Origin of the sequence: Streptomyces sp. Rer75, assembly GCF_013414305.1 — a bacterium.
Classification (GTDB): Bacteria; Actinomycetota; Actinomycetes; order Streptomycetales; family Streptomycetaceae; genus Streptomyces; species Streptomyces himastatinicus.
Map to the genome: position 1 here is coordinate 3,246,288 of NZ_CP058693.1, position 55,518 is coordinate 3,301,805.

Annotated in this window: 52 protein-coding genes, 3 tRNA genes and 5 pseudogenes (2 of these 60 running past the window's edge); 20 read left to right on the top strand and 40 right to left on the bottom strand. The window is 69.4% G+C overall.

Annotation, left to right across the window (positions count from 1 at the left end; all coding sequences use genetic code 11):
* On the top strand, nt 1-156 hold the 3' portion of the coding sequence (locus HYQ63_RS13760; protein WP_179934091.1) for an SDR family oxidoreductase. Its footprint begins 615 nt before the window's first position; only the last 156 of its 771 coding nucleotides appear in the window; its start codon lies beyond the left edge, outside the window; the stop codon is at nt 154-156.
* A 55-nt stretch (nt 157-211) separates the two neighbouring features.
* Here HYQ63_RS13760 and HYQ63_RS13765 read toward each other — a convergent pair whose 3' ends face one another.
* On the bottom strand, nt 212-358 hold the full coding sequence (locus HYQ63_RS13765) for a hypothetical protein (protein ID WP_179934092.1): 147 nt from the start codon (nt 356-358) through the stop codon (nt 212-214).
* Between HYQ63_RS13765 and HYQ63_RS13770 the strand changes: the two genes are divergently transcribed.
* Entirely contained in the window at nt 357-710 is a 354-nt protein-coding gene (locus HYQ63_RS13770; RefSeq protein ID WP_179934093.1) for a hypothetical protein, read from the top strand. The two genes, HYQ63_RS13765 and HYQ63_RS13770, sit on opposite strands and share 2 nt — an antisense overlap.
* A 10-nt stretch (nt 711-720) precedes the next feature.
* Here the strand turns inward: HYQ63_RS13770 and thrS are convergent, their stop codons facing one another.
* Nucleotides 721-1,932, bottom strand: coding sequence for a threonine--tRNA ligase (gene thrS / locus HYQ63_RS13775; protein ID WP_179934094.1), 1,212 nt, complete (start codon nt 1,930-1,932; stop codon nt 721-723).
* A gap of 289 nt (nt 1,933-2,221) precedes the next feature.
* Entirely contained in the window at nt 2,222-2,887 is a 666-nt protein-coding gene (locus HYQ63_RS13780) for a hypothetical protein (RefSeq protein ID WP_179934095.1), read from the bottom strand.
* A gap of 142 nt (nt 2,888-3,029) precedes the next feature.
* On the opposite strand from HYQ63_RS13780, the gene HYQ63_RS44625 reads away from it, so the two are divergent.
* On the top strand, nt 3,030-3,206 hold the full coding sequence (locus tag HYQ63_RS44625) for a hypothetical protein (RefSeq protein ID WP_257231829.1): 177 nt from the start codon (nt 3,030-3,032) through the stop codon (nt 3,204-3,206).
* Here the strand turns inward: HYQ63_RS44625 and HYQ63_RS13790 are convergent.
* Nucleotides 3,193-3,828, bottom strand: coding sequence for a TetR/AcrR family transcriptional regulator (locus HYQ63_RS13790; RefSeq protein WP_179934096.1), 636 nt, complete (start codon nt 3,826-3,828; stop codon nt 3,193-3,195). The genes HYQ63_RS44625 and HYQ63_RS13790 overlap by 14 nt on opposite strands.
* A gap of 71 nt (nt 3,829-3,899) precedes the next feature.
* Here HYQ63_RS13790 and HYQ63_RS13795 point away from each other — a divergent pair, with 71 nt between their 5' ends.
* The 3 genes from HYQ63_RS13795 to HYQ63_RS13805 all read left to right on the top strand — a co-directional run bounded on the left by HYQ63_RS13795 (nt 3,900) and on the right by HYQ63_RS13805 (nt 6,566).
* Nucleotides 3,900-4,496 carry a peroxiredoxin-like family protein gene (locus HYQ63_RS13795; RefSeq protein WP_257231830.1) on the top strand — a complete coding sequence of 199 codons (597 nt, stop codon included), beginning with the start codon at nt 3,900-3,902 and terminating at the stop codon, nt 4,494-4,496.
* 110 nt (nt 4,497-4,606) lie between these two features.
* On the top strand, nt 4,607-5,431 hold the full coding sequence (locus HYQ63_RS13800) for a bifunctional 2-polyprenyl-6-hydroxyphenol methylase/3-demethylubiquinol 3-O-methyltransferase UbiG (RefSeq protein WP_179934097.1): 825 nt from the start codon (nt 4,607-4,609) through the stop codon (nt 5,429-5,431).
* A 166-nt stretch (nt 5,432-5,597) separates the two neighbouring features.
* Nucleotides 5,598-6,566, top strand: coding sequence for a nucleoside hydrolase (locus HYQ63_RS13805; RefSeq protein WP_179934098.1), 969 nt, complete (start codon nt 5,598-5,600; stop codon nt 6,564-6,566).
* A gap of 87 nt (nt 6,567-6,653) precedes the next feature.
* On the opposite strand, the gene HYQ63_RS13810 is transcribed toward HYQ63_RS13805, so the two are convergent.
* On the bottom strand, nt 6,654-7,580 hold the full coding sequence (locus HYQ63_RS13810) for a virginiamycin B lyase (protein WP_179934099.1): 927 nt from the start codon (nt 7,578-7,580) through the stop codon (nt 6,654-6,656).
* Nucleotides 7,581-7,762: 182 nt separating this feature from the next.
* Between HYQ63_RS13810 and HYQ63_RS45605 the strand changes: the two are divergent.
* Nucleotides 7,763-8,237, top strand: a pseudogene (locus HYQ63_RS45605) (DUF664 domain-containing protein).
* Between the two features lie 34 nt (nt 8,238-8,271).
* Here HYQ63_RS45605 and HYQ63_RS13820 read toward each other — a convergent pair.
* A complete protein-coding gene (locus HYQ63_RS13820) occupies nt 8,272-8,991 on the bottom strand; it encodes an SDR family NAD(P)-dependent oxidoreductase (protein ID WP_179934100.1) in 720 nt (239 codons plus the stop codon).
* Between the two features lie 65 nt (nt 8,992-9,056).
* Between HYQ63_RS13820 and HYQ63_RS13825 the strand changes: the two genes are divergently transcribed.
* Nucleotides 9,057-9,638, top strand: a complete 582-nt coding sequence (locus HYQ63_RS13825; RefSeq protein WP_257231831.1) for a MarR family winged helix-turn-helix transcriptional regulator — start codon at nt 9,057-9,059, stop codon at nt 9,636-9,638.
* A gap of 34 nt (nt 9,639-9,672) precedes the next feature.
* Here HYQ63_RS13825 and HYQ63_RS13830 read toward each other — a convergent pair whose 3' ends face one another.
* Together HYQ63_RS13830 and HYQ63_RS13835 are read right to left on the bottom strand one after the other, a co-directional pair.
* The gene (locus HYQ63_RS13830; protein ID WP_179934101.1) at nt 9,673-10,080 is read right to left on the bottom strand and encodes a multidrug efflux SMR transporter; all 408 of its coding nucleotides are present in this window, start codon (nt 10,078-10,080) and stop codon (nt 9,673-9,675) included.
* Between the two features lie 45 nt (nt 10,081-10,125).
* The gene (locus HYQ63_RS13835) at nt 10,126-10,446 is read right to left on the bottom strand and encodes a multidrug efflux SMR transporter (protein ID WP_179934102.1); all 321 of its coding nucleotides are present in this window, start codon (nt 10,444-10,446) and stop codon (nt 10,126-10,128) included.
* Nucleotides 10,447-10,621: 175 nt separating this feature from the next.
* Here HYQ63_RS13835 and HYQ63_RS13840 point away from each other — a divergent pair, with 175 nt between their 5' ends.
* A complete protein-coding gene (locus tag HYQ63_RS13840; RefSeq protein ID WP_179934103.1) occupies nt 10,622-11,068 on the top strand; it encodes a MarR family winged helix-turn-helix transcriptional regulator in 447 nt (148 codons plus the stop codon).
* 23 nt (nt 11,069-11,091) lie between these two features.
* Here the strand turns inward: HYQ63_RS13840 and HYQ63_RS13845 are convergent.
* Nucleotides 11,092-11,289: pseudogene (locus HYQ63_RS13845) on the bottom strand (response regulator transcription factor); the annotation flags it as partial.
* A 118-nt stretch (nt 11,290-11,407) separates the two neighbouring features.
* On the opposite strand from HYQ63_RS13845, the gene HYQ63_RS44635 reads away from it, so the two are divergent.
* The 3 genes and pseudogenes from HYQ63_RS44635 to HYQ63_RS46005 all read left to right on the top strand — a co-directional run.
* Nucleotides 11,408-11,692 (top strand): hypothetical protein, encoded by a 285-nt coding sequence (locus HYQ63_RS44635; protein ID WP_257231832.1) that lies wholly within the window; start codon nt 11,408-11,410, stop codon nt 11,690-11,692.
* 156 nt (nt 11,693-11,848) lie between these two features.
* Nucleotides 11,849-11,926, top strand: a pseudogene (locus tag HYQ63_RS13855) (IS5/IS1182 family transposase); the annotation flags it as partial.
* Nucleotides 11,927-12,181: 255 nt separating this feature from the next.
* Nucleotides 12,182-12,634, top strand: a pseudogene (locus tag HYQ63_RS46005) (Tn3 family transposase); the annotation flags it as partial.
* Nucleotides 12,635-13,010: 376 nt separating this feature from the next.
* Here HYQ63_RS46005 and HYQ63_RS13865 read toward each other — a convergent pair.
* From HYQ63_RS13865 to HYQ63_RS13885, 5 genes and pseudogenes are all read right to left on the bottom strand, one after another.
* Nucleotides 13,011-15,038 (bottom strand): AAA family ATPase, encoded by a 2,028-nt coding sequence (locus tag HYQ63_RS13865; protein ID WP_179940069.1) that lies wholly within the window; start codon nt 15,036-15,038, stop codon nt 13,011-13,013.
* 243 nt (nt 15,039-15,281) lie between these two features.
* Nucleotides 15,282-16,859 (bottom strand): MFS transporter, encoded by a 1,578-nt coding sequence (locus HYQ63_RS13870; RefSeq protein ID WP_179934105.1) that lies wholly within the window; start codon nt 16,857-16,859, stop codon nt 15,282-15,284.
* Nucleotides 16,860-17,266: 407 nt separating this feature from the next.
* Nucleotides 17,267-17,533: pseudogene (locus tag HYQ63_RS44640) on the bottom strand (hypothetical protein); the annotation flags it as partial.
* 275 nt (nt 17,534-17,808) lie between these two features.
* Nucleotides 17,809-18,372, bottom strand: a complete 564-nt coding sequence (locus tag HYQ63_RS13880) for a thioesterase domain-containing protein (RefSeq protein ID WP_179934106.1) — start codon at nt 18,370-18,372, stop codon at nt 17,809-17,811.
* 328 nt (nt 18,373-18,700) lie between these two features.
* Nucleotides 18,701-20,281 (bottom strand): glycoside hydrolase family 32 protein, encoded by a 1,581-nt coding sequence (locus HYQ63_RS13885; protein WP_179934107.1) that lies wholly within the window; start codon nt 20,279-20,281, stop codon nt 18,701-18,703.
* 209 nt (nt 20,282-20,490) lie between these two features.
* Here HYQ63_RS13885 and HYQ63_RS13890 point away from each other — a divergent pair, with 209 nt between their 5' ends.
* The 4 genes from HYQ63_RS13890 to HYQ63_RS13905 are packed head-to-tail and all read left to right on the top strand — an operon-like array spanning nt 20,491 to nt 25,188.
* On the top strand, nt 20,491-21,900 hold the full coding sequence (locus HYQ63_RS13890; RefSeq protein ID WP_179934108.1) for an extracellular solute-binding protein: 1,410 nt from the start codon (nt 20,491-20,493) through the stop codon (nt 21,898-21,900).
* Nucleotides 21,897-22,871 carry a carbohydrate ABC transporter permease gene (locus HYQ63_RS13895; RefSeq protein WP_179934109.1) on the top strand — a complete coding sequence of 325 codons (975 nt, stop codon included), beginning with the start codon at nt 21,897-21,899 and terminating at the stop codon, nt 22,869-22,871. The genes HYQ63_RS13890 and HYQ63_RS13895 overlap by 4 nt, the downstream gene beginning before the upstream one ends.
* Before the next feature lie 14 nt (nt 22,872-22,885).
* Nucleotides 22,886-23,785, top strand: a complete 900-nt coding sequence (locus tag HYQ63_RS13900; protein ID WP_179934110.1) for a carbohydrate ABC transporter permease — start codon at nt 22,886-22,888, stop codon at nt 23,783-23,785.
* Nucleotides 23,786-23,790: 5 nt separating this feature from the next.
* Nucleotides 23,791-25,188 (top strand): glycoside hydrolase family 32 protein, encoded by a 1,398-nt coding sequence (locus HYQ63_RS13905; RefSeq protein ID WP_179934111.1) that lies wholly within the window; start codon nt 23,791-23,793, stop codon nt 25,186-25,188.
* On the opposite strand, the gene HYQ63_RS13910 is transcribed toward HYQ63_RS13905, so the two are convergent.
* From HYQ63_RS13910 to HYQ63_RS13975, 14 genes are all read right to left on the bottom strand, one after another.
* Nucleotides 25,151-26,215: a LacI family DNA-binding transcriptional regulator gene (locus HYQ63_RS13910; protein ID WP_179934112.1), complete on the bottom strand. Its 1,065-nt coding sequence runs from the start codon at nt 26,213-26,215 to the stop codon at nt 25,151-25,153. The two genes, HYQ63_RS13905 and HYQ63_RS13910, sit on opposite strands and share 38 nt — an antisense overlap.
* Nucleotides 26,216-26,620: 405 nt before the next feature.
* A complete protein-coding gene (locus HYQ63_RS13915) occupies nt 26,621-27,793 on the bottom strand; it encodes a transposase (protein ID WP_179934113.1) in 1,173 nt (390 codons plus the stop codon).
* 153 nt (nt 27,794-27,946) lie between these two features.
* Nucleotides 27,947-29,200, bottom strand: a complete 1,254-nt coding sequence (locus HYQ63_RS13920) for an MFS transporter (RefSeq protein WP_179934114.1) — start codon at nt 29,198-29,200, stop codon at nt 27,947-27,949.
* Between the two features lie 15 nt (nt 29,201-29,215).
* Nucleotides 29,216-30,055, bottom strand: coding sequence for a trans-aconitate 2-methyltransferase (locus HYQ63_RS13925; RefSeq protein WP_179934115.1), 840 nt, complete (start codon nt 30,053-30,055; stop codon nt 29,216-29,218).
* On the bottom strand, nt 30,052-30,435 hold the full coding sequence (locus HYQ63_RS13930; protein ID WP_179934116.1) for a nuclear transport factor 2 family protein: 384 nt from the start codon (nt 30,433-30,435) through the stop codon (nt 30,052-30,054). The genes HYQ63_RS13925 and HYQ63_RS13930 overlap by 4 nt, the downstream gene beginning before the upstream one ends.
* Nucleotides 30,432-30,794 (bottom strand): nuclear transport factor 2 family protein, encoded by a 363-nt coding sequence (locus tag HYQ63_RS13935; RefSeq protein ID WP_179934117.1) that lies wholly within the window; start codon nt 30,792-30,794, stop codon nt 30,432-30,434. Before HYQ63_RS13935 ends, HYQ63_RS13930 begins: the two co-directional genes overlap by 4 nt.
* A 174-nt stretch (nt 30,795-30,968) precedes the next feature.
* Nucleotides 30,969-31,607 (bottom strand): phenazine biosynthesis FMN-dependent oxidase PhzG, encoded by a 639-nt coding sequence (gene phzG, locus HYQ63_RS13940; RefSeq protein WP_179934118.1) that lies wholly within the window; start codon nt 31,605-31,607, stop codon nt 30,969-30,971.
* 72 nt (nt 31,608-31,679) lie between these two features.
* Nucleotides 31,680-32,552, bottom strand: coding sequence for a PhzF family phenazine biosynthesis protein (locus HYQ63_RS13945; protein WP_306664823.1), 873 nt, complete (start codon nt 32,550-32,552; stop codon nt 31,680-31,682).
* Nucleotides 32,549-34,438, bottom strand: a complete 1,890-nt coding sequence (locus tag HYQ63_RS13950; RefSeq protein ID WP_179934119.1) for an anthranilate synthase family protein — start codon at nt 34,436-34,438, stop codon at nt 32,549-32,551. Before HYQ63_RS13950 ends, HYQ63_RS13945 begins: the two co-directional genes overlap by 4 nt.
* Complete coding sequence (locus tag HYQ63_RS13955) at nt 34,435-35,058, bottom strand: isochorismatase family protein (protein WP_179934120.1); 624 nt, start codon at nt 35,056-35,058, stop codon at nt 34,435-34,437. Before HYQ63_RS13955 ends, HYQ63_RS13950 begins: the two co-directional genes overlap by 4 nt.
* A 62-nt stretch (nt 35,059-35,120) precedes the next feature.
* Nucleotides 35,121-36,293 carry a 3-deoxy-7-phosphoheptulonate synthase gene (locus HYQ63_RS13960; protein ID WP_179940072.1) on the bottom strand — a complete coding sequence of 391 codons (1,173 nt, stop codon included), beginning with the start codon at nt 36,291-36,293 and terminating at the stop codon, nt 35,121-35,123.
* 29 nt (nt 36,294-36,322) lie between these two features.
* Nucleotides 36,323-36,811, bottom strand: coding sequence for a PhzA/PhzB family protein (locus HYQ63_RS13965; protein WP_179934121.1), 489 nt, complete (start codon nt 36,809-36,811; stop codon nt 36,323-36,325).
* A 180-nt stretch (nt 36,812-36,991) separates the two neighbouring features.
* Entirely contained in the window at nt 36,992-37,897 is a 906-nt protein-coding gene (locus tag HYQ63_RS13970) for a ParB N-terminal domain-containing protein (RefSeq protein ID WP_179934122.1), read from the bottom strand.
* Nucleotides 37,898-38,381: 484 nt separating this feature from the next.
* On the bottom strand, nt 38,382-39,014 hold the full coding sequence (locus HYQ63_RS13975) for a 50S ribosomal protein L11 methyltransferase (protein ID WP_257231833.1): 633 nt from the start codon (nt 39,012-39,014) through the stop codon (nt 38,382-38,384).
* Nucleotides 39,015-39,335: 321 nt separating this feature from the next.
* On the opposite strand from HYQ63_RS13975, the gene HYQ63_RS13980 reads away from it, so the two are divergent.
* Nucleotides 39,336-41,276: a helix-turn-helix domain-containing protein gene (locus HYQ63_RS13980; RefSeq protein WP_257231834.1), complete on the top strand. Its 1,941-nt coding sequence runs from the start codon at nt 39,336-39,338 to the stop codon at nt 41,274-41,276.
* 4 nt (nt 41,277-41,280) lie between these two features.
* Here the strand turns inward: HYQ63_RS13980 and HYQ63_RS13985 are convergent, their stop codons facing one another.
* Complete coding sequence (locus HYQ63_RS13985) at nt 41,281-42,516, bottom strand: transposase (protein WP_179934124.1); 1,236 nt, start codon at nt 42,514-42,516, stop codon at nt 41,281-41,283.
* Between the two features lie 667 nt (nt 42,517-43,183).
* Between HYQ63_RS13985 and HYQ63_RS46010 the strand changes: the two genes are divergently transcribed.
* Nucleotides 43,184-43,369, top strand: a complete 186-nt coding sequence (locus HYQ63_RS46010; RefSeq protein WP_373689080.1) for a transposase — start codon at nt 43,184-43,186, stop codon at nt 43,367-43,369.
* A 493-nt stretch (nt 43,370-43,862) separates the two neighbouring features.
* Here HYQ63_RS46010 and HYQ63_RS13995 read toward each other — a convergent pair whose 3' ends face one another.
* From HYQ63_RS13995 to HYQ63_RS14030, 8 genes are all read right to left on the bottom strand, one after another.
* Nucleotides 43,863-44,696 (bottom strand): PIG-L family deacetylase, encoded by an 834-nt coding sequence (locus tag HYQ63_RS13995; RefSeq protein ID WP_179934126.1) that lies wholly within the window; start codon nt 44,694-44,696, stop codon nt 43,863-43,865.
* A 645-nt stretch (nt 44,697-45,341) separates the two neighbouring features.
* Nucleotides 45,342-45,812 (bottom strand): DIP1984 family protein, encoded by a 471-nt coding sequence (locus tag HYQ63_RS14000; RefSeq protein ID WP_179940075.1) that lies wholly within the window; start codon nt 45,810-45,812, stop codon nt 45,342-45,344.
* 1,077 nt (nt 45,813-46,889) lie between these two features.
* Nucleotides 46,890-47,177, bottom strand: a complete 288-nt coding sequence (locus HYQ63_RS14005; protein ID WP_179934127.1) for a hypothetical protein — start codon at nt 47,175-47,177, stop codon at nt 46,890-46,892.
* Nucleotides 47,178-47,299: 122 nt separating this feature from the next.
* Nucleotides 47,300-47,446, bottom strand: coding sequence for a hypothetical protein (locus HYQ63_RS14010; RefSeq protein WP_179934128.1), 147 nt, complete (start codon nt 47,444-47,446; stop codon nt 47,300-47,302).
* Nucleotides 47,447-47,457: 11 nt separating this feature from the next.
* On the bottom strand, nt 47,458-47,757 hold the full coding sequence (locus HYQ63_RS14015) for a hypothetical protein (protein ID WP_179934129.1): 300 nt from the start codon (nt 47,755-47,757) through the stop codon (nt 47,458-47,460).
* Between the two features lie 643 nt (nt 47,758-48,400).
* Nucleotides 48,401-48,477 (bottom strand) — tRNA-Ile (locus HYQ63_RS14020).
* A gap of 180 nt (nt 48,478-48,657) precedes the next feature.
* Nucleotides 48,658-48,730 (bottom strand) — tRNA-Asn (locus tag HYQ63_RS14025).
* 5 nt (nt 48,731-48,735) lie between these two features.
* Nucleotides 48,736-48,808 (bottom strand) — tRNA-Asn (locus HYQ63_RS14030).
* Between the two features lie 204 nt (nt 48,809-49,012).
* On the opposite strand from HYQ63_RS14030, the gene HYQ63_RS14035 reads away from it, so the two are divergent.
* Both HYQ63_RS14035 and HYQ63_RS14040 read left to right on the top strand, forming a co-directional pair.
* Entirely contained in the window at nt 49,013-49,285 is a 273-nt protein-coding gene (locus tag HYQ63_RS14035) for a hypothetical protein (protein WP_009718110.1), read from the top strand.
* A gap of 25 nt (nt 49,286-49,310) precedes the next feature.
* Entirely contained in the window at nt 49,311-50,762 is a 1,452-nt protein-coding gene (locus tag HYQ63_RS14040) for an FGGY family carbohydrate kinase (protein WP_179934130.1), read from the top strand.
* A 54-nt stretch (nt 50,763-50,816) separates the two neighbouring features.
* On the opposite strand, the gene HYQ63_RS14045 is transcribed toward HYQ63_RS14040, so the two are convergent.
* From HYQ63_RS14045 to HYQ63_RS14055, 3 genes are all read right to left on the bottom strand, one after another.
* Nucleotides 50,817-52,124, bottom strand: coding sequence for an RNA polymerase sigma factor (locus HYQ63_RS14045; RefSeq protein ID WP_179934131.1), 1,308 nt, complete (start codon nt 52,122-52,124; stop codon nt 50,817-50,819).
* 213 nt (nt 52,125-52,337) lie between these two features.
* The gene (gene dnaG, locus HYQ63_RS14050; RefSeq protein WP_179934132.1) at nt 52,338-54,269 is read right to left on the bottom strand and encodes a DNA primase; all 1,932 of its coding nucleotides are present in this window, start codon (nt 54,267-54,269) and stop codon (nt 52,338-52,340) included.
* 71 nt (nt 54,270-54,340) lie between these two features.
* A protein-coding gene (locus tag HYQ63_RS14055; protein ID WP_179934133.1) for an NAD(P)/FAD-dependent oxidoreductase crosses the window boundary here: on the bottom strand, nt 54,341-55,518 show its 3' portion. Its footprint extends 118 nt past the window's final position; only the last 1,178 of its 1,296 coding nucleotides appear in the window; its start codon lies off the right edge, out of view; it ends in the stop codon at nt 54,341-54,343.

The window sequence follows — 55,518 nt, forward strand, 5'->3', positions numbered from 1 at the left end:
CACGACAGGGACATGCGCCAAACCCTCACCCGCATGCGCACCACCCTCCACCCCCTCACCCCCGAGGACGTAGCGGAAGCGATCGCCTTCGCGGTGGCGGCCCCGCCGCACGTGAACATCGCCGAACTGGTAGTCGTCCCGGTCCAACAGGGCTGACGGCCAGGCGGCTGCCTGCTCCGGACGTCCCGGAGCAGGCAGCCGCCCCTCGGGATCACACAGTGGCGACGTACCCCACCGCGATCGCGCCCCCGAGCGGCACGACGGCGTCGATGAGCCGCGCCCACCCCAGCACGTGCCGCTGCCCCGCCCGGCTACCATCACTCCCCGACACCACCCGCCCACCGGAAGCGACCCGCATGACCAGCCGCCCCGCGACCACAACCCTCTGGCGCCCCACCGGCCCCAAGGAGCTGGACCTGGTCCGCGAACTGAACTGGCGCGCCTGGCCACCCCGCCTCCCCGAGCAGCCGATCTTCTACCCGGTGCTCAACGAGGACTACGCGATCAAGATCGCGAGGGACTGGAACGTCAAGCACGACGGCGCGGGCTACGTCACCCGCTTCGAGGTCGAGTCCGACTTCCTGGCCCGCTACCCCGTTCAGCAGGCGGGCGGGAAGACCATCCTCGAGCTCTGGGTCCCGGCCGAAGACCTCGACGAGTTCAACGCCCACATCGTCGGCGAAATCCACGTGGTCCACGAGTTCCGCTAAGGGGTAGCCGCTACCACAGCTCAACCCGACGAGCCCCCACAACCCCACTGATACGCCTCACCACCTCCTCGGCAGCCATAACCCCCACCTGCCGCCCACCCCGCAGCCGCAGCGCCACGTGCCCCTCGGCGGCTTCCTTCGCGCCGATCACCACCTGATACGGCACGAGCCGGGCGCCCCGGACCCGAGCCCCCAGCGACCCGCGCTCCGGCCCGTCGACCCGCGCCCGCAGCCCCTGCTCCACACACCGCTCCACAAACACCTCGGCATGTCCCGCCTCCCCCTCGGACACCGGCAGAACCACCACCTGCACGGGCGCGAGCCACCCCGGAAACGCACCCCCATACACCTCCACGAGCTGGGCGACAGCCCGCTCGACACTGCCGATGATGCTGCGATGAACCATCACCGGCCGGTGCTTCGCACCATCAGCCCCGACGTACTGCAAACCGAACCGCTCCGGCTGGTGGAAATCCACCTGGACAGTCGACAAAGTCGACTCCCGCCCGGCCCCATCGGCAACCTGCACATCGATCTTGGGCCCATAAAACGCGGCCTCTCCCTCCCCCACCTCGTACGGCACCCCGACCCGCCGAAGAACCTCCCCCAACACCCCAACCGACCGCTCCCACACCTCAGAACCCGCCACGAACTTCCCACCGTCCCCCGGCAACGAAAGCCGATACCGCACCGCCCGGATCCCCATCGCCTCATACGCCCGCCGAATCATGCCCAGCGCGCCCTCCACCTCCCCCGCGACCTGCTCGAGAGCACAGAAGATGTGCGCGTCGTTGAGCTGCATCGCCCGCACCCGAGTCAACCCACCGAGCACCCCCGACAGCTCGCCCCGGTACATCCCACCCAACTCCGCCATCCTCAGCGGCAGCTCGCGATAGCTATGCGAACGCGACCGGAAGATCACCGCATGGTGCGGACACAGACTCGGCCGCAGCACGACCTCCTCACCGCCCACGTCCATCGGCGGAAACATGTCGTCGCGGTAGTGCGCCCAGTGCCCCGACACCTCGTACAGCTCCCGCTTACCGAGCACCGGCGAATACACATGCCGATACCCCGCCCGCCGCTCCTCCCCCCGGATGTACTCCTCCAACGCCTCCCGAACAGCCGCCCCATCAGGCAACCAGTACGGCAGCCCCGCCCCAATCAGCGGATCGGTGTCGAACAACCCCAACTCGCGGCCCAGCTTGCGGTGGTCATGCATGGCGTTCCCCTCTCGTCTGCCGAGACGAGCGCCACCACAAGCAGAAGCCCCGGGGCACTCGCCCCGGGGCTTCGGATCAAGACATCGATCAGCGCGCCGGGACTCTCTCCGGCGTCGTCGTCATACCAGCGCGCTTCATGCCGAGACCGTACCAAGCCCCGGTCTTCCCCGCCCGCCCTTTTTCACCCCGAACACCGCCCCACCCTCCCCAGGCCCGTCCAGCGAGACACTCTGACCACGCTGCCTGCCGCCGAAGAGGCGGGACACCGCAGCCGCCTTCCGCGTGGTGTCAGTTCTCCAAGGCCGGAGAGCCGGTCGGGGTGGGGCGCGTGGCGCTGCGGTAGGTGGAGATTCCCACGGCCAGCAGCCAGTAGCTGAAGATCGCGCCCATCAAGGCGGTGGTGCCCCAGCCGTTCGCCGCGTAGAAGTTGGCGGGGGTGTTGCCGAAGAACAGAGACGGCACGAAAGCCAGATTGACCCCGGCCAGGACGTATGCCGACCGGCTGGTCCACCTCGGGAGAAGGTTCGTGCGGGAGATGACGTAGCCCACCGAGGCCAGGAAGAAGGCCAGCATGAGGCGGGAGATCGACCCGTAGAGGATGTATGTGCCGCTGACCGTGATGGTCGGATCGATCGCGTGGTCGACGGCGATGACCGCGCCGGCCTCCAAGCCGCTGGAGACCAGGGTGACCGTCACGTAGACCATTCCCGTGGCAAAGGCCATCGAGCCCACCCACTCATACGCGGGGCTCACGCGTTTGACCAGTTCACGAAAGGCCGTCACGAACACGATCAGGAACGCGAGCGCGACAATCCCGATCAGCAGCCTGGCCAGGACGTTCGAGTCCGGCGGCGGACCCGAGTAGATGAAGTACAGGGGCACTTCGACAATGATGGCGGCAGCTGTGGAGATGCCTGCTATGCCGGTGATGCGTCTGGCAAAGGTCTCGTTCATGAGCTGCCCCCGGGTTCTCTATGTGGCGGATTCCTCGTCGGTTCATCTGCTGACGAGATAAATCCTGCCGATCGAGACGCTCGTCGTCGGTGGGCCTGAACACCGGATATGGGGTGGCCCTACCGACACCCTCCTCGGCGGGATGGTCTCCGCGCATGCGGTGCTGGCGCCCGTTCGTCACCATGGTGGTCGCCGCAGAGGGTCCGGCATCAGCCGGGGCTGGAGCGGCCGTGGCATCGCCGAGCCCGACCCCATCGACGCCACCCGGCTCGAGAACGAACTCGTCGCGATGCTCACCCGCTACCTCACCCTCGGGTAGGTCCGGGCGCCGGACGCAGACCGCGCAGCAGCACGGTGAGTCCGCCGATGAACTCCTGCTCTGCGCTGACGTTCCGCGCGTGCCGAGCGGTTTCGCTCATGTGCGGGAACTCGTCCGGCGGGAGGGCGGAGACGGCGACCGTGCCCTCGCCGGACAGGGGCCCGAGGTGTTCCAGCTGGATCGCCCCGATGACGTAGGCGAGCAGACTGCGCAGCGCGATGACCCGTTGCTCGCCCGCGAAGCCCGCCTCGGTGAGGATGGCGAGCACCGTCTCCGACCAGCGCAGCACGCCGGGAGAGTGGTGCCGGTGGGTGAGCGTCAGCGGGACGACCGACGGATGGGCGCCCACGGTGTCGCGCAGGCGCCGCACCATGACCTCGACGCGCGCACGCCATGACGCGTCCGGGGGCGGCGGCTCGGTGTCGACGGCGCCGAGTACGAGCTCCACGACGAGCCGCTCCAGTTCCTCGCGGTCGCGCACGTACCGGTAGAGAGCCATCGCGCTCAGGCCGAGTTCCTTGGCGACCGTACGCATCGACAACGCGGCGAGTCCGTCGCGGTCGATGACGGTCAGCGCGGCGGCGGAGATCTGCCCGGGGGTGAGGGAGCGGGGTCGTGGCATGAGGGTTGACAGCGTACGGCATACGCTTACGCTCGTAGGTGTACGGCATACGCCTACGAAGGGGGAACCACATGTCCCAGCCCCGCACGGCCCTGAAACGCAGAATCCTGCGCCCCGGCGATCAGGTCGCCACCCGCGCGCTGAGCCCCGTCACCGGACCCGCGCTCACCGTCCCCGCGCCCGACGGGCGCCTCACCCACCTTCAGTTCCGCCGCTTCGCGGGCTGCCCCGTCTGCAATCTGCACCTGCGTTCGGTGACCGTCCGGCATCCGGAGATCGAGGCGGCGGGCATGCGCGAGGTCGCGGTCTTCCACTCCCCCGCCGGGGAACTGCGGCCGTACGCGGACGCGCTCCCGTTCGCTCTGATCGCCGACCCCGACAAGCGCCTGTACGCGGAGTTCGGCGTCGAGTCGGCGCCCCGCGCGCTGCTGGACCCCCGGGCGTGGCTCCACGTACTGCGCGCGATCCTGCGCAGTACGGCGATGCTGGTGCGCGGACGCGAAGGTCTCCCGTCCCGGCGTCAGCCGCACGGCCGCCTCGGCCTCCCCGCGGACTTCCTCATCGCCCCCGACGGGACCGTCCTGGCCGCGAAGTACGGCGAGCACGCATACGACCAGTGGACGGTGGACGAGCTGCTGGACCTCGCCTCCCGCGCGCCCCGGTCGTAGGCGCAGTCGCGGCCGCACCGGGTATCGCGGCCGCACCGGGTAAGGCGCTGAGGGCCGGGAAGGAGCGGCTTTCGGCTTTCCTCACCATTGGTGCCTGCCATAGTGAGCCCATGACCGACGCGTACGAGCGGATGATGCAGGCCAACCAGGCGAACTGGGACGCCCGGACCCCCGTCCACCTCGCCAGCCGGTTCTACGGGGTCGACGAAGATCCCGACCCGTCCCGCTGGTTCGCCCCGTGGGAGTGGGACGACCTCGGCGAGCTGGCCGGGCGCGACGTACTGCACCTCCAGTGCCACCTCGGCACGGAGACGATCGCCTTCGCGCAGCGCGGGGCGCGGACCGTCGGGCTCGACTTCTCCGCGGCGTCCGTGGCGGCGGCGACCGGCATCGCGGCGCGGGCGGGCGTCGATGTGACGTACGTACGGGCCAATGTGTACGACGCCGTGGAGGCCCTCGACGGGCGGCGGTTCGACGTCGTCTACACCGGCAAGGGCTCCTTGTGCTACCTCCCCGACCTGGACCGCTGGGCGGGCACCGTCGCCGAGCTGCTGCGTCCCGGCGGCCACGTGTACATCGCGGAGTTCCACCCGCTGCTCAACGCACTCGGCCCGAAGCCCGCCCCCGGAGAGGGACCCGAACTCCTGCTCCGGCACGACTACTTGGGCGGCAGCGGCCCGGTGCACCGCGACGCGACGCACACCTACACGGACGGCCCGGCCGTCGAGGGCGCCACCGACAGCTACGAGTGGATGCACGGGCTGGACGAGGTGATCAACGCCCTGGTCGGAGCGGGTCTGAGCATCCGGCGGCTGCGCGAGTCGACTGAACTGCCCTGGCCCCGCTGGCCCCACATGACGCGCACCGCATCGGGCTGGTGGCAGCTGCCGGAGCCGCGGATCCCGCTGCTGTACGGGCTTCTGGCGTGCCGTTGAGCGAGGGGCCCGGAGTGGGGCGGAGTGGGGCGGCCGCTGACCCGCGGTGGCGAGCGCTGACCGGGGAAAGTGTTCCAATGTTGTACGAATGACGAAACAGTGGCGGGAGCGAAGAGTCCAGTCATCGGCTGGTCCACAAAAACATAGGGCCTCAAGAGGAGACCGCATGCCACCCGCCGCTTCCCCGCGTCTGTCCGTTGTCCTCGATACGGATCCCGGGGTGGATGACGCCTGGGCGATCTTGTATCTGGCTGCCCAGCCGGACGTCGAGATCGTCGCCATCGGGGCCGCGCACGGCAACGTGCCCACTGCCACCGCGGCGGCCAACGCGTTACGCGTGCTCGACGTCGTCGGCCTGGACCACATACCGGTTGCCGTCGGGCATCCGACGCCTCTTCAACAGCCCTTGGAGACATCCGAGTTCGTTCATGGCAAGGATGGTCTCGGCGGCGGCGCCGGTCCTACGTCACCGCGCCGGACCAGCCCGGAGTCGGCGGCGGAACAGCTCGTGCGCCTGGCCAGACAACGCCCGGGCGAACTGACGTTGCTCGCGCTGGCCCCGCTGACCAACATCGCCCTCGCCCTCCGAACGGAGCCGAACCTCCCTCGCCTCCTGCGCCGCGTGGTGCTCATGGGCGGCGCCTTCCATGTCCCGGGGAACGTCACCGCCTGGGCCGAGGCGAACTCCGCTCATGATCCGGAGGCAGCGGAAGAGGTGCTGCGCGCGGGGTTCGACCTGACCATGGTGCCGCTGGACATGACCGAACACGCATGGGCTGACGACCTCTGGCTGAAGCGGATCGCGGATGCGGACACCCCGGCGGCTCGCTTCGCAACCTCCGTACTCGACGCCTACGTTGCCCTCTACAGCAGCGCCCGCGGCACCGTCGGCTGTGTCCTGCACGATCCGCTCGCCGCCGCCATCATGGTCGACGAGTCCTTGGCCACCTACGAGGAGCGCCAGGTCATGGTCGAGCTCGCGGGGCACACGCGTGGCGCCACGCTGCTCGACGAACGGAAGTTCACCATCAGCCACGGCGGCATCCCCGACCAACGGCCTCCGGTCCGGATAGCCGCCACCGTGGATGCCGCCACCGCCATGGGCCGTATCCACCGCGCTTTGGCCACCCCCTGAGGCCGTCTTCTGAGCCCACGGGCCCATGGCCGCCGGTCACCGGTCGCCGGTCGCCGGTCGCCGGTCGCCGGTCGCCGGTCGCCGGGGCTACGGTGCCACCCGCGCCACGCCTCCCGTCTCGAGGGCCGTCCAGAGGGCGCCGTCGGGGCCCAGGGTGATGCCGTGCGGTTCGGAAGACGGTGACGGCAGGTCGTACGCGGCGATCTGGGCGATCTCAGCTGTCTCGCCGCTCGCGGTGATGTGACCCACGCGGTTGGCTCCCCACTCGGTGAACCAGCACTCCCCGGTGGACACCGCGACGATGGCGTGGGGCTTGGCGGCGCGATCGGGGAGCGGAAACTCCTCGATGCGGCCGTCCATCGTGATCCTGCCGATCTGGCCCGCCGCGATCTCGACGAACCACACGGCGGTGCCGTCGCTGGTGATGCCCACGGGTGCGGCGCCCGGCGTGGGCAGTGGGTGTACGGCGGTGTCGCCGTCGGTGGTGATGCGGCCGATGGCGTTCGCCTGGTTGAGGGTGAACCACAGGGCGCCATCGGGGCCTGCGGTGATCGCCGAGGGAAAGCCGCCCTCGACGGGCAGGGTGAACTCGGTGATCTCGCCGTTGTCGGTGATACGGCCGATCCGGTCGGTGTTCATTTCCGTGAACCACACCGCACCGTCCGGACCGGCGGTGATGCCGTAGGGGCCGCTGTCAGGCGTCGGCACGCGAAAGGATTCCGCTTCGCCGTTGACGGTGATGCGGCCGATCCGGTGGTCCTCGTACCGGGTGAACCACAGGTCGCCATCGGGCCCGGGGGCGATGACCGTAGGACGGCACGTCGGCGAGTCCAGGGGGTACTCGCGGAGTTGGCCGTCGAGGGTGAGCCGCGCGATGCGACCACGGTGCACGAGGGTGAGCCACAGGGCACGGTCGGGACCGGCCGCGATGCCGTAGGGCCCGGCGTCCTGGTCCGCCACCGGGATCTCCGTGATGGCTGGGGCGGGGCGTTCGCTCTCTGTTCCGGTCACCACCGCACCCTGCCGAGGAGAGGGCGGCGCGTGCAACTGCTTTTCCCGGCGTCACCGGGCCCCTTTGGGGCCAGCACTCGCCCATCCCGACCCCCAGCCGGGGCCGACAACGCACAGGGGTCGGGCCCGATGTCAGTGGTGCCTGTCAGGCTCGATCCGTCCGTCCCCGGCCAGGAAGGCAGACGATGACCGACACACCCGCCCCCGAGCACTACGCACCGCGGTGGGACAACGACGCCCGCCCGACCCCGCCCAGCGTCGGTGGCGAAAGGGAGACCCTGAGCGCCGTCCTGGACTGGCACCGGGCAACCTTCGAGCTCACGGGCGGTGCTGGGACGGCTGTCCGAACGGGCGGTCGACGATCGCCTCTCGCGAGCGTTCCGCTGGCGAGGACGGACTACTGACGACGACCCCGACCAGGACTTCGACACCCTGGACGGTGACGTCGACGAAGCCTTCGCCGTCTGGCGGGCGGAATGCGAGCACTCCCGACACATCACGGCTGCTGCCGCCTCGCTGGATGAAACGGGGATCCGCAAGAGCACCGGCGAGCCGATCTCCCTGCGCAGGATCATGGTGGACATGATCGCCGAGTACGCACGGCACAACGGCCACGCCGATCTCCTGCGCGAGCGCATCGACGGCTCCACCGGGATGTGAGCCGCCGATTGAACACGCCACGGCCAGGGTCTGGTCAACGCGTCTTGTAGGCGCCTCCGTTCACGTTCAGCACCTGGCCCGTGATGTGGCGGGCCGCCGGGGAGGCGAGGAAGGCCACCGCTTCCGCGATGTCCGCGGGCGAGCCCGGGCGGCCCGTGGCGGTGGAGGCGATCAGCCACTCGCGGCGTTCGTCCGTGAGCTGGTCGCGGAAGAACTCGGTGTCGGCGATGTAGCCGGGCGAGACCACGTTGGCGGTGATTCCGCGCGGGCCGAGCTGACCGGCCAAGTCGACGTTCCATGCCGCGAGTCCGGCCTTGGAGGCGCCGTAGGCACCGGCTCCCTGGTCGGCAGCGATCGACCCGATGTGCACGACCGCGCCGCCGGAGGCGAGCCGTTCGTCCACGCACCTTGTCGTCAGCGCGGCGCTGACGAGGTTCGCGTCGAGGTTGGCGCGGAAATCGCGGGCATAGGAGGCGAGGTCCGACTTTCCGTCGGCGTCGAAGTCGGTGTTGCCGCCCGCGTTGTTGACCAGCACGTCGAGCCGGTCGGGCAGCTCGGCCAGCAGCTCGATGAGGGCTCCGGGCTCCGTGTGATCGCAGACCACGGCGCGGACGCCCGTCTCGTCCGCCAACTCCTTGAGCGGGCCGGGGCGGCGACCGGTGACGATCACGTGGTCCCCGCGCTCGGCGAAGTGCCGGGCGACCGCGCGGCCGATACCCGTACCGCCGCCGGTGATCAGAATGTTGCGTGACATAAACTGGCCTCCGATCGCGTGTTCAGATCTAAATTTAGACCTAAACGTATCTGAGGAGAGGTGCCATGCCAAACGAACCCAGGGCGGGAGGCAACGACGAGCAGCCGGTGGACGACACCGAGCACGACCACGCACGGGACATCGCCGCCGCCTGGGAGCGGGAGCGCCCCGGGACCCCGGTCTCCTCGATCCGGATCGTCACGCCGATCTGGCAACTGGCCAAGCTCTTCGGCGACGACCGGCGCCGGGTCCTCACCCAGGCCGGGGTGGACGCCGCCACCCTCGACCTGCTGAGCGTCCTGCGCCGCAGCGGCCCCCCGTACACGCTCAGCACCCGCGAGCTCAGCCGCCGCTCCCTGGTCACGGCGGGCGCCATCTCGCAACGCACCGCCCGCGCCGAACGCGAGGGGCTGGTCACCCGCCAACCCGTCCCAGGCCGCCTCCGTACGGTCGAGGTCACCCTGACCCCGGCGGGCCACGAGCTGGTCGAGGCGACCGTCGACCAGGTGCTCGGCCGCGAGTCCGAGTTGATCGACGGCCTGACCCCCGACGAGCAGGCCCACCTCACATCGCTCCTGCACCGCCTCCTCCAGGACGTGCAGCACCGCCTCGGCGACAGCCAGATCACCCACGTCGGCCAGGAGTAGCGTCAGGCCCTGCTGTCATGCACGGCGGGTTTTCCTACGACCCGGCAGCGACCCCCTGGACGCCCTGCGGGCCGTCCACGGGCTCCTGGGGGTTCTGCGGCCTGTCGGCGAGCTTGAGCCAGACCACTCCGGCGATGATGACGCCCAACCACAAGGCCCGGGCCGGGGTGAGCGTCTCGTCGAAGAAGACGGGCCCGAGGAGCGCCGCGCCGACCGCGCCGATTCCCGCCCAGACGGCGTAGCCGATTCCGACGTCGATGGTGCGCAGTGCGACGCTCAGCGCGTAGAGCGTCAGAAGGAAGAACACGACAGCGACCAGCGACCACGTCAGACGGGTGAAGCCGTGGCTGCCGCCGACGGAGAGCGCGTAGCCGACCTCGAACCCTCCGGCGAGGAGGAGCATGAGCCAGGATTGCGCCGAGTTGCGATGGGTGTGGGACATGTCCGTGAGTCCTTTCGCTGGATGAATCAGGTGGTGGCGGAGCCCTCAGGCGACACCGCTGAGCTGGAGGCCGACGACCCCAGCGATGACGACGGCGACGCCGATCGCCTTGCGCCAGTTCAGGCGCTGACCGAAGAGCAGCGCCCCGAGAACGGTGATGCCGATACCGGCAACGGACGTCCACAGGGCGTAGCCGACGCCGACGTCGAAGGTGAGCAGCGCCTTGCTGAGGAAGTAGGTCGCGATGGCACCGCTGAGCAGGGTTGCGACAGTCCACCGGCGGTTGGCGAAGCCCTCGGCCTTGCCTGCTGCGATGGCGACGGTGATTTCGAAGATGACGGCGATGGCGAGGTAGAGCCAGTGCATGGGTAGTCCTTGTCTCAGGCCGCAGTCAGGCGGAGCAGGATGACACCGCCTATGTATTTGCTTGTACGTGCATGTTCTTGGAGGGCAGGCGAGCCCATTGAGCGGGCTGAAGCGGAGTAAGCTTGCATGCACATGTATCTTGTTGTCAACGCACCGCCTGAGAGGGAGCCGCCCCATGACCACGACTTCCCATGCGTCGGCCGCCTCGTCCGACCAGGCCATGTGGGGCAGGATCCTCACCTTGCACGCGCAGGTGGAGCACCAGCTCACCCAGGCCCTACAGCGCAAGCACGGAATGGGGCTCTCCGAGTTCCGCGCCCTGGAATGCCTCGTCCAGGCCAAGGACGGCGAGCTGCGCATGCAGGAACTCGCCGACAAGATCGGCCTCGGGCAGAGCTCGGTGACCCGGCTGGTCGGTCGGCTCTTCTCGGCCGGCTTCGCCTTCCGGGACCTGTGCCCCGACGACAAGCGCGGTGTCTACGCCGTCATCACCGACGACGGCAGGCAGCGCTACGCCGACGCGCGCGGCACCTACTCCGAGGTCCTCAGCGCGGCGCTGAACACCGCGGGCGCCACCCCGGAGTTGGCCGGTACGGTCCAGGCGCTGCGCAGCGCCCGCTGACTCGGAGGTCACGGCGGCCGGGATCAGCCCGTGCCGGGACCGGCCCGCCCCAGGACTCCCCGCTCGTACGCCTTCGCCACCGCCGCCGCGCGGTCGTTCGCGCCCAATTTGGCGTACAGGTGGGTGAGGCGGGCCTTCACGGTGGCCTCGCCGATGAAGAGCTCGCGGGCGATCTCGCGGTTGGAGGTGCCCCTGGCGACCAGGGCAACTCGCCTTGGTCGGCGGTCCACCGCACCTCTTCGCAATCGGACTGCTGGTTCTTCTTCGGCGGAATCTCCAGTACGGGGCCGCGCCAGCTTCCGAGCAGCCTCCCGCCCCGGCAGGACGCGCCGGGGCACGGTGCCCGGCCACCTCTACGGCTACCAGCTCGCGCACGGCGTGATCCCTCGTCTGGGCTGGGACAACGACAGCCCCACCGCCTGCCACACCTGTGACAACCACTCGTGCCAGCAGCCAAGGCACCTCCGGCTGGGCACACCAGCAGAGAACCGCGCCGAATGGCTCGCCCGCGGCCCGCCGGACGTTCCCGCGCGATCGGTGCAGCCATTCGTGCCGGTCCGGGCCAACCATGAGTCCGACCAGGAAGTCGGTAAAGGCGACGCGAACGCGCACAGTTCGAGTTGACCTCCCAGGCCGAAAGAAAAGCACCGGGCGACGCAGCTCGAAAGAGCCGCCCGGAGAATACGACCTCGAACAGAAGCGGAAAGTATGGTTCGAGGCATTCGCCGCAATCCAGGTGCGGCCGGGACAGAAGGGCAACAAGACGCCCGACCCCAAGAGATCGCCGACGGGGGCTACCCGGGCACCGGACTCGTCATCCCGCACCGCCGCGAGCGCGGCCAGGCCGAACTCCCGGACTGAACACGGCAACTTCTGGGAGGTACTGCTGTACGGGCAGCTCGGCCGGCACCGGTCGGTGATGTTCGACCTCGCGGAGAAGCTGAAGTTCACCGCGACATGCGAGGACGGACGGGTGCTGTCCGCGGCGAGTACATCAGCACGCTCGGCGAGGACGGCAAGACCGTCGGCATCTCCTTCGCCACGCAGAACTGGCGCAAGGCCGTGCTCGACAAGACACGGCCGGGACGGTTCGTCCGCAAGCACTTCGTGGCGATGGTCTTCACCCACCTCGCCGAGGAGCTGCGCACCGGAGACGTCGCGGTGGTCGGCTCGGAGGAGTACGCGGACTGGTCCGAGCAGCTGCTCGCGTGGGAGAACGTGCAGGACAAGCTCGCCGACTACCTGGTGGAAATCGGACCGTGCGAGGAGGGCGAAACCAGCGGCTTCGATGCCGCGTCCTTCCGCCGGCAGCTGGAGGACACACTGCGGTCCGCCGCCGCGGCGGCAAACCCGGATGCCGGAGCGCACCCTGATGGGGATCGTGGCCCGCACCGCGTGCTGGGTGGATTGGTGCGACGCTTCGGCCCGCCCTCGGGCAACGACCCGAAACGTGATGATCCGTTCGTCCGCTACGTGCTCACCACCTTCGTCAAGGGCACCAACATGGGCCCGTACGAGGCGGCCAAGCACATCCCCGGGGTGTCTGGGCATGAGCTGTCGTACGTGGCGAACCGGCACCCTGGTCAACGCGCACGCCCGTCTCGGCATCTCCCAGGCATGGGGGCGACGGCACCGCCGTGGCGGCGGACGGCACCCCCATGGACACCTACATCGCGCCGTACACACACTTCATCCCGTGCGGGGTATGGGAGGCCGTCTACATCATCGAGGGCCTGCTCAAGAACTGCCTGCCTTCCCCCTGGCACACCTGCTGGGTTCGGCGACTACAGCACGCACGAACTCGGCATCGAACCCGACGCGTACGACCCGAAGCTCGACGTCGACTTCACCCTGCTGCGCGAAGGGGATCTGAACGTCGGCGGCTTGGACCAGGCCGCGTGATGCCGGGTGCGCCCGCGGCGACGACGCGGGCGCCGAGCCGTCAGGCGGGCTGGACGGTGATGGTGCAGAGGCGCTTGGTGGCCCGGGTCAGGGCTACGTACAAGTCCCTTTCCCCACCGGGGCGGGTCGTGATGATTTCCTCGGGGTTCACGACGACGACCCCGTCGAATTCCAGGCCGCGTGCTTCGGACGCCGGCACGATGCGTGCGTGGTGAGCGATGCCCTGGGCCGTCAGCTCGCTCACCCTGGTGTCCGCGCAGATCACTCCCAGAAGCTCGCCCGGGTGCGCGGTGCTCTGGGCGCGGAGTTCCTGAACGACGGCGGTGACCAGCCCGTCCGGAGGTGTGGTCACGGTGCGAGGGCTCTCACCGCTGCGCAGTGACCGCGTGGGCTGCTGGTCCGGAGCGATCCGCGTGAGCAGGTCCCGGACGCTCTCCAGAATCTCCTGCGTTGTGCGGTAGCTGACGGTCAGGTTGTGCAGTTTGAACCGCGGTCCGACGTGGGGGCTCAGTGCTCCCTTCCAGTCGCGCGCTGTCGCGACCGGGCCTGCCTGGGCGAAGTCACCCACCAGCGTCATCGCCCTTGCCGGGCAGCGGCGGACGATCATCCGCCACTGCATGGCGGTCAGTTCCTGCGCCTCGTCGACGACGACGTGCCCGTACGTCCGCTCGGGGGGGCCGTCGACCAGGCTCGCCGCCTCGTCCAGCAACGGCACATCGGCATCGGTCCACGGGTCGTCCGGACCGCGCAGCAGAAGGGACCGCTCCTGCGCGGTCAGGCGGGGCAGGCGCTCGGCGAGAGCGTCGGCGTTCGTCAGGAGCGCCTTCACGAGGTCACCGGGTACCAGCCGCGGCCACAACACCTCGACCGCTCGGTCGACGTCGGCGTCGTCGAGGAGATCGGCTCGGATGGCGTCCAGGTCCAGCTCGTGGACCGGACCTGAGTCGGGCGCACCTTCGGCACGGCGCTGGGCGGCTCCCGTGAACCGGTCGAGGTTGATGCCCGTCATCCTTTCGGCATCGGCGTCGATCTGCTCCAGGATGTCGCCCATGTCTCGTTGCATCGCGTCGGTGACGGCGTCGACCAAGAGCTCTTTGAACACCTGGCGCGCGGGGTTGTGCCCCAGTACGGCTGACACGGCGGTGTCGCGTGCCGTGGCTACTTCCTCGCCGGAGAGGTGAACCAGTTCCTGTCCGACCCGCACGGTGAAGTCACCGGCGGGGGCTTGGTGGACGCGCAGCAGGCCGGCCAAGGCGTCGGCGAGGTCGGAGCTGCCCTTGACACGCGCCGTATCGAACGGGCCCACCGTGTCCGTGGACACTCCGGCCAGTTCCCGGCAGGTCGCCAGAACGACGTCGTTCTCTCCGAGCGAGGGAAGGACCTGGGAGATGTAGTCGAGGAACCGGGCGTTCGGGCCCACCACCAGGACGCCCTCCTCCGCGGCGCGCGGGAACGCGTACAGCACATAGGCCGCCCGGTGCAGGGCGACCACCGTCTTGCCGGTGCCGGGCCCGCCCTGCACCACGGTCACCCCGCGGTGGGCGGAGCGGACGATCTCGTCCTGCTCGGCCTGAAGCGTCGCGACGGCCGCGTGCATCCTGCCCGTACGCCGTGCCGACAGAGCCTCGGTCAACGGGCCGTCCCCCACGACGTCCTCGTCGGTCGGGGCGGTCCCGTCCAGCAGTTCGTCGCTCACCGAGATGACCGTGCGCTCCTCGAGGCGCAGGTGCCGGCGCCGCCGCAGGTCCATCGGGTGGACCGGTGTCGCCTCGTAGAAGGGCCGCGCCGCGTTCGCGCGCCAGTCCACGAGCAGAGGCAGGTCATCCTCTTCCGTGTGCAGTCCGATCCGCCCGATGCGCAGGGCCGTGCCATCCGTCCAGTCGATGCGCCCGAAGACCAGCCCCTTTTCGGCACCCTCCAGCCGGCCGATTTCCTTGGCCAGACGCTCGGCGGCGATTTCTCTCTCGTATGCCTCACCGGCGCTGTCCGCCGGGGCCTTCAGCACACTCGCTCGTTCTACTCGCGCCTCGGAAAGCCGCTCGGTGAGCAACCCATACAAGGAGGACACATAATCCTGCTCCGATTCGACCGCACGCACAGCGGGATCATTGATTTTCGACAACAGGGGTCTCCTTCAATTCGAGCCACACCATAAGCCAAAGCTCCATAAAAGATAAACCTTGACCTACTTGGTGAAGTTTGCCGCTGCTGCCAAGCGCACCGTCCGGCCCACGGCAGGCAGCTGGAGATCATGCCGGCGATGTTTTGCCGCGCTCAGGAAAAGGGGGAAGATCCGGCCACGAACAGCCCGTCACGCGATGGAGCGAGACTCGGAGCTGCGGGCCTCTTCGTAGTCCGGCTCCGGTGTCGGCCCCTTCTTCTTTCCGGCAGCAGGCAAGGTCATCAGCAGCACGGCTGCTGCGAAGAGTGCGATGACCATGATCCAGACCGCGCCTACGTGCATAGCGTGGATGAACGCATGATCGGCAGCCTGCGCAAGAGTGGGCCGGTCGAGAGTGGCGGCAACATGCCGAGCCTGTTCTGCGGAAACCCGGGCGCTATCCTGTAGCGCCTCCGGGACATCGCTCAGCGAGGGTTCGATCGCACCTCGATATGCGATCGACATGATCGTGCCGCCCACCGCAATCCCGATCACACTGCCGACCTGCCGCGACGTGTTGGTGACGGCCGACCCGGCACCGGACCGTTCCAGCGGCAGGCTGCTGATCAGTGCTCCGGTCACCGGGGCCATCACTATGCCGACGGAAAAGCCCTGCACCAACAACAGGATCTCGATCCAGACGAGTGGGGTGTGCAGATCGAGAAATCCGACCGCGCCAAAGCTGAACGCCGCCACAGTGAGCGCTGGCACGGCGACAGGGCGCAGCGACCATCGGCTCACCAGACGTGCGCCCAGGGGCGCCCCTACGACAGCGCCGACCGCGGTCGGAACGTTGGCCAAGCCGGCCTTCATCGGCGAGTAGCCCAATGCACCCTGCATGTAGAACGCGTTGTAGAAAGTGACGGCAGCCACAGAAAAGAGCAGCAACGCCATGGACGCGTTGCCACCACCGAACACCCGCTGCGCAAGCATCCGGGGATCGAAACTTGGTTCCTTGACCCTCAATTCGACGAGCACGAAAGCGGCCAGCAGGACAAGCCCGACCGCGATCGGCGCCCAGACGTCCGAACGACTCCAGGCGTCCACCTGCCCCGCGCGAATCAGGCCGTAGGTCAACGCCGCGAGTCCGCTGATCGACAGCAATATCCCAGCCGGGTCCAGCGGCCGCACGGTAGGGCTGCGAAAATTGGGGACCAACAGGACGATCCCAGCCAATGCCAGCACGACTATTGGGACGTTGACGAGAAAGACCGACCCCCACCAGAAATGGCTGAGCAGGAGTCCCGCCAACACCGGGCCCGCTGCCATTCCGACACCGGTGGATGTCGAAGAAATGGCGATTGCGGTTGCCCGCTCCGGGCCGGTGAAGGTCCACAACAGGATGGCGAAGTTGGCAGGCATGATCAGTGCGGCGCCGACTCCCATCGCGGCCCGGGCGGCAATCAGCTGGCCTGCATCGCCTGCGTACGCAGCCCAGAACGAGGCCGCGGCAAAGATCACCAAGCCAACTGCGAGCACATTCCGGTGGCCGAAGCTATCGCCCAGTGCGCCAGCGGTGAACATCAAGGTTGCGAAGACCAGGGTGTATGTGCCTGTGGCCCATTGCAGCTCGGCCGGGCTGGCGCCCAGTCCACGGACCGGGTCGGCAAGGGTCTCCAGGAGAATACTGAGGACGGTGTTGTCCAGCCAAATCAGCAGCGAACACACCATAAGAACGGCAAGAATCAACCGCTGCCTGGACTTCGGCAACGCTGGAGGCGTAGTCATGAACACCTTTGGATATCGATCGGCGGGAGCTTGAACGACGGGACTATAAGCAAACTCCACAACGCTGTCAATCTTAGGGTTCCTCGTCAAAACTGTTGCGGCCGAGCGAACTATATGCCTCTGCTGGATTTGCGGACTGAATAGTTTTGTGCCTCTGGCGGATTTCCGAGTTGAAGGATTTCACCTCCGAGGGGATTGCGACTGAGCGGATTTTCTGCCTTCAGTGAGCTGTCGCACCGCGTCCTGCGACCCATATAGCTACACGCCTGGTCATCGAGCACCGCCTGCTTCGACTCGGGGTCGCCCGTGGGTGCCTCGGGCAGGGATGCCGCGTTCACGGAGTTTGTTCAGCACGGTTGTGTGGTTGACGCCCGAGGTGATCGCCGACGTCGACCCCCAGGAAACGACTGCGGGTCGTAGAGGTCCGGCTTGTCCACCCCTGTCTTCAGGTTGTCCGGCACCAGACGCCGCGGGACACCGCCGAAGAAGCGGAACGCATCCGCGTGCACTGCGGTCCAGACGTGCTGGTCCATGTGTGCCACCGGGCGGACAAACATGTGCCGCGAGGCGGGCAGCACCATCATGGCGTAGTCCCGGTGCGGCTTGATCTCTGCCCACCGCACCTGGTTCAGCCTTCGGCTGGCCAACTCCGGGAACCAGCTCTTGGACCGGCCCGCCTACCCATGAACGTAGATCTCGACGACGTCGACCACGGCGAATGTTCTTCTCGCCATCCGGTGTGTCCGTCGACCTCTCGGAGCCGTCGAGGGACCTCGACGGCTCCGAGAGGCCAGGACCCTCAAGCCGGGCACCGGCATGCTAGCGGTGGACCGCGTGAACGTCGTCGAATGCTCGGCGCAGGCGGACAAGCCCGAGCACGCCGCGCGGGCGACCGGGCTTGTCCAGGGCTGTCTTGTGTCCTCGTACCTCGAATCTGACGGTTCGGATATCAATGGCCGCCGAGCGAATCGAGCCAGCGCCGGAGGTGCGCGGCGGTCTCTGCCACCTGTTCCTCGATGATCGAGAAGTGATCTGCCTCGATGTACTCGGCCGGTCCACCGTGTTGCCAGTCGGGGACGGGGTCGACGTCCCCGAAGCTGCTCAGCGTCACGGTGGCCCGCAGATTCAGCGTCGGCGCGGCGATCGACTTGGCCTCGCGCTCGGGATATATCCGCACGTAGCCGCCCATGGAGACCAGGCCGTGGTCGTCGACGGGGGTCAGTGCGTTGTCCCGGGACAGGATCTGCCCCAGCGCGTCGGTGAGCACGAGGCGGTTGAGTTCGTGCTCTTCCGGGGAGTAGGTGTCGATCATCGCGACGCCCGCGAGCTCGCCGCCGTCGTCTTCGAGCCGCCGGGCGACCGCATGGGTGAGCGCACCACCGGCCGAATAGCCGATGAGCGCCACCGGGCCTCGCTCGAGTTCCGATGCGACGGCCGCGGCGAGGCTCTCGAGCCCAGCCCGCACGCGGACAACCAAGGGAGCCCCCACCGTCACCGCGCCGAACGCTGCCATTCACGTACCCGCGCCTGTCCTGCGTCCGGGGACCGGGCCCGCGGCCGGGCCCCTGCACCACCGGCGAGCCGCGAGCAGTGGACACCCACAGAACTCGACACCCCCCGCCGCCGACTGGCCGATCACCACCGGCGCCGCAGGAGAAGCTGCCGCCACCTGATCGCCGACCGCCTCGACATCACCGGCGATCGCTGGGGCCTTACCAGTGCCGAAGCCGTCTTCCAACTCCGCGCCGTCATCTCTGACGCCAGGTCATAAGGGGGCCGGAGGCTCGGCCGGGCAGGCGCGCGTTTGCCTCACCGATCTGAGGCAAACGCCTCACGCCGCATCAGACCGTGAACTCCCGGATCACCGTGTTCCGGAACACCGCCTGTCCGTCGATCGTGAACAGCGCCAGTGCTGTGTCGGATGGGTCGGGGAAGGCCTCGGTCGAGTGCACATACCGGCCGTCGCCGACGAACATCTCGACGGACGTGCGGTCGACGAGGATACGCAGGCGGACCATGCGGGCAGACGGGTCGAAGGGCGTCCGGCTCTCCTGCCAGCGGCCGGAGGTGTCGGGGCTGACGGTGTAACCGCGGTTGACGAAGGCGTAGTCGCCGTAGATCCCCGCGTCGATGTGCCGCCCACCGTCCGACGACCGCCGCAACTGGAGTCCGGCGCCGACCAGTTGGTCCCAGGTGATCTCACAGGTCAGCTCGTACGCGGTGCCCGTGTAGTCGAGCAGTCGCGTGCCGTCGACCGTGATGTCGCCGAGGTTCACCGTGCGCGCCACATGGTCGTCCAGGGCCGCCACCGGCTGGGACGCCAGGTAGTAGGTACCCGACGACGCGTGCTTCAGCCGCACCTCGCGGACGATCGAATCGGTGCCGTTGAAGCCGTCGCACTCGATCGTGGGCGTGGTGTTCGCGTAGTCCCAGTGGTTCATCCATCCGATCGCGTACCGTGCGGCCGGGTCCAGGACCCCGTTTGCGTCCCGTTTATCGAAGGTGACGGCCGCGTACCAGTCCCAGCCGTGGTCCAGCCACTGGGGATCTGACGCGTCGGCGGTGAAGGTCGTGCCGTCGAAGGAACCCGTCCAGTACGCGAACGTACTCGGCAGCCCGGAGCCCTTGCCATTGGCGCTGACGCCCAGTACCCACTTCCAGGTCCCGTCCTCCGCCCTGATGCGGAACAGGTCGGGGCACTCCAGGACGCCGATGCCGCCCTTGATGAAGCCGCCGACGTACGTCCACGCCTTGAGGTCGGCGGAGTGGTAGAAGCCCACTTTGTCGTTCTCGGCAAGCGCCATCACCCACCGGCCCCGCTCCTCGTCGCGGATCACCTTGGGATCGCGGAAATCCCGTACGCCGGGGTTGGGGAGGACCGGGGCGGTGCCGTGATTCGTGAAGGTGCGGCCGCCGTCCGTCGAGTAGTACAGGTACTGCGCCTGGGTGATGTCGTCGGGCGCCATGGTGGCGATGACGATCACCGCGCCCGCGCCGAAGCCCGCCGTGTCGTCCGTGTCGACCACCGCCGAGCCGGACCAGACATCGCCATTGGGGGTCGTGTCCTTCGGCACGGCGACGCCTCGGTCGGTGAAGGAGACGAGGTCGGTGCTGGTGGCCAGGCGCCAGGCGGTGCCGGCCGTCGTGCCGCCCGTCGAGTAGTCGGGGTTGTAGAGGTAGTAGTAGTGGTACTCGCCGTTGATCCAGATCGGGCGCTGCGGGTCGTTCATCCACTGGTCGGGGACCGTGAAGTGGTACTCGGCGCGGTAGCTGCCCGCGCACGCGTCCGTCGCCTCGCGGGGCGCCGCCACCGCCGGTCCCGCGAGGTCCGGCAGCAGAGCACCGGCGGCGCCGACGGCCGAGGCCGTCAGCAGCGACCGCCTGGACGGAGTCCCTCCCGGGCCCAGCGAACTCCTCTTCATGCCACGCATCGTGCGGCTCCCTTCCCCGACGCCGTCGTCGGGACGCGGCTCTCGTGGACCGGAACCGTATACCTAACTCGTTAAAGGTCAACCCTTCACGCACGGTCCGTTCACGTGACTTCCCATCCGCACACATCCCTTGACAGAGCCGTAACGGGGTTCTCATCATCGTGGAACAAAACTTCGGCTAACTCGAGTTAGGCTCGCCGATGACCGACTCGTTCCTCTCCCGACGGGCCCTGATGCGCTACGGCGCATACGGCGCCGGAGCCGCCGCTCTCGCCGGTGTCGCGGCCGGCTGGGACCGCCTCACCGCCGCCGACATCCCCGGCCGAGACGACGGCTCGCTCGTCATCGCCACCCTGGGCTCCGCCTTCAACCCCGAGGCACAACGCGCCCTGCGCGACGGATTCCGCGAGGCCCACCCCGACATAAAGATCCGCATCAACCCCGTACAGGCCTACGACTGGTCGGACTTCTTCTCCAAGATCCTCACCCAGATCGCCGCGGGCACGGCACCCGACCTCGTGTACGTCGCCACCGAGGGCGTGCAGCTCTTCGCCCGGCGGCTCGGCGTACCGCTGGACGAGTGGGCGAAGCGGGACGCGGCCGAGCTGCGCACCTACTTCGCCGACGTCCATCCCTCGCTGGTCGAGTCAATGATGTACGAGGGGAGCCTCTACCAGCTGCCGGTCGAGTTCAACGCGGCCGACATGTACGTCAACAACCGGGTCCTCGAACGCGCGGGCGCCGACCTCCCTGACGACGACTGGACCCGCGACGACTTCACGGCGCTGCTGCGGGCGATGAAACGCAGCAACGGCGCCCGGTTCACCCCGTACTTCTGGACCAACCGTCTGTGGGGCGGAGTGGTCCCCTGGCTCTTCGCCAATGGCACCAACCTCCTCGCCGAGTCCAAGGCCCCCGGGGGCGACTGGCTCTGGAACTCCTTCTATCCCGAGGCGGCGCGGCGCGGCCGGGGCGGCGGCTACCGGTGGACGACACCCCAAGCCGACTCCGACCGCGTCGCGGAGGTCTACGACTACCTCGCCTCCCTCATCCAGGAGGACCTGTGCACCCGGCCGGAGGGTGGCGACGGCCGGAACCTCGTCGGCGTGTTCTCCACCGGCCGCGTCGGTGTCACGCCCGCGGGCGGCTTCTGGGCGGGCGGCTTGCACCAGGCGGGCATGAAGCCGACCGACTACGACGTCCGGTACTTCCCGCGCCGGCGCACGCGACGTCACCAGTTCGGCGCCGCCGGGTACGCGCTGCTGCGCACGTCGAAGATGCGGGACGAGGCCTGGGAGTTCATCAAGTACACCGTCCGCAAGGACGTGATGACCCAGCTCTTCGCAGCCAACCAGACCACTCCGGCCCGCCGCTCCATGGTCGACGAGGCCCGCTACCAGGAGACCGGCCCGGCCCACTGGCAGGTCTTCTACGACACCCTCGACAAGATCCCCACCACCGGCCCGATCCCGGCCCCGCCGCAGGTCAATGAAGTCGAGCAGCTGCTGATCAAGCACACCGGAACCGCCCTTGCGAGCCCCGGCGCGGTGCGCCCCGCGCTGCGCCGGTTGCAGGGGGACCTGGAGAAGGCCATGGAGCGTGAAGTGTGACGAACACCGAGATCAGGCCCGTACGACCGGAGCCCACCCGTACCCGCAGGACCCGTCAGGCCCGTAAGGCGTCCGAGTCCACGACCACCACCGCCCGCACCCGGGGCGCCCGCCTGCTCGCCGCACTGTTCCTCGCGCCCACTGTCGTCGGCATCGTCGTCTTCACGGTCGTACCGATCGTCGGCTCGGTCGTCCTCAGCCTCTTCCAATGGGACGTGATCGAGGACCCGCGGTGGGCCGGAGTGGCCAACTACCGTGGGATCCTGACCGATTCGACGGTCCTCGTCTCCTTCCGTAACACGCTCGTCTTCATGGTGCTCGCGGTCGCGCTTCAGTTGCTGATCGCGCTCGTGCTGGCGATCGCGGTGAACGGCCGGATGCCCACATGGCTGCGATCCGTGTTCCGTTCGGCGTTCTTCTTCCCGCTGGTGCTGTCCGCCGCGTCCATCTCGGTGGTGATGAAGTACCTGTTCAACCAGGACTTCGGCCCTGTGAACTGGCTGCTGGGCACGGTCGGTATCCCCTCGGTCCCCTGGCTGACCTCGGAGAACGGGGCGATGTCGGCCGTAATCCTGGCGTACGTCTGGCAGCAGTTCGGCTTCTCGTTCCTGCTGTTCGTCGGCGGCCTGAACAACATCCCGAAAGAGGTGCACGAGGCGGCTTCGCTGGACGGCGCGAGCGGGGTGCGCAAGCACCTCGCCATCACCCTGCCGCTGCTGTCGCCCACTCTGCTGGTGGCGTCCGTGGTCGGCATCATCAACGCCCTCCAGGTCTTCGAGCAGCCGTACGTTCTCACGGCCGGTGGTCCCGGCGACTCCACCCGCACGGTCGTGATGGTCATCTACGAGACGGCCTTCGAGCAGCTCCGCTTCGGCGAGGCGTCCGCCGTGGGCGTCCTGCTCTTCGCCCTGATCATGGCGGTTACCGCACTCCAGTTCCGGCTCAGCCGGCGTTACGTCCACTACCAGTGAGCCGGGTGAGTCAGATGAGTACGAGTTCCCTCTCGGGTTCTGTGTCGGGTCCTGTGTCGGGTTCCCACCCGAGCCCCGCCGTGTCGCGCGTACGGCACGGTCTGGCGCCCTGGGCCCGGATCGCCGGGCTGGCGCTGTGCTCCCTGTTGACGCTCGGCCCGGTCATCTGGACGGTCTCGACGTCACTGCGCGCGCCGGCGGAGTCGTTCGACCTGCCGCCGAAGATCTTCCCCGCGGACCCCACCGTCGACGCCTACCGCGGGGTCTTCGACCAGATCGACGTCTGGCTGTACGCGCTGAACTCCACCTTGGTGACCGCGCTGATCGCGGTCGGTCAGATGATCACCGCGGGCCTGGCGGGTTATGCCTTCGCCCGCCTCGAATTCCGCTTCAAGAAACCGCTGTTCGCGCTGGTCCTGGCCACGATGATGGTGCCCTTGCAGGTCACGATCGTCCCGGTTTTCCTGGAACTGCGGGCGATGGGTCTGACCGACACCCTGCTCGGCCTCATCGTCCCGGCCTTCCCGACGGCCTTCGGCACCTTCCTGATGCGCCAGTACTTCCTGGGCATGCCGAAGGACCTGGGCGAGGCAGCGATGATCGACGGCGCGGGCCCGTGGCGCGTCTTCCGGTCCGTGTACGCCCCCTTGGCGGCCCCCGGTCTCGCCATCGTCGGCGTACTGGCCTTCAACTACCACTGGAACGAGTTCTTCCGGCCGCTGATCCTCGAAACCTCCACCGAGAACCTCACGCTGCCACTGGGCCTGGTCTCCCTCCAGGGCAACCTCGGCACCGGCTCGATCTCCGTCGTCCTCGCCGGAGTCGTCCTCTCCATGATTCCCGCCGTCGTCGTGTTCGTCGTCGGCCAGCGCCCTCTGCGCGAGGGCATCACCTCCGCAGGAGTCAATCGTTGAGTTCCGTGAGCCGATCGGCCGACGCCCACAGCCCGCGCTTCCGGGTCCGTCCGCCGGCCAACTGGATGAACGACCCGAACGGGCCGTTCCGCTGGGGCGGTCGACACCACCTCTTCTATCAGCACAACCCCGACGCCCCCGTCCATGCGAACGTCCACTGGGGCCACGCCTCCAGCGCCGACCTCGCCCACTGGGACGACCACGGGATCGCCCTGCGGCCGACGCCCGGCGGCCCGGACGAGGCGGGCTGCTGGTCCGGCTGCGTGGTGGACGACGGTGGTGTGCCGACAGCGGTGTACTCCGGGATCGACCACCACCATCAGGGCCTGAGCGCGATCTGTCTCGCCGTGGCCGAGGACGACGGCCTTCAGGAGTGGAAGCAACTGCCGGTGCCGGTGGTCCTCGGCCCACCACCCGGCCTGGACGTGACGATGTTCCGGGACCCGTTCGTCTTCCGCTTCGCCGGACGCCGCTGGGCGCTGGTGGGTGCCGGCCACGCCGACGGCACACCGTCCGTCCTGGTGTACGACTGTGAGGACCTGTACGCGTGGCGCTTCGCCGGGGTCCTGCTGGACGGTCGAGACGCGGCGGCGGCCCGCGCCTTCGGTACGCGGGCGATCGGCTGGGAGTGCCCGCAGATGTGGGAGACCACCGGGGGTGACTGGGTGCTGGCGGTGGCGCTGTGGGACGGCGACCCGCTGAGCACCGCGTACCTTACGGGGCATCTGGTGGAGGAAGGGGACGGTGGGGTGAGGTTCGTGGCCGGTACGGGCGGGCTCCTGGACCTCGGTCGTGACTTCTACGCCCCCGCCGTCCTCCAGGACACGGAGTCCGGCCGCGCTCTGCTCTGGGGCTGGTCCTGGGAGTCACGCCCGCGCGAGGAGGTGGACCACGTGGGCTGGTCCGGAGTTCTCACGGCACCACGCGTGGTGGACACCCATGAGGACGGCACGCTGCGGGTCGTACCGGCCGCGGAGCTCGAACTGCTTCGAGCGGCCCTCCCGTTCACGGCCGCACCTGGACCGCACCGGCCGCTCCCCCTCTCTTACGACCTGCTGGTGACCGCCCGGTCGGCGGCGACCGTGAGTCTGCTGCGAGCCGCGTCCGGAGCCGAACTGACCGTGCGGCTCGACCCGGCGTCCGGCGCGGTGACCCTGGACCGCACGGCCTGGCCGCGCTCCCGCCCGGACGGCACGGCCCCCCTGGTGCTGCCGACCCCGCCGGGCGAGACCCTCACCGTACGGATCCTCGTGGACGGCTCCCTTCTGGAACTGTTCGCGGGCGACCGGGCGATGGCCACGGAACGGGTGTACCAACGGGACGACGACATCGCGGAGCTGACCGTGTCGGGGACGGACGTCGAGGTCACGGGCTGGGCGCTGGTCCCACCGATCCCCGCATGACGACGGGGCACTCCAGCCGCCGGGTGGTGACCGGCGGCGCGGTCCCGCTGTCGATGGCGTCCAGGAGCAGGCGGCCGGCCATCTCTCCCATCGCGCGATGGGGCAGGGCGACCGTGGTGAGGGGCGGGCTGAGGAAGGCAGCCATGTGCTCCTGGTCGTCGTAGCCGACGACGGACAGATCGGCGGGCACGTCGAGGCCCAGGCGCGCGGCGGCATGGAGGACGCCCGCGGCGACCCGGTCGTTGTAACAGACGATCCCCGTGGGCCGCCGGTCGGCGGGAACACGGTCCAGCAACCGCAACGCTCCCTCGTACCCGGCGGAGATCTCCCCTCCCGTCCGCAGGAGCCAGTCCTTCTCGGCGGTCAGCCCCACCGCCCGCAGCGCGTCCCGGAAGCCGCGCAGCCGCTCCGCGGTCGCGATGTCGTCCAGACCACCCACCAGGGCGACCCGGCGGTGGCCCGCGTCGAGGAGGACGCGCGCGGCGCTGCGGCCACCGGCCCGCTCGGCGGGGATGACGGCCGGGAGGGAGCCGTCCTCGGGGAGACAGTTGGCGAGCACGGCGAACGTGCGGTGCAGCCCTTCCGGGACTCGGGCGCGGCGCAGCGACAGCGCGGCGTAGATGATCCCGTCGACCCTCCGGTCGAGCAGTTCGGCGACGGCCGCGTCCTCGGTGACCGGGTCCTGCCCGGAGTCGACGGTGAGCACCAGATGCTCACTGTTCCACGCCATGTCCATGGCCCCGCGCAGCAGCCGCCCGGCGAACGGCGATGTGGCGATCTCGTCCGTGACCAGACCGATCACGGCGGTACGACGTCGGCGCAGGCCACGGGCGACCGCGTTCGGCCGGTAGCCGAGCTGTGCGGCTGCCTTGCGGATCTTCTCCTGCGTCTCGGCGGAGAGGTTGCCCTGGGCACGCCCGTTGAAGACGAAGGACACGGCCGTGTGCGACACCCCGGCGAGTCGGGCGACATCCCGCGAGGTCGCCCGCTCAGCCCCGCCGCCCCGCGTCTTCTCGACCCCGCTCATGCCTCGTCCCCGCCGCTTTGCCTGATCAGGCAAGCCTACCTGCGGGAGATGTTGCGGAGCCCGCATCGCGGAGGTTGGCGGTTCTCCGCCGACCAGCAGGCGGGGAACGCGTGAGCAGGAGCGTCACGATGGCGTCGGCCTGGTCGCGATGATCCTATCTGCGGGCTGACCGACGACCGCCGTTGCACAGCGTGGCCGGCCGTCACACACCGACGCGACCCCGCCGCCCGCAGCCAGAGCAGCGTCGGCGCAGGTCCCCAGGTCAGGCGCGCCGCTGCGAGCGACTGGATCGACGGGCACTCCCTGTGGTCCACGCAGCGCGCGGACGGCGAGGACATTCCCAAGATCTGAGATTCGCTCCCCCTGTGGTCACGGAACATTCGCCCAGGATTCGCCCCGGACAGATCATGGTCCGGGGCGTTTGCCATCCACTTCCGACATCAACAGCGCGATCGCGTGCGCCACCGACGTGAGCGTGGCATGGCGATTCCAGCCGCCGTAGGAACGACCGGTGAAGTCGCGGATGCCGAGGGGGGCGGTGATGTACTCGATGGCGTCGTCGACGCGGTGTGGGAGGGCTGTCAAGGACAACAGGGCGGTGGCATCGGTGTCGAGCATATTGGTCAGCCACACCTCGTCGGGGCGTTGCCCGTCCTCCCAGCAGGTGCGCAACAGCAACAGGTCGTACGGGTCGCCGTGGCCGTCGGAACCGCTCGCTCCGTCCCGATGGAACGGCAAGCGCACTCGGACGGCCGCGACCAGGCCGCGTGCCGCGTCCTGGTTCCCCGGGCCCCACACCGGTCCGCCCGTCGGCACCGCCTTCCCCGCCGCCTCCTCCGCCGCCGCCATGATCTGGTACGTCCACTGCGGTCCGGCGACATGGGGCAGTGCCGGATCGACGACCGTCATAGGCAGCCCCCGGTATGCCTTGACCAGGAACGGCACCCGGACCGCGCGCAGTTGGTGGACCGCCGCGGGGATGTCCACACCGCGCATGTCCATCACGATCGGCAGCCGCCCGCGCAGAGCGTCCGGCAGGTCGAGATAGGCACTCAGGCCGCATACCACAGGTGTTTCGGGCGTGCAGTTCCCCGGGATCGACGCACGGGCTCGGCGCGCCTCGTCCCGGAACCATTCGGGCGGCAGCAGCAGCCGCCAGGCGAGCGGATAGCACATGGTTGTGGAGGCGGCCCACAGGCCCACGGCGTACTGGGCGTTGAGCACCTGGCCGTAACCCGGGCAGAAGCGCTTGTGGACGCCGACCGTGCTCTCCCCCGTCCGTGGGGTGACCAGTGTGCGCAGCACCCATCCTTCGGGCGGCGCCATCGGCATGACCGTGCCGGCCGCCGCGCGAGCCAGGGGCGCCCAGTCCCAGGTGGAGCAACTGATGAAGTGGTGCAGGCGCTGCTCCAGCCGGGGCACTCCCAGTGAGGCCGCCATGTTGCGGAAGGACTTGCGCCCCCGGGTGGTGAGCAGACCCCGGACGTAGGTCAGGGCCATTCCGCGCTGGTCGCTGCGCGGCAGTGATGCGAAGAGTGTGCTGCCCAGGTCGGCGAGCAGCTCATCGTGGCCGGCCATGGCCTCCCCCTTGGTCGTGCCGAGACGGATATGGGTACGGCAAACGGGATTCGCAACGCGATACGGACGAGCAATGGTGCCGTGCCACCGGGCGGGTCCACATCCTGGACCCGCCCGGTGGCACGGCACCCACCCCTTCGTACGGTGGTCAGGTCACGCCGCCGTGGGCTCGGCCTCGGTCGGCGCACCCTCCGTGGCCCCGGCCGGCTTCGGCGCTCGGAAGGCACCTGCCGCCCCGAAGATCACCGCTGAGACGGCCAGCGCCAGCACGGTGAACCCGGCAACGCCCCTGAAGCCGTCGAACTCGGTGAGCAGCACACCACCGACCAGGCCGCCGATCGTCGTACCCGCGTACAGCGCGGTCGTCGACAGCGACGACACCGTGCCGCGGGCGGCCGTCGTCTGCGCCAGCAGCATCGCCATGAAGATCGGGTAGCCGAGGCCGAGGACGGCAGACCCGGCCGCGAGACCGGCGATCGCCAGACCCAGGTTGGGGGCGAACGGCACCGCGCTGTAGATGACGATCAGCCCCGTGAACACCACGGCGAGCGTGCGGTGTTCGCCGATCTTCCGGATGAGGCGGTTACCGAAGATGGACGTGATGGCCATGCCGACGCCCAGCGCCATCATCGCGGCGCCGACGGCGCTGACGCCCAGGTCGAAGTCCTTGTGCAGCCAGGAGCCGATGAACGAGATGGTCTCGAACACACCGGTCTGGTAGACGAGGTAGGCCAGCAGGTACCACGTGAAGGTCTTCGACCTGAACAGCTCGGTGTACGTCCCGACGATGCCGGTGGCCGCGCCCTGTGCCCGGGTCGATGGGACGGATGGGAAAACCTTCCACAGCAGCAGCCAGGCGACACCCGACAGGGCGGCGACCACGAAGAACGGCACGTGCCAGGAGGAGGCCGCCAGCCAGCCGCCGACCGGGACACCGACGACCTGCGAGATGGACATGCCTGCCCCGGCGATGCCCATCGTTTTCATGATCGCCTCGGGAGCCACCAGGACCGGGATGGAGGCCCAGATCTGCGGGGTGCACAGCGCCGCGAACATGCCGGCCAGGAAGCGGAAGAGAATCATCGTCCACAGGCCCTGCGCCACGCCGCACAGCGCGGTGGCCACCGCGAACCCGGCGAAGCCGAGCAGGAGCACGCCCCGCCGGTCGCGTCCGTCCGACAACGGGCCGGCCACCAGGGCGAACAGCGCGAACCCGAGGGCGTAGGCGCTGACCATCCATCCGGAGGTACTGGTGGAGACGTCGAACTCGTCGGCCAGCGTGGGCAGCATCGGGGCGACCAGGAACGTGTCGGTTCCGATGACGAACATGGTTGCGAACGCCAACCACGCGATGACGGTGCTGGACGCGGGGGCACGACCGTGTGTCGTGTTCTGTGCCTGTGTCACGGTTTTCCTTTCACATCATGCGATGTCTCGAGGGCCCGGCCCCACGGCTCGGTCGGCCGTAGGGCGGCGGCCCCAACTGGAGTAGAGGAAGGTCGATACGTCGGGGGCCGGGACGTGGGCCACCAGGGTCCTGGCCCGGTCGATCTGCGCCTCGGTGAGCAGACCGGCGTCGACGAGACTGTGGCCGCTCTGGAGCAGCCGGATACGCAGCAACTCGTCCTGCACGGCGTCGATTCCGAGCCCCCCGGGCGTCACCGCCACCCCGACGGATTCGAGACCGGCCGCCGCGAACCGTGAGGGGGTACGACGGGCCCACGCCAGGTCGATGCCCTGTGCGGCGAGAGCGGTCAGCCAGGCCCGCTGCGCCTGCCGCCACTCCGGATACGGGGAGTCCTCGGCCGGCAGGAAGTAGACATCCTCCAGAACGAGCCGACCGCCGGGCCTGAGCCAGGACACGGCGCGCTGGAGGACTTCCTCACGCCGCGGCAGGTGCATGAACACCGCACGGGCATGCACCAGGTCGAACGAACCGGGTGCGAAGTCCTCCTCATTGAGGTCCATACGCCGCACGGACAGTTGCGGCGAGTGGTCGGCGTCAATGAACCGGGGGTCGAGGTCGGCGGCGACCACACCGCCGTACGGCACCCGGTCGGCGAGCCAGTACGCGACGGAACCGGCGCCGGCTCCCAGCTCCAGGCATTGCCAGCTCGGGTCGATGTCCAGCTTCTCCAGGAGGGCGAAGGTGCCGGGGTCGTAGGTCTGCTCCAGCAGCCGCAGCCGGCTCACCTCGGTGGGCAGGTCCTTGTTGAGCAGACCGGTGGCGTATGCCTCGGCGGTCAGGGTGGTCTCGCTCATGCGGCGGTGGGCCCTTCCGGTCGGGCGAAGTAGCCGGAGGAGTGGAGGATGCGCAGCCAGGTGCCGTCGGGCTGGCGTCGCGCCACCTGGTAGCGGCCGGCGCTGTGGTCGGCGGGGATCGTCGACGTGAGGGCGAGGTCGCCGTGGTGCAAGGTCGGCAGCGACTCCTCCAACTCGTAGTGCGACTGCATCGCCAGCATCTGCTCGAATGCCTCGCGTATCGCTTTTCGGCCCACGATGGTGTTGCCGATCGGAAAAGCCATGACGGCGTCGGGCTCATACAATTCTGCGAGCCCTTCGGCATCCCCGGAATTCGCCAGTTCGACCCAGATCCGGGCCAGGTCCTCAGGGGTCTTGGCGCGTTCACGCGCGGCAGTCATGAAAAGTTTCCTTTCTCCAGCAGCGCCCGGGGGTCGTAGACCGCTCGTATGTCCTTGATCCGGCCGTTCTCGACGTGCATCCAGCTGGCCACCGGGGTGGGCGCGGCGAGCGTGGTGTGCAGGTCGAACCAGGTCGTCACGTCGGCACCGGCGACGAAGGTCCGGCGGATCACGACGTCGGTGGTAACGGGGGCCATGCGGGCCAGGGAATCCCGGCAGGCATCGGCGTCATCGAGGCGGGCCAGCGGACCGGTGTACATGAAGTCCTTGTCGGCCAGCAGAAAACGGAGGGTGGTGAAGTCTTTCGAACGCCACGCCTTGAAATAGGCGGCCGCCACCTTTTCGGGGTCGTCAGCCACTGCATCTCCTTGGTCTTCGGCGATATTCCCCGGCCCACCTGGACAGCCACACGGACCCGAACGCGGAGGCTTCTCCATTTCCGCGAGGATTCGGTTTTCCGGAAGTCGCACGGGTGAGTCTGCGCGCCCCGCACGGGGGCCGCCACAAGCGACGGGGAACTATGTCAGGTCGGCTCACGGCTGGAGCCGACGGGCGCGCCAGCCGGCGCCGGAGCGCTCGTAGACCAGGCGTTCGTGCAGCCGGTCCGCGCCGTTGGCCCAGAACTCCAGGGAGTCGAAGCGCAGCAGAAAGCCCACGTAGCCCTCGGGCCGGGGCAGCGGGTCTCCGTGCTGGGCGAGCCGTGCGACCTCGGCGCGCAGCGCGTCGAGGTCGTGAAGTTCCTCGCTCTGCCGGGCCGCCACCGACATCGGGTGGGTGAACGGTGGGCGGGAGAACCAGAGTTCGTCGGCGACGGCGGCGGAGAGACGCTCCACCGCGCCGGTGACGACGAGCTGCTGACTGGTCTCGCGCCAGTACAGCACCCCGGATGCCCAGGGGTTGGCGGTCATCTCGCGGCCTTTGCGGCTGCCGATGTGGGTGGCGAAAACGAACCCGTCGTCCTCGATCCGGTTCAGCGCGACCATGCGGGTCGAGGGGCGGCCGTCGGCGCCGGCGGTGGCGAGCGCCAGCGCCCGCGGCTCACGCACGCCGAGGCGCACGGCCTCATCGAACCAGGCGCGTACCAGCGGTACTGGGTCGGCAGGCGGCGCGTGGAACTCGGGGAAGGGGAGGTCGACGGTGCCGGTGAGGGTCTCCGACCTGGTCGTGGTCATGGGTGGGTTGCCTCCGTGTGTGGGTAAGGATGCGAGTGAGGGAGGGTGCAGGATGGAACGGGCTTGGGCTCGTCACACCTGCGAGGTGCCGTGGGCGAACACGGCACCGTTGCCGCCGACCTCGACCTCGGCGACCTGCTCGCCGGTGCCCTTGGCGCGGGCGAGCATCAGGGAGGGGCGGCCGATGTCCACACCCTGGAGGATCTCGATGCGCCGCCCGTATTCCACGAGGCCGTGGCGGGCCAGATGGACGGCGAGGGGGCCGGCGGCGGATCCGGTCGCCGCGTCCTCGACGACGCCGTACGCGGGCGAGAACATGCGGCTGCGCCACTGGGTTCCGGAGCCGGCGAAGCAGTTGGTGGCCATGTCGGGGAACCGGGCGAGGGCGCGGTGGTCCGGGTCGAGCGCGGACAACTCCTCCACGCTCTCCAGACCGACGAAGACGTGCCGGGGGCCATTGCGGTAGATCTCCACGGGCAGAGTGGACGTCTTCAGGCCGAGCGCGTCGAGGAGTTCATCGGCGTACTCGAAGGGCTCCCAGGTGGGCACGGGCTGACGCATCCGGGTGGCGACCGCGCGACCGTCGGCGTGGTCGACCTCGAAGGGGATGGTGCCCATCCAGGTCTCCAGCCGCAGGGTGGACTTCCCGCTCTCGGTGCCCAGGGCGATGGCGGTGCCGAGCAGCGGGTGCCCGGCGAAGGGGAGTTCGTTGACCGGGGTGAAGATGCGGATACGGGCGTCGCCGCCGTCCTGCGGGGTGAGGACGAAGGTAGTCTCCGACAGGTTCGTCTCACGGGCGATCGCCTGCATGCGCTCGGCGGGCAGGTCATCCGCCTCGAAGAAGACGGCCACGGGGTTGCCCCGGAGGGGTTCGGTCGCGAAGGCGTCCACGACGACGTACCGGTGCATGGCGCGCTCCTTGTACTGGTGGGTGGGCACGGTCACGGGCACAGGACGTCCCGGATCGCGGTGGCGACGATGCGGGGGCCGTCCTGGGTGAGCACCGACTCGGCGTGGAACTGCATCGACGCGAAGTGCGGGCCGCGCAGCGCGTGCACCTCGCCGGTGTCCGTGTCCCGGCTGACCTCGACAGCTCCGACACCGTCGACCTCGGCCTTGTCGTCGTGGGCGACGGCCGCGAAGGTGTTGTAGAAGCCGACCCGTTCACGGGCGCCGAAGAGATCGATCTCCTTCTGTGTGCCCTGATTGGGCACGTCCCGGCGGCGCAGCGGGAAGCCGAGCCTGTGGCTGAGCACCTGATGGCTGAGGCACACGGCGAGGAAGGGCCGCCGCTCGGCGAGGAGGGTGTCCACCGCGCCGCGCAGGTGGGCGATCTTGGGGTGATCCGTCTCGGCCGGGTCGCCCGGGCCGGGTCCCATGACGATGAGATCGTGCCCGTCGAAGGAGTACTCCTCGTCGAAGCGGCGCACGCTCACCTCGAGCCCGGTGGAGCGGAGTTGATGGGCGATCATCGAGGTGAAGGTGTCCTCGGCGTCGACCACCAGGACCTGGCGTCCGGCCAGGCCGGGCAGGGGCCGGGCACGGTCGCCACTCGCACGCAGCCAGAAGTCGGCGATGCCGTCGTTGCGGCCGGCCAGCGCGGCCCGGACGCTCGGGTGGGAGGCCAGGCGGGTGTCGGAGGTGGGCTCCAATGCCGCGATGAGCCCGGCGGCCTTGGCCCGGGTCTCGGCCGCCTCGGCATCCGGGTCCGAGTGGCGTACGAGCGTGGCGCCGACGCCGATCCGAACCCGACCGGTGGCATCGATGTCGGCGGTGCGGATGAGGATGGCCGAGTCGAGGGTACGTCCGCCGCGGGCGTCGCGGCCGATGAGGGCGGCCACGCCACTGTAGTAGCCACGGCCGGCGGGCTCGTGACGGGCGATGACCCTACAGGCGCTCTCAAGGGGGCTGCCGGTGACGGTCGGCGCGAACAGCGTCTCGCGCAGAACGTCGCGCACGTCGCGGTCGGTTCGCCCCTCGATGAGGTACTCGGTGTGCGCCAGACGCGCCATCTCCTTGAGGTACGGGCCGGTGACGTGGCCGCCCTCGGGGCAGATGCGGGCCATCATCTTCAGTTCCTCGTCGACGACCATGTACAGCTCGTCGGTCTCCTTGCGGTCGGCGAGAAACTCCATGACCTCGGGCAGGCGGGGGCCGGTGGGCGGGTAGCGGTAGGTACCGCTCACGGGGTTCATCACGGCGACGCCGTCATGCACGCTGATGTGCCGCTCGGGCGAGGCCCCGACGAACGTACGGCCACCGGTGTGTACGAGGAACGTCCAGTACGCCCCGCTCTCCCGCTCCAGCAGCCGTCGGAAGAAGGCGAGCGCGCTGTGCGGGCCGTACTGGCCGATGTCCGCGACGAAGGAACGCTTGATGACGAAGTTGGCGCCCTCGCCCTCGCCGATGGACTCCTTGACTATGCGGCGCACGGTATCGGCGTAGGCCTCGTCGTCCACGTCGAAGTGCCCCCCGGCCAGCGGAGTCGGTAGGTCGGGGATGCGGGTCAGGGCATCGGCGAGGCGCACGGTCTGCTGGCCGGTGACGGTGAGCGCGATCAGCGGGGAACCGTCGTCCGGGGCGGCGAAGCCGCGTTCGGCGACTTGGCGGTAGGGCACCATCGCCAGCACGTCGTGCCGCGCTCCGGTGCCGTCGGTCGCGTCGGGCAGCGCGAGGGCGGCGAGCGAGTCGGCCTCGGACACCTCGCCGACCAGCACCTCCAGCAGGCCGGGGCCGGCGGTCTCGGGGCGGTGGAGAAGGGCGTACGGTCCCCGGTCATCGCCCTGGACGATCCGGGAGAGCAGGTCGTCCGCGGCGGAGGCGAGGGTCATCCGACGACCTCCTTGGCGGTGACGACCATGGCACAGCGTTCGGCCGCGTACCTCAGGGCCAGCCGGTGGTACTCGGCGGAGAAGTCGGCGACGGCGTCGGCGACGAGGAAGGTCTGGATGTCGTTCGTGTACGCGTCGACGGCGGACATCAGGACACCCACGTGCGCGTACACCCCGCAAAGGATCAGCTGGTCGCGGCCCGCGGCCTGCATACGCTCGAGCAGGTCGGAGCGGAAGAAGGCGCTGTAGCGCCACTTGATGAGCTGCCAGTCCCCGGCGGCGGGCGCGAGCTCCTCGACGACTTCGCGGTCGTCCGGGTGGGGGCGCATGCCCGGGCCCCAGAAGTCCCTGAGCAGGCCGCGGTCCTTCTCGTTCATGCCGCCGGGTTGCGCGGTGTAGGCAACCGGCACGCGGTGCGCGGCAGCCCAGCGGCGCACCGCGGCGGCGTTGCGGACGAGTTCTCCTCGTACGGCGTCCGGGAAGGGCTTGAGGAAGTAGCGCTGCATGTCGTGGACGAGCAGGACCGCCCGGTCGGGGCTGAGGGTCCACTGCGCGGTGTTGCGGGGCAGGTCGTCCGCGGTCGGAAACGGATAGGAGTCGATGGACGGAATGCCGGTCATGGCCCTGGTCTCCAGTTCGTGGGGGTCGCTGGATCTGTCATGGGGCGTTCGATGGGAGGTGGTCAGCCGGTCCAGGCCGAGACGACGCGTAGTGCCTGCGCCGGGTTGAGGCGCGGGTCGCAGCGGCTGGTGTATTTGTCGCCGACATGCGCCAGGCCCGCCTCGTCCCAGGCGCACTCGGTGACGTCGTCGGGGGTGGTCTCCAGGTGAACGCCCGCGGCCGTACCCCCTGCCGAGGTGACGGCCAGTTGGAATGCGCGCACCTCGCGCACCACGGTGTCGACCATGCGGGTCTTGGTGCCGCACGGAGCTTTGACGGTGTTGCCGTGCATCGGGTCGGTGAGCCAGCCGACGACGTGGCCGGCGGCGCGTACGGCCTCGACGAGCGGCGGCAGCCGGTGGGCGACGGCGTCGGCGCCCATCCGGGCGACGAGTGTGAGGCGCCCCGGTTCGCGGGCGGGGTCGAGGCGTTCGCACAGGGCGAGCAGTTCGTCGGAGGTCACGGTGGGGCCGACCTTGCAGGCCACCGGGTTGACCACCTGGGACAGCAGGGCTACGTGGGCGCCCTCGATCTGCCGGGTGCGCTCGCCGATCCAGGGCAGGTGGGTGGAGCTCAGGAAGAGCCGGCCGGCCTCGTCGCGGCGCAGCAGGGGCACTTCGTAGTCGAGGAGCAGCGCCTCATGGCTGGTCCACACCGGGGCCTCGATGCCGGTGCCCTCAGCGGGTCCCTTCCAGCCGAGGTGCTCGATGATGTCGCGGGCGGCCATGAAGCCGGCCAGGATACGCAGGGGGTCGGGTCGGCGGCTCTCCGGGTCGGGCTCCGGTCCGTTGACCATGTCCCCTCGATAGGAGGGCATTTCGACCCCACCGCACACCTCGGTCGGCTCGGAGCGCGGTTTGGCGAACTGTCCCGCGATGCGCCCGATGCGGACGACCGGCTTGTGGGTGGCCAGGCGCAGGGCCCCGGCCAGCAGGTCGAGGACGGCCGTCTTGCGGGCCACGTAACCGGGGGTGTGTTCGTTCACGTCCTCCGCGCAGTCACCGGCCTGGACGACCAGGGCGTTGCCCGTGGCGACCCGGGCCAGCAGGGAGCGCAGCGCACAGATGTCGTCGGCGCGGACGAGCGGGGGTCGGGCCTCCAGGGTCTCGCGCACACGCCGCACCTGCGACGCGTCGCCCCATTCGGGCTGTTGCAGAACTGCGCGGGTATCCATTCCGCGCAGGACTTCCTCCATGATGTGTTCTCCGCTCACGAGGGTCGGGGTCAGGTGGGTATTCCCTCACGCCGCACCGCGGGCACGGGAATTCCGAGGGCACGCAGCTGCTCATTCGGGTTCATGAACTCACGCTGCCGCTTGATCTTTCCGTTCTCGAACTCGAAGGAATGGAGGAAGTGGTTCTTGTAGTACCCCTCGGGATAGCCGGGGAAAATGATTTTCCCCTCGCCGTCACACTCCACCCAGAAGAAGTCGGGGTCCTGCGTCTCGAAGATCTGGACGTTCTTCCACTCCCAGTCCGGGAAGCACTTAAGGGACCAGACAGCGTGCTCGCCGAGCCGGTCACGGCCCTGCGTCATGATCGGCTGACCTGTGTCGTTCGTCCACAGACCACCGCTGCCGTCCTCGGCGAACATCAGGTGCCGCTTGAGCCGGTCCTCACCCTTGGTACTCATGTACCGTTCGACGATCGCCCGGTTGCGGCGGCGCACCTCGACCACTTCGGAGAATTGCGAGAAGTCTACGAATTCAGGCATGACCAGGTTCCCCTTCGACGTGAATCGCAACTAGTGAATAACCTAGCAAGGAATCAGCGACACGGGAACAAGAGTTCGCATCGCAAAGCGCATCAAGAATGACGAACAAATTCGGGCACGACTAAAAACCCGTCCGGAAAGGGGGCGGGTTTTTAGTCGTGCTATTTCCGCGGGGTGCGGTCAGGCTGCCGCGTTCTTCGCGGGCCGGGCGAGCGCGTCGGCCAGAGCATTCCACTCGGCGGCGCGGCGTGCGGCCAGGGTGCGTACGAGGGGGACCCGGTGTTCGGGGAGGGCCGCGACGATCCGCTGCCACTGGTCGGGCGTCAGCTCGGTTGTGAACAGGGCCCGCAGAAGCAGCCGACCGGGTTCGGTAGCCGTCAGCGAGGGGTCCTGGGCCAACTTCCGCAGGGCGGGGCGGCCCGGTACGCGCGGCGGGGTGTCAGGCCGACGGGAGGCGGGCCGGACGACCTGACGCTGCCGTTCGGGGACAGGGTCCTGGCCACGGCGGAGCCGGTCCCGTACGTCCCGGGCAGTTGCCGTGGACAGGCCGGATCTACGGGCCAGCTCGCGCAGGGAGGTCTCGGGGGCGGCGGTCAGCAGCGCGGCGGCGATCCGACGGCCCTCGGCGTTGTTGAGCGGGCGCACGGTGCCGTCACGACCGACCCGGGTGTGCGAGTGCGGAATTTCCGCACTCGCACTGCCACGCAGCTTGCCGACCGTCTTGCCGCTCAGCCCGGTACGTTCGGCGATGGCACGGTCGGACCAGTGCGGATGGAAGCCGAGGATGCGGATGGCCGCCTGCCGGCGCTCGGCACGGGTCAGCGGCAAGCCGTGACTGACATTCAGCTGCACGGACAGGACGTAGGCGTCAGCCTCGTCGCCGTCGAAGAATCGGACCGCGATCTCGCGGTGTCCGCGCAACCGGGTGGCCGCCAGCCGGTGTGTGCCGTCGATGACGCGCATGGTGGGTCGGTGCACCACGATCGGTTCGAAATCCTGCCCCGACTCGGCGAGTTTGCGGACATGGCTCTCGTCAAGTCGTCGGGCGCGCGGCGAGTCGGACGGGAGGAGTGTCACAACGGGCACGGATCGGACGGGTGCTGCGACAGCGGGTACGGCGGGTTTTCGGTCCGTCGGGTCGATGGCGACATGCACGAACGTGCTCCCCCTTGGCTGATGTCACTCCGCACGATGCGGCAAGTCATGATCGTGCGTTACACAACAAAGCACGGCCAAACAGGAATCCAATACTCCGTCACATGAGCAGAAGTACGTCAAATCCAGCTGTGACCTGGGATATCAGTCAGGAAACACCTGGTCGAGCGCGATGTGCAGGAGGTCCTCACGCAGCGCCGGGAACAACTCGGCGAACGGACCCGGACCGAGCAGGACCCGGTGCTCGGTGCTGTCGTACCGCAGTGTTCGGCGTCACGGCACAGACCGGTGATGCCGCCGCCGGGCGCGGCTCCGGCGGACTCGGCGGTCAGCAACCGGAGGATGAGTTCACCGCTCGTGGTCATGCTCTCTCCTGGTGTGCGGGCGGTTGTAGCACCGACAGGATCGCCGCCAGTCAGGCCGCGACCGTGATCTCGAGGAGGATGTGCTCGAGGATCTCGGTACGCTCGAGGAAGCTGTACCGGCACAGCACGGTCAGCTCTCGGCCGCAGTCGGCGGCCAGTTCGTAGAGCCGGTCGAGGTCGCCGCGGTCGCTGAACTGAAGCAGCGCTCGCCCGCCCTCGGCCAGCAGCAGGGGTGCCTCGGCCAGATAGCGACGGTGCGCCCGGTATCCGGGATCGACGTACGCCGCCTCGTGCTCCGTCATGTACCGGTACTCGGGCGGCGCCAGCACGAAGTTGGAGTGCCAGTAGACCGTGTCGAAGCGCTCGCCGGGGTCCAGTGCGGAGAACACGTCGCTCTCCAGGGCCCGTACGCGATCGGCGACCATGTGCCGTTCGGCATTCATCCGCGTGTTCTCCACGGCGGACGAGCTGATGTCGGTGGCGACAACCCGCCGGCAGCCGGCCAGTGCGGCGGACACCGCGATCACGCCGGTGCCGGACCCCACCTCCAGGAAGGACCCTTGACGCCGGAACCTTTCCTCGCCGTCCCCGACGAGGCCGAGGATCTTCAGCGCCACTTCGGTAGTCGCCGAGAACGGCGGCGCGAACACGCCGTCGAGCAGATCCCATTCCCGGCCGGCCAACGCAAAGGTCTTCGGCCTGTCCTCACGAGTCAGAGCGTGTCTACTACGCTCCAACGACCTCAGGTAACTCTTCAACTCCAGCATTCCCACCCCTTGCGGACACGGGGATGCCTGCACCCAGCTCCCCCCGCGGCCATCGTTTCCGAACGGCCTACCTCTCGGTAGGTGCTCCGGGAACACCACACAGCCGTCTCACAGGGGACCGGACCACACTGTGGACCGCACTTCGGCCACCCGGGCGACCGGATTCCGCTTGCCCAGTGCAAATGCGCCTCCCTAGGCTCGTGAGGCTTGTTCCGGTCTCTTGTGTGGGGGGCACAGTTGACAACTGAGGACGCGCCGACGGATTCCCCGGCACTGACCGTCCTGGAGCTCCTCGCCCAGGAGGCGCCGCCCGCACGGCTGGAGGAACTCCAGCGCATCGCACGGCGGCGGGGCATGTCGCCCGAGCAACTGGCCGAGCTGGAGCAGGCGGTCCGGCTGGCCCGGGGCGTCAACGCGTCGGCCGAACAGCGGCGCCGGCGCGAGGCCGGGCTCGCGGCCCTCATCGACGCCACGCGGGACATGGCCTTGCGCGACGGCCTGGACGAGCTGCTGGACACCATCACCTGCCACGCCCGCCGACTGCTCAACTTCGACATGGCGTACGTCAGTCTGCGGCTGCCCGACCGCGGTTCGTACGTGCGCAACTCGGACGGCGAGACCACCGCGAACAGTGTCGGTCTGGAGATTGACAGTGGCTTCGGCCTCGGCGAGTGGGCGCAGACGAAGCAAGCACCGTTCTGGACCTCCGACTACCTCGCCGACGACCGCTTCCCGCACTCGCGGAAGATCGACGAGGTGGTCAGTGCGGAAGGGCTGCACGCAGTCCTCGCCGTACCGATGAGCCAGGGCAGCACGGTGCTCGGGGCACTGTACGGGGCTCACCGGGAAGTCCGGCACTTCACCCCCGACGACGTCAGCCTGCTGCGTTCGCTCGCCGTGCTCTCGGCATTCGCCATCGAGGAGATCCGGCGGATGGGCCGCATCCAGGCCCGAGCGGCCGACGCGGAAGCGGCCGGAGCCCGTCTCGCCGAGCGCCTGGGCCGAATGGAGCGGCTGGCGGAACTCCAGGCCCGGCTGACCGGGCTGGTGCTGGGAGGCGGTGCCCTGCGCGATGTCGTCGAGCTTGCCGGCGCCGAACTGGACGGCGTCCTGGTGCTGCGGAGTGCCGACGGGCGCACCCTGGCGGCCACCGGCGATCTGCCCGTGCTGGACCCGGACCGCACGGTCAAGGCCATCGCCGACTCCCATGCCACCGGCGCCCCGGTCGCCGTGACGGACACGGTGTGGGCCACCCACGTCACCACGGGCGTCGCGGCCCCGGGCGTCCTGCTGCTACAGCGCGAGTCCCCGCTCACCAGCGAGGACGGGCGGCTGCTGTATGCCGCGGGCCAGACGGCCGCGCTGGTGCAGTTGTTCGGGCACAGCGCCGGTGCGGCCGCTGGCCCGGCTCGCGACGAGTGCCTGGACGCCCTCCTCACCACCTCGCATCCGCCACGCGGCATGACCGAGCGGGTGCGCCGGCTCGGTCTCGACCCCGACGGGCGACACGTCGTGCTCGCCGTACGGCCGGAAGGGGCCAAACAGGGCGAGGCCGCCGTATGGGCCTCGTCGTATTCCTACCGGCACTACGGGCTGAAGACCGTCCGCGGCGACTGCCTGGTCCTGCTGCTGCCCGGGAACGACGCCTCGTCGGCAGCGCGGACCGTCGGCGACGAGCTCTCCCGCTTCCTCGGGCATCCGGTCACCGTCGGCGCAGCAGGCCCGGCCGCCGGGCTCGCCCCGGTCGCCGAGGTGTACCAGGAGGCCCGCCGCTGCCTGGACGCGCTCGTGTCACTGGGTGGCACGGGCGGTACGGCCGCGGCGCGCGATCTGGGCTTTCTCGGCCTGCTGCTGTCCGACGACCATGATGTCGAGGCATTCATCGCATCCACGGTGGGCGCGGTGGTCGACTACGACCGCAAGCGTTCCACCCATCTCGTGGCCACGTTGGAGGCGTACTTCACCTCGGGCAGCAGCCCGATGCGAGCCGCCGGACACCTGCATGTGCACCCCAATACCGTCTCACGTCGTCTGGAACGCATTACCGAACTGCTGGGCCCGGACTGGCAGAAGCCCGCGAACGCCCTGGAGCTCCAGCTGGCGCTGCGCCTGCTGCGGGCCCGGGACGCGATCCGCCGGCACTCTGACAACACCGGCGAAGGAGCAGGAACGCGGTAGGCGCTCACGCCGAGTCAGCCAGGTGAGGCGCGCTGCCACTGCCCGCGAGGGCCACGACCGCGTGGGCGGCGGAGGCCAGGGTGATGTGGCGGTGCCAGCCGCTGAAGGAGCGCCCTTCGAAGTCCTTGAGTCCGACATGTTCACCGACCTGTTCCAGATCGCGGCGGGCCCGCCCGGCCAGCTTGGTCATCCGCAGCAGCGTGCCGACCGGCACAGAGGCCATGTTGGTGATCCACATCGCCGTGGGCACATGGCTGCCGCTCTCCCACTCTCCCAGCAGCATGAGCTCTCCCTCCCTGGTGCCGTCCCGGCCCGGCCGTCCGGATCTGGCCGCGCCTCCCACCCGGACTGCGACGGCGACCGAGTCGCAGCGGGTGCGGGAGGGACTCGCGGGGTCGGTCCACTCGACCCGGCGGCCGAGCCCGCGCACCGCCGCGAGGATCTGCTGAGCGCCTAGCGGTCCGGCGCCATAGCCGGGCAGGGCAGGGTCGCGCACCGTGACCGGGGAAGCGCCACTGGCCCGGACGATGACGGGCACTCCGGCCTGGGTGAAACGTCCGACGGTGGCGGCGATCCGGGTGACGTGCGTGTTGAGCACCACCGGCCGCACCGGAACCTGCCAGGACGTCAGCGCCATCAGGACGGCAGCGGAGGCGCACTCCTCCGCCGACTCCTCGCCGACGGCCTCCGGGATATCGGCTCGACGCCGCCGGTTGTCGTCCTGCACCCAGGTCTCCGGAAGATGCAGCCGCCAGTGCACAGGCACGCTGAACATCTCGTTGGCGTACCACACCCCGAAGGCGTGCTGGCCACGGAACGCGTGCCCGAGGCAGGGGTCGAACACGCGGTCCACTCCGACGGACTGGTGGCCGGCCTTGAGGATCGGCATGGACCGCACCACCCATGCCTGTGGGGCGATGGCCTGTTCCAGGTGGGCGGCGAGTGCCTCACGCACCGGCATCCAGTCCCAGGTAGAGCTGGAGATGAAGTGGTGCAGGCTCTGTTCGGCGGCCGGTCCACCGACATGGGCGGCGACGTTGCGGATGGACTTGCGGCCACGGGCCCTGAGCAGGCCACGCAAGTACTGCTCGCCCTTCTCCCTCTGGTCCCGTCGGACGAACGAGGTGAACAGCACGTCGGCCAGCTCACGGGTCAGCGCTTCGCGCGCGTCCAGCAGACCACCGGCGGCAGGCCGCGGACGTCTTCGCCCCAGATCCGCGTCCATTCCTGTCACGCTCATGGGCATTCCCCCTCTTGATGTGCTGTGGCGGTGGTCGGTCCGCCCCTGCCGATCGTCGCCGCCGAGGGGCCGGGAGCACGAGGTGCCAGGGCCCCAGAATGACTACTCCAGACGGTCGCCCGGCCACACCCCCGGGCGGGGGCGCTGTGGCGTCAGCGATCGCCAGATCCGCCGTGACAGCCGCTGTCCTGTCGTGGCGGAGGGGCCCTGGTGTTCTGCGAGGTGGCGCAGGTGCGCGGCCGTCACCCCGACGTATGCGCAGGCCAGAAGGATTCTGCCCGCGTAGCGCGTGGTGGGGCGGGTGGGACTCGAACCTCAACCGGTGACCCATCTCACCTGCGGTTTTGCCGGAGAACCGGACATCTCCATCCCATTCGATCCTGCTGAGTCCTCCTCGATCCCGCTCGGTCCGGCGCGGTGAGGCATGTGCCTCACGCCTTCGGGGGCGCGCACGGACAAGACCGGGAGAGGCGAGCGGACTCACCCGCGGTCGGCCCGGCCAGTGCGTGGGCCAGGTACGACTACTCGCAGCGCCGTGAGCACTGCTTCCCCAGCGTGGCGAGGACTGCGGCCCAGCGGGTGGTCGAGGACCGGCTCTGGGATCTGATCGAGCCGCTGCTGCCACCGCGACCGGGGCCAAAAGGGCCAGGCGGGCGTCCGCGAGTCGATGAGCGGGCCGCGTGAGAAGGCAGTGTTCGTGCTGCACACCCCTTGTCGCTGGCGCGACCTGCCACCTCAACTCGGCTACGGCTCTGGGCACACAGCCTGGCGACGGCTGCGGGCCTGGCATGCCGCCGGGGTTGGGACCGCCTGCCCCGCCTCGTACTCAACGAGCTCTCCGAGGCCGAGCTGATCGACTGGTCCCGCGGCTGCATCGACAGCGTCTCGGTGCGCGCGAAAAGGGGGGCGAGCTGATCGGGCGCAACCTCACCGATCGAGGCAAGGCCGGCACGAAGTATCACCTGCTCGCCGACGCAACCGGCCTCGTGCTGCACACGCTGCTTTCGCCGGCGAACACTCATGACAGCGTGCTGTTCGAACCGTTGCTGGAGACCAACCTCGGCTATAGGGTCTCGCGGTTGGTGTCGGAGACCGCCCTCGTGACCTGGGCTGTCGCGCACCTTCCGAGTCAGGAGCTCGCAGGTCTCCCACCTGTGCGGTTGACAGGTGGTTTGGGGACGAGCGCGGTCTCGGGTCGGCAGTGTGGGCACGCGGCGAGCCGTCGGCGAGGGCCTGGACGCGGGCTGCCTGAGCGGAACTCGCGTGGACAAGCCTCCTGGTGTGTGACCCGCTCGATCGCGCGGCGCGGCCGATGAGCTTTCCCGGGCCCCGGTCGGCAGGGCGGATCAGCGCAGCCCGGCGAAGAGATCGTTCTCGGGTACGGCGGCGCCGGTGGCGTCCTTGACACGTACGTAGGTCTCCATGCCCATCAACTCGCCGAACCTCTCCTTGCCCATCTTGAGGAAGAAGATGTTCTCGCCCTGACTGGCGTGCGCGGCCAGCGCATCGAACTTCTGACCGCTGAATGCGGTGGTGTCCACCCACGTGGTGATCTCATCGTCGGGGAGGCCGATCTCGGCCATCGCGGCGGCCTCGGCAGGATCCGGCTCCGGCATGTCCTCATGAAACTCGCGCATGATCTCGCCGAACCGCTGCATCATCGAGTGGGGCATCGTGGTCCAGTACACCTTCGGTGTCAGCGTGGTCATCTCCAGCGCCGCCATCGTGATGCGGTGGGCCTGGATGTGGTCGGGGTGGCCGTAGAAGCCGTTCTCGTCGTAGGTGACGACCACATCGGGTCGGTAGTGCCGCATGAGTTCCGCGAGTCGGGCCGCGCCTTCCTCCACGGGGGTCTGCCAGAAGGATCCGGGGGCGTCGTTGCTCGGCCAGCCCGTCATCCCGGAGTCGGCATAGTCCAGCATCTCCAGATCGCTGACCTTCAGGACGTCACAGCTCGCCTTGAGTTCTTGACGGCGCATGAAGGCGACGGCCGCCGGATCGTGCCCGGGATCGCCCGGCTTGACACCCCCCGGTCCGTCACCGCAACCGCCGTCGGTACACGTCACGAGAACCGTCCGGATGCCCTCCGCCGCGTAACGCGCGAGGACCCCTCCGGTCCCGGTGGCCTCGTCGTCGGGGTGGGCGTGCACTGCCATGAGCGTCAAGGGCCGGTCAGCCATGAAACAGTCCTCCTGCAGAAATACGACTTGATCCAAGCGCGCGGCGGGCGTACCGCGATCCTGGGGCCCGGATCCTGGTGGGGCGGACGACCTTGTGGTCTCCGTGTTCCCCGCCCGTGCGGCGCCGGTCCCTCAGCCGATGCAACCGTGCCGCCGGGACGGCTGTTCCCGGCGCGGCCGTTTGGCCTTCCAGGCGTCGACGTTTCAACGCGAACGAGGTACAGGCGCGACCTGCTGTCCTGTCGCACTGCGTCTGGCGGGGCTGCTGACCTGCGCGGTTGTCAGACCGGCCCCGGTGGCCGGCGTTCTCAAACGACCTGGCTTTCGCGGAAGTCTCGTTCGCGATAGATGCAGGAGCGCCGCCAAGATCGCCATACAGTGTCCGTCAGCGATCGTCGTTCTCCAAGATGCTGCGATGTGGAAAGCCCCGAACCCGCCCTCGCCGCCTCGGATCTGCACGTGGTGATGTGCTGTGCGATGTGCACCTTTACCTGTACGCGGTACTGAGCTGCACTGTTGATGGGGAGTCGAACCCCCGCGTTGCTCTTCACGCGCCAGGAGTGGGCTGGAAAACCGCCAGCCCTCGGTGTGTGCACGCCTCCGAAGCTGCTACCTGCTCCACATCGCCCCAGCTTGCTGGACCACTCAGTCCAGCAGATCGACCTCCCAGTTCGTACGCTGGATTCGCACGTCGACCTCTCGGATCTCCCGGGCGAGTACATCCGCCTGACCGCGCAGTTCCGCGACCGGAAGCGCGGAAAGCATCATCAGCTCGGACCGAAGCTGCCGGCCGTATCCCCGCTCGCCCTTACCCGCCGCTGCGTCCGCCGCTGCGGTGACCACGGAGTGACGCAACCGCAGGACATCCCGGCGTGCGAGGGCATCGGTGAGCGTGCCTTCCGGGCCCATCTCCACGGTGGCATTGGTCCGGTTGATCCGCCGGATCAACGTTTCCAGAGCGTCCAGCACCTCACCGGCCTCAGCCAACAGCTGAGCTGCATCCTCGGCGGGTGTCTCCCCTTCCTGGTACCGCGCACTGCTGACAACGCGCGCTCGCAGCTGCTCTACACGGCGGGTCGCCTCCGCACGTTCTGCCAGTGCCTCAGCAAGCTTCACTGTCTCCACCTCCCCCTCCATGAGCTCGCACGAGTATACGAGTGCGAACCAGCTCATACGCACCTGGATTTTGATCCGCCGGAGCCCTGGCCAGCCACTGGAGTGAAAGCAGACAGCCGCTCAGAGCTGCGGCGCAGGGTTCGCGCCGTCGAAGCGCTTCGGGCGAAGACTCGCGAGATGGCCGCTACCCGGAGGGCGTGGAGCGCGAGGCGAAGCCTGTTACCGCTGCTCGTGCCAAGGAGGTCATCGAGACCCTGCGGTCCCGTGCTGAACGGCCCCGCATGCGTCGAAACCGAGCTGCCCGACCGCGGGGCTTCCCCTCCACCCTCAGCGCCCGCTCAGGCACCGGTCGGCACGTCGGACGGCCCGGCCGATGCCCTCTGAGAACGATCTCGGGCCCGGTCTGTTCCCGCTCACTGCGGTGAACCGGTCCGGGGCCGTCACCATTGACGAACAGCTCGCCCTGGTCGGAGAGCCGACACCCGTGCGCATTCCAACAGTGGAATGGGCTGGCTGGCTGGCCAAGGACTCGGTCCGGGCCCGCTACTGGGCCAAGATCCACCGCACCTCTTCGCGAACAGCTGCTGGTTCTTCTTCGGCGGGATCTCCAGTACGGGGCCACGCCAGCTTCCGAGCAGCCTCCCGCCCCGGGAGGAGGCGCCGGGGCACAGTGCCCGGCCACCTGTACGGCTACCAGCTCGCGCACGGCGTGATCCCCCGTCTGGGACGGGACAACGACAGCCCCACCGTCTGCCACACCTGCGACAACCACTCCTGCCAGCAACCGAGGCACCTCCGGCTGGGTACATCAGCAGAGAACCGCCATCGGTGCACGTAGGACCACGGCGAGGTGAGCGAGGCGAACCCGCGTGCAGCGGAGTGCCTTACCGGCGAAATGGGCTCAGCCTTCTTCATCCGAAGGGCGAGCCGAACAGCCTTTACTTAGCCGTAACCAGCGCACCAAAGGGTCTGTCGCCCTACCAGAAGTGCGGGCCGTTCTCCTTGATCGTGGCGTAGCACCCGAGACCGGCGTAACGCTTGTGGTAGTCGACAGTCGTTGGAGGGCTCATGGTCCCATCAGGCAGTCGCCCGGTCGATCTCGTCCAGGGTGATACCGATGCCGACTGTGGCGGGGTGCTGTGCGCTGGCGCCGCGCAGCTTGAGCTCATCGCCGATGACCTTGATTTTGAACTGGACAGTGCAGGAGCGGGTGCCGGGGGCTCCGTTGGACATCCGTATAGGGATCTTCAGGGACCGGGAGCCTTTCCGGGTGAGGTCCTGGTAGAGGGTGCGGACTTCTCCCGTGCGCTTCATGACGTGGTCGACCACGACTAGTTCGAGGCCGTGCTCGGCTGCGAACGACATGGCGTATTGGTGCAGGTAGCGGAGGGTTGCTGTGCGCCTGTGTCGGCAAGTTCTTGAAGGATCATGCTTGGTGCCTCTGCTTGGGGCGGCCCCGACTGGTGTGTCGGGGCCGCAGTATTGGGTCAGTGCGTCGTTGGGTCCGAGTGCGTGGTGTGCGCCAGCCGTTCGGCCCGGGTTTCGCGGGCGAGGTTGAGAAGCCCTTGCGGGTCCTCGCCCTCGTTGATGGCGCAGACCAGCAGCCCGGCCAGCTCGTGGGTGCGGCCGGGCACGGGCGGCCGGGTCAGGAGGTCGTGGCGGTGGGGAAGGGGTTGTACCGATGGTCGGGATGGCAGGCGGCGTACAGGCCGCCGGGGAGGCGTTCGGTGATGACGCCCCATCCGGCCCAGCGCATGACGGCGAGGTAGCCGAGGTCTCCGCCCGCAAAGCCGGTGCGGGCCTTGGCGCCGGGGTCGGGAGCGATGAACACCCAGCCGGGCAGGTCTCCGGTGTCGTCGGACACGACCTGGAAGCCGGGGCGAACCGACATCAAGGTGGTCCAGGAGAAACTGGGGCACTCCTCGCGCGAGATCACGTCCGACACCTACACCAGCGTGCTACCCGAGATGATGCGGGCCGAGGCCGAGTCGGTCATGGCCGTCGTCCCCCGCGACGTCCCCTTCCAGGTACGCACCCCGCTGGAGATCCCCGAGACAGCCTGGCGGAACGACATCGCCCTCTACTTCGCCCACGGCGCACGGCAGTCAGGTGACAACTGGGCCGTTGGCGCGCAGAGCCGACCCGACTCTGATCTCCTCGGCATGATCGCCCTAGCCAGCCGTGGCCAGGACGACGCCGCCAACGCGGCCGTGAAGTGGATACGCGATCACTGCGCCGCGAACGACTTGGAGCTTGTCCGGGTGGAGAACTTCAACCACCGGTACCCGGAGGAGCAGCGAGCGGACTTCTCGCTCACGCGCTTCACGACACCCGCTCCGAATCCCCGGGCCTGGACAACTGGGCATTGCCGAAGGGCCTGCCGCCAACCAGGGGAAGGCGCGCTCACCGGGCCTCGAACAGGCGCCAGGGGCGGCGTGAGAGCCCCCATGTCCCCTGATCCGGTCTCCTGTCCCCTGTGTGTCCACTGGATCATGCTCTGAACGGATGAACGGGGATCACCACGCTGGAGTGGCGATCCCCGTTCTCACGTTTTCGCAGGTAGAAACGGTTCTCTGAGGAAACCGTGGTGGTGGGGCGGGAGGGACTCGAACCCTCGACCGACGGATTATGAGTCCGCTGCTCTAACCGGCTGAGCTACCGCCCCGTAACGGCGCGTCGTGCACATCTGTGCGCGCCGTCTGCCGCAGCATAGCCGCTCATACGATCTGTTGCTTCGGCGGGCCGATGTTGGGCGCCCGCATGCCGTGGATCAAGGGTGAAGAGGCCCGTGATCAGGGGTTGAGGGCATGAAAAAGGACCCCGTCAGGGGTCCTCTCCCGTGCTGCTCCCCCGACTGGACTCGAACCAGTAACCCTCCGGTTAACAGCCGAATGCTCTGCCAATTGAGCTACAGGGGACCGAGCTCCCCCGACTGGACTCGAACCAGTAACCTGCCGGTTAACAGCCGGCTGCTCTGCCAATTGAGCTACAGGGGATTGCTCCGTGTGCCTCGACCGCGCCCCCGTCCGGGGTTCCCGGAGGGCGTGCGTTCGCTGCGACACATACATTAGCGCAAGCAGGGGGGTGCTCCGCCAATCGGTATGGCCGCGGGTGATCGGAGGGTGATCTGTGGCGCGTGCGGGTAGACGTGCGGCACGACTCCGGGGTCCGACGCGAAGGACAACCAGAAGGGCAGGTCGATGCGCTACCGGCTGACGTTCATGACCGGTTTGGCTGTGGGTTACGTGTTCGGCACGCGGGCCGGCCGCGAGCGGTATGAGCAGCTGCGTGCGTGCGCGCAGCGGCTCGCGCAGAACCCGGCCGTCCGCAACACCGCCGAGTCGGCCGCGCTGGGCGGCCGGGAGGCCGCCACGAAGGCGCTCGGCAAGGTGCGGCCGCTGCGGGACAAGATCGCGCAGCGGGAGTCGCGTTCCGCGGCGGAGGAGGACGACTGGGGCACCAGCAACACCTAGCCGCCGCGGTGGCATGATCTGGTCCATGGGGATAGTCGCCGGGTTGGACAGTTCGTCCGAGAGCACACGGATCGTCGTCTGCGATACGGATACGGGTGCCGTACTCAAGCAGGGGTACGCGCCGCACCCGGCGCCGTCCTCCGGTGGATCGCCCAATGACGTGGACCCGCAGGCGTGGCTGCTCTCCCTCGGGGAGGCCGCCGAGGGCGGGCTGCTGGAGGGGGTGCAGGCCATCGGCGTGTCGGCGCAGCAGCACGGGCTGCTGGCGCTGGACGGCAACGGGGCGCTGGTGCGCCCCGCGCAGATGGGCAACGACCGGCGGGTGCAGTCTGCGGCCGCCGATCTGATCGAGACGCTGGGCGGGCGTGCGGCGTGGGCCCAGGCCGTGGGCGCGGTGCCGACCGCCGCCCAGTCGGTGGCGAAGCTGCGCTGGATGGCGCGGTCGGAGCCGGATGCGGCGCGCCGGGTGGCCGAGGTGCTCCAGCCGCACGACTGGCTGGTGTGGCAGCTGCTCGGGCGGCCGCTGCGGCGTACGACGGACCGCGGTACGGCCTCCGGCACCGGCTACTGGTCGGCGGCGACCGGCGCCTGGCGGCCGGATCTGGTCGAGCTGGCGCTCGGGCACCAGGTGCGGCTGCCGGAGGTCATCGGACCGGCCCAGGCCGCGGGGCAGACGCCGGAGGGGCTGCTGATATCGGCCGGTACGGGCGAGACCATGGCCGCGGCCTTCGGTCTCGGCGTGGGGGTCGGCGACGCGGTGATCTCGCTGGGGGCCTCGGGTTCGGTCTTCTCCATCCACCACGAGGCGCTGGCCGACCACACCGGCACGATCCTGTCGTACGCCGACGCCACCGGGATGCATCTGCCCGTCGTGCACACGCTGAACGCGGTGCGGGCGCTGCGCGGTACGGCGGAGCTGCTGGGCACGGACCTGGAGGGGCTGTCGGCGCTCGCGCTGAAGTCCACCCCCGGGTCGTACGGGATGGTGATGCTGCCGTACCTGGAGGGCGAGCGGACCCCGTACCTGCCGCACACCGCCGGGACGCTGACCGGGCTGCGGCGCGAGTCGATGAAGCCGGAGCATCTGGCGCGGGCCGCGTTCGAGGGCATGCTGTGCGGGCTCGGCGACGCGCTCGACATCCTGCGCGGGCGCGGGGTCGGGGTGCGGCGGGTGTTCCTGCTGGGCCCGGCGGCCGATCTCCAGGCGGTACGGGCGATCGCGCCCGCGCTGCTGGGCGCGCAGATCGTGGTGCCGCAGCCGGCCGACTACGCCGCGCTGGGCGCCGCCCGGCAGGCCGCGTGGGCGCTGGGCGCCGCGCAGGGGACGCTGTCCCCGCACGAGCCGCCGCGCTGGCCCGCGGCCGCCAGCCAGGTGTTCGAGCCGGGCGACGACCTGGCGGTGGGGCAGGCGGTGCGGCAGCAGTACGTGGCGGTACGGGAGCAGACGCACCCGGGGGCGTTCGAGGCGCAGCCGTAGCGCGGCCCAAGCCGTTGCGGGCGTAGCGGGGCCGCCGTAGCGGGCGTAGCGGGGCTAGTCGAGGTAGCCGCGGAGTTGGTCGGCGAAGGCGTGGTCGCGGAGCTTGTTGAGGGTCTTGGACTCGATCTGGCGGATGCGTTCCCGGGTCACGCCGAAGATCCGGCCGATCTCCTCCAGCGTGCGGGGGCGGCCGTCGGCCAGTCCGTACCGGAGCTGCACGACCTTGCGCTCGCGCTCGCCGAGCGTCGACAGCACGGCCTCCAGGTGCTCGCGGAGCAGCAGGAACGCCGCGGACTCGACCGGTGAGGCGGCGTCGCCGTCCTCGATGAGGTCGCCGAGCGCCACGTCGTCCTCCTCCCCGACCGGCGCGTGCAGCGACACCGGTTCCTGGGCGAGGCGCAGCACCTCGCTGACCCGCTCCGGGGTGAGGTCGAGGTGGATCGCGACCTCCTCGGGGGTGGGTTCGTAGCCGCGCTCCTGGAGCATCCGGCGCTGGACGCGGACGACCCGGTTGATCAGTTCGACGACGTGGACCGGCACCCGGATGGTGCGCGCCTGGTCGGCGAGGGCGCGGGACATGGCCTGGCGGATCCACCAGGTCGCGTACGTCGAGAACTTGTACCCGCGGGCGTAGTCGAACTTCTCGACCGCTCGGATCAGGCCGAGATTGCCCTCCTGGACGAGGTCCAGCATCGTCAGGCCGCGGCCCACGTAGCGCTTGGCGACGGAGACGACGAGGCGCAGGTTGGCCTCGATCAGCCGGCGCTTGGCCATCCGGCCCAGGACGACCAACCGGTCGAGGTCGAGGGCGAGTTGGCTGTCGAGGTCGGGGGCGGAGGCGAGCTTCTCCTCGGCGAACAGCCCCGCCTCGACCCGGCGGGCCAGCTCGACCTCCTCGGCGGCGGAGAGGAGCGGAATCCGGCCGATTTCGCGCAGATATTGGCGGAAGAGGTCGGAGGAGGGGCCGGTGGTCTCGGGGCGTGCGGGGCGCTCGGCGGGGCCGCTGTCGGCCTCGGCGTCGGGTTCGGTGTCTGCTTCGGTGTCTGCGCTCTCGGGGTCCGGGTCGGTGGGCCCGGTGTCGGCCTGCCGGGTGTCGGCGGCGTCCGGGGGCTCCGGCGGCTCGGGGGGCTCCGGCGGTTCCGGGGCGTCCGGGGGCTCAGGGGCACGGGCCGCGTCGGGCAGCGGGGGCGGTTCCGGTGGCTCCATGGCCGACGGTGCCAGGGGGTTCGGCGGCGCCACGGGGGCCGCGTCGGTGAGGGTCTGGGTCTGCACGGGGGCGACCTCCAGGGTGATCGCTGCTGAGGCGGCAGAACGATCGGGTACGGATGCGCCGGCCACGCCGCCGTCCGTCCCGTACATCATGAGCGGATCTGCGGGGGATCCCGGCCTACCCGGCCAACACCGCCGCGCTCCGAGGACTCAGGCACCGCAACCAGTGTGGAGTACGACACACGCCCGCCACGAGGGGCGTGCGGGCACTTTTTACACAGCGGCCGGTGACCGCCCGGTTACGCGACGTCCGCGGCGTCCGGATACGACACGGCTACGGCACGGCCACAGCGCGGCTACAGCCAGCTAGAGCGCCGCGGCGCCCTGGGTCTGGAGGGACTGGGCGTACTGCTGGAGGACCCACAGCTCGTTCTGGACGGCGGCCAGATGGGCCGGGTCGGCGCGCTGGCCCAGGCGCTGGAGGGTGCCCTGCACTTCGGTGATGCGGTGGTTGACGGCGGCCTGGCGGACCCTCACCAGCTGCTCGCCCGCGTACGCCTCGTCCGCCTCGCGGCGGGTGTGGAGGGGCTCCACGGCCAGCTCGGTGACCATCGCGCGGACCGTGTCGTCGGGGGCGGCCTCGCGGACGCGGCGCAGGTAGTCGGCGTCGGCGGCCTCCGCACCGCCCGCGACCTCGATGGCGCGGCGCACGGCGGCGTAGGGCGGGGCGGTGAACTCGTCCTCCCCGTAGGCGTCGAAGGCCGGGGAGACCAGCTCGGGGCGCTGGAGGGCCAGCTTCAGCAGCTCGCGCTCGACGCGGTGGGCCGGGCTGCGGAGGTTCAGGGCGGGGCCGCGGGGTCCGGGCGGGGCCGCCGGGCCCTGGGCCTGGCCGGGCCCGCCGGGGGCGGCGCCCCGGTGCTGCGGGCGGCCGCGCTGGTCGGGGCGCTGATCGCCGCCCCGGCCGCGGTCCCGCGCCCACCGGGCGAGCTGGCTGACGCGCTGGACGACGAACTGGGTGTCGAGGATGCCCAGCAGCCCGGCCAGATGGACGGCCGACTCGTGCTGGATGGAGCTGTTCTTGATGCCCGCGACAACGGGCGCGGCCTCGTCCAGGGCGGCGGCGCGGCCCACCGCCGTGTCGAGGTTGTGCCGGCCGACGATCTGCCGGATGGCGAACTCGAAGAGCTGGGTGCGGCTCTCGACCAGCGCCTCGACCGCGTCGTCGCCGTGCGCGAGCCGCAGCTCGCAGGGGTCCATACCGCCCGGGGTGATCGCGATGTAGGTCTCGGCGGCGAACTTCTGGTCGTCCTCGAAGGCGCGCAGGGCGGCCTTCTGGCCCGCCGCGTCGCCGTCGAAGGTGAAGACGACCTCGGCGCCGGAGTTGTCCATCAGCAGCCGCCGCAGGATCTTGATGTGGTCGCCGCCGAAGGAGGTACCGCAGGTGGCGATGGCGGTGGTGACCCCGGCCAGATGGCAGGCCATGACGTCGGTGTACCCCTCGACGACCACGGCGCGGCTGGTCTTGGCGATGTCCTTCTTGGCGAGGTCGATCCCGTAGAGGACGTGGGACTTCTTGTAGAGCGGGGTCTCGGGGGTGTTGAGGTACTTGGGGCCGTTGTCGTCGTCGCGCAGCTTGCGGGCGCCGAAGCCGACGACCTCGCCGGTGATGTCGCGGATGGGCCACATCAGGCGGCCGCGGAAGCGGTCGATGGGGCCGCGGCGGCCGTCCTGGGCGAGGCCGGAGAGGATCAGCTCGCGGTCGGTGAAGCCGCGGCCGCGCAGGAAGCGGACGAGGTGGTCCCACCCGGCCGGGCTGTACCCGACGCCGAAGTGCTGGGCGGCGGCCTGGTCGAAGCCGCGCTCGGCGAGGAACGTGCGGCCGATCTCCGCCTCGGGGCCGTCCAGCTGCTCGACGTAGAACTGCGCGGCCGCCCGGTGCGCCTCGACCAGGCGGGTGCGCTCGCCCTGCTGGCGGCCGGGGGTGGCGCTGCCCTGCTCGTACCGCAGGGTGATCCCGGCCTGGGAGGCGAGCCGCTCGATCGTCTCCGAGAACGACAGGTGGTCGATCTTCATGACGAAGTCGACGGTGTCGCCGCCCTCCTGGCAGCCGAAGCAGTAATAGAGCCCCTTGCTGGGGCTGATCTGGAAGGACGGCGACTTCTCGTCGTGGAAGGGGCAGAGCCCCTTGAGATTGCCACCGCCCGCGTTCCGCAGCTGGAGGTATTCGGATACGACGGCGTCGATCGGGACCGCGTCCCGCACCGCCCTTACGTCGTCATCGTTGATCCGGCCTGCCACGCGTGAATTCTACGGCCGGGGTCCGACACCGATGTCCGGCACGGGTCGGGCCCCGGCCCGGGGCCTTGCTGCTACGGCAGCAGGGAGGTGAGCGGGACGGACGGGTCGGCGAGGGCGCCCGGGTCGGGCTGGGCGCCGCTGCGGATGAGCTGCTGGATGGGCCCGGTGACGTCCCACACGTTCACGTTCATGCCCGCCAGCAGCCGGCCGTCGCTCAGCCAGAAGGCGATGAACTGCCGCTTGCCGACGTCGCCGCGGATCAGCACCTGGTCGTACGAGCCGGGCGGCGCGTAGCCGGAGTACTCCAGCCCGACGTCGTACTGGTCGGAGAAGAAGTACGGCACCCGGTCGTACGAGACGTCCTGGCCGAGCATGGCGCGGGCGGCGGCCGGGCCGCCGTTCAGCGCGTTCGCCCAGTGCTCGACGCGCAGCCGGGCGCCGGGCGGGAGGGCGCCGCGCACCGGGGTGCCGTCGAGGAAGGCGAGCGGGGCGGAGGCGGCGTCGCCGGTCGCGAAGATGTCCGGGTCGCTGGTGCGCAGCGCCGCGTCGACGGCGATGCCGCCGCCCGACGCCCGGTCCACCACCTCCAGCCCGGCGGCCTCGGCGAGGGCGGTGCGCGGGGCGGCTCCGATGGCGGCGAGCACGCTGTGGCAGGGGTGCTCCTCGCCGTCGTCGGTGAGGGCGGCGAGCACCATGCCGTCCTGGCCGGTGATCGCGCTGAGCCTGGCCCCGAAGTGGAAGCGGACGCCGTGCTCGCTGTGCAGGTCGGCGAAGAGGGCGCCCAGTTCGGGGCCGAGGACGGAGTGGAGCGGGGTCGGCTCGGGCTCGACGATGGTCACCTCGGCGCCGTAGCCGCGGGCGGCGGCCGCGACCTCCAGGCCGATCCACCCCGCGCCCGCGATGACCAGCTGTCCGTTGTCGCGGCCGAGGCTGGTGAGGACGCCCTTGAGCCGCTCGGCGTGGGCGAGGCGGCGCAGGTGGTGGACACCGACCAGGCCGGTGCCCGGGATGTCGAGGCGGCGCGGCTCGGCGCCGGTGGCCAGCAGCAGCCGGTCGTAGTGGATCCGGGTGCCGTCGCCGAGGGTCACGGCCTTGGCGTCGCGGTCCAGGTGGGTGGCGGGCTGGCCGAGGTGGAGTTCGATGTCGGCCTGCGCGTACCAGGCGGGCTCGTGGACGAAGACGCTGTCGCGCTCCTGGCTGCCGGTGAGGAAGCCCTTGGACAGCGGCGGACGCTCATAGGGGTGGTCGC

Bases quoted from the DNA above. Each gene is read 5' to 3' on its own strand.
- HYQ63_RS13800 (WP_179934097.1), top strand. From the start codon at position 4,607: ATGACCGACGCGTACGAGCGGATGATGCAGGCCAACCAGGCGAACTGG.
- HYQ63_RS13950 (WP_179934119.1), bottom strand. From the start codon at position 34,438: ATGACCCTCGCCTCCGCCGCGGACGACCTGCTCTCCCGGATCGTCCAG.
- HYQ63_RS13830 (WP_179934101.1), bottom strand. From the start codon at position 10,080: ATGTCCCACACCCATCGCAACTCGGCGCAATCCTGGCTCATGCTCCTC.
- HYQ63_RS13890 (WP_179934108.1), top strand. From the start codon at position 20,491: ATGACCGACTCGTTCCTCTCCCGACGGGCCCTGATGCGCTACGGCGCA.
- HYQ63_RS14005 (WP_179934127.1), bottom strand. From the start codon at position 47,177: ATGTCGTTCGCAGCCGAGCACGGCCTCGAACTAGTCGTGGTCGACCAC.
- HYQ63_RS13985 (WP_179934124.1), bottom strand. From the start codon at position 42,516: ATGAGCGTGACAGGAATGGACGCGGATCTGGGGCGAAGACGTCCGCGG.
- HYQ63_RS14045 (WP_179934131.1), bottom strand. From the start codon at position 52,124: ATGATGTACGGGACGGACGGCGGCGTGGCCGGCGCATCCGTACCCGAT.
- HYQ63_RS13770 (WP_179934093.1), top strand. From the start codon at position 357: ATGACCAGCCGCCCCGCGACCACAACCCTCTGGCGCCCCACCGGCCCC.
- phzG (WP_179934118.1), bottom strand. From the start codon at position 31,607: ATGACCACGACCAGGTCGGAGACCCTCACCGGCACCGTCGACCTCCCC.
- thrS (WP_179934094.1), bottom strand. From the start codon at position 1,932: ATGCATGACCACCGCAAGCTGGGCCGCGAGTTGGGGTTGTTCGACACC.
- HYQ63_RS14040 (WP_179934130.1), top strand. From the start codon at position 49,311: ATGGGGATAGTCGCCGGGTTGGACAGTTCGTCCGAGAGCACACGGATC.
- HYQ63_RS44625 (WP_257231829.1), top strand. From the start codon at position 3,030: ATGGTCTCCGCGCATGCGGTGCTGGCGCCCGTTCGTCACCATGGTGGT.
- HYQ63_RS13870 (WP_179934105.1), bottom strand. From the start codon at position 16,859: ATGACTACGCCTCCAGCGTTGCCGAAGTCCAGGCAGCGGTTGATTCTT.
- HYQ63_RS13930 (WP_179934116.1), bottom strand. From the start codon at position 30,435: ATGACTGCCGCGCGTGAACGCGCCAAGACCCCTGAGGACCTGGCCCGG.
- HYQ63_RS13825 (WP_257231831.1), top strand. From the start codon at position 9,057: ATGCCAAACGAACCCAGGGCGGGAGGCAACGACGAGCAGCCGGTGGAC.
- HYQ63_RS46010 (WP_373689080.1), top strand. From the start codon at position 43,184: ATGAGCGGGCCGCGTGAGAAGGCAGTGTTCGTGCTGCACACCCCTTGT.
- HYQ63_RS13880 (WP_179934106.1), bottom strand. From the start codon at position 18,372: ATGGCAGCGTTCGGCGCGGTGACGGTGGGGGCTCCCTTGGTTGTCCGC.
- HYQ63_RS13885 (WP_179934107.1), bottom strand. From the start codon at position 20,281: ATGAAGAGGAGTTCGCTGGGCCCGGGAGGGACTCCGTCCAGGCGGTCG.
- HYQ63_RS13995 (WP_179934126.1), bottom strand. From the start codon at position 44,696: ATGGCTGACCGGCCCTTGACGCTCATGGCAGTGCACGCCCACCCCGAC.
- HYQ63_RS14035 (WP_009718110.1), top strand. From the start codon at position 49,013: ATGCGCTACCGGCTGACGTTCATGACCGGTTTGGCTGTGGGTTACGTG.
- HYQ63_RS13965 (WP_179934121.1), bottom strand. From the start codon at position 36,811: ATGCCTGAATTCGTAGACTTCTCGCAATTCTCCGAAGTGGTCGAGGTG.
- HYQ63_RS13795 (WP_257231830.1), top strand. From the start codon at position 3,900: ATGTCCCAGCCCCGCACGGCCCTGAAACGCAGAATCCTGCGCCCCGGC.
- HYQ63_RS13900 (WP_179934110.1), top strand. From the start codon at position 22,886: ATGAGTACGAGTTCCCTCTCGGGTTCTGTGTCGGGTCCTGTGTCGGGT.
- HYQ63_RS13910 (WP_179934112.1), bottom strand. From the start codon at position 26,215: ATGAGCGGGGTCGAGAAGACGCGGGGCGGCGGGGCTGAGCGGGCGACC.
- HYQ63_RS13835 (WP_179934102.1), bottom strand. From the start codon at position 10,446: ATGCACTGGCTCTACCTCGCCATCGCCGTCATCTTCGAAATCACCGTC.
- HYQ63_RS13840 (WP_179934103.1), top strand. From the start codon at position 10,622: ATGACCACGACTTCCCATGCGTCGGCCGCCTCGTCCGACCAGGCCATG.
- HYQ63_RS13805 (WP_179934098.1), top strand. From the start codon at position 5,598: ATGCCACCCGCCGCTTCCCCGCGTCTGTCCGTTGTCCTCGATACGGAT.
- HYQ63_RS13790 (WP_179934096.1), bottom strand. From the start codon at position 3,828: ATGCCACGACCCCGCTCCCTCACCCCCGGGCAGATCTCCGCCGCCGCG.
- HYQ63_RS13820 (WP_179934100.1), bottom strand. From the start codon at position 8,991: ATGTCACGCAACATTCTGATCACCGGCGGCGGTACGGGTATCGGCCGC.
- HYQ63_RS13765 (WP_179934092.1), bottom strand. From the start codon at position 358: ATGCGGGTCGCTTCCGGTGGGCGGGTGGTGTCGGGGAGTGATGGTAGC.
- HYQ63_RS13960 (WP_179940072.1), bottom strand. From the start codon at position 36,293: ATGGAGGAAGTCCTGCGCGGAATGGATACCCGCGCAGTTCTGCAACAG.
- HYQ63_RS13955 (WP_179934120.1), bottom strand. From the start codon at position 35,058: ATGACCGGCATTCCGTCCATCGACTCCTATCCGTTTCCGACCGCGGAC.
- HYQ63_RS13925 (WP_179934115.1), bottom strand. From the start codon at position 30,055: ATGAGCGAGACCACCCTGACCGCCGAGGCATACGCCACCGGTCTGCTC.
- HYQ63_RS13915 (WP_179934113.1), bottom strand. From the start codon at position 27,793: ATGGCCGGCCACGATGAGCTGCTCGCCGACCTGGGCAGCACACTCTTC.
- HYQ63_RS13780 (WP_179934095.1), bottom strand. From the start codon at position 2,887: ATGAACGAGACCTTTGCCAGACGCATCACCGGCATAGCAGGCATCTCC.